This window comes from Marinomonas vulgaris (assembly GCF_018145875.1).
Lineage (GTDB): Bacteria > Pseudomonadota > Gammaproteobacteria > Pseudomonadales > Marinomonadaceae > Marinomonas > Marinomonas vulgaris.
Map to the genome: position 1 here is coordinate 288,358 of NZ_JAGSSV010000001.1, position 57,671 is coordinate 346,028.

Here is a 57,671-nt window from a genome sequence, read left to right on the forward strand (position 1 = left end):
TTGCTTACCGCTTCACCCACACGTTTTTGAATACCGGTTTGAGGAACCGCAACAGCGATCACAACCAATAAAGAAGCAGAAAGGAAAAGCTTAAACAGGTGTTTTTTTCCAAGCAAGTCTCGACATTGCCAAAACATAAACAAACCAATGAAAGGCACAGCCACCCATCCGCCACGAGAACCAGAAAGCACAGACGCCCCCATTCCAGATAAGCCAGCAAAAAGAGCAATAGCTACCCAAACAGAACGCTTTTCTGAGAAAAAGAAGGCCGCCGCAACAAAACTTAACCACCCTAGCATCATGGCTGTGTCACCAAACATAATAGGATGTTCGCCACCGCTGGCACGCTCTACCCCTAATACAATTCGTTCATACAGAGCTAACAGGAAGGCTAAAATAGCGCCAATAACAACTCCGTACCAAAGCCAATCTTTAGGGCCTTTACTGCGAAGTAACAAGAAAAGAACCGGAATGGCCAACAAAAACCGCGACGGCTTATCGAACCCTCGAGCTTCAAGCAGATCGGCTATGGAAGCCAAGATTAAACTGATACCAAAAACAAGAAAGGACCAAATAAGCGCCTTGTCTGCTTTATCGGTTGAGTAGATAACGGGCTTTAAAGACACCACACCTAAGGAACATAAAAATATAAGCAAGGTGGTTACGTTGAAGGCCTTAGGAATACCTATTGCACCAGCGAATGTCATGGCGGCCAGCAACCATACCAAGATTGAAAATTTTGCTTTTAACTGCACTCTGTACTTCCTTTAGTTTTCATTAGACCACCTAGGGCTTGGAACAAAGCATGTACTGAATATTTACAAATCACACATCGAAAATAAACACGGAAAACTGCTATGATACGACTCTATAAGTTGTTGATTATAACCAACATAAAAGGCAAAACACACGTGAAGAACGGATTAAAACTAAAAGAGCACAGTGCATCGATTACTCTTGGGTTGCGACTAACAGACGGTATCTGTTTTATTCTTGCTGGATTTCTAAGTTTTTGGCTTCGCTTCTCAAACTTTGATATGAATGGGCCACATACGTATGCTCTCATTCTTGGCACAACTTTAGGGCTAATAAGCCTATCTTCATTTGGAGCCTATAGAGCGTGGCGTGGCGCTACTGTTTTCTCCGAAATTCGTTGTGTATTTAACGCCTCTGTTACAACGTTTATTATTTTAGTCATCTGTGGATTTTTGACCCATTCGTCAGACCTATTTTCTAGAATTTGGATTCTTAGTTGGTTAATTTTAACTGTTTTTCTTTTATTGGCTTATCGTATTTCACTTAGAAAAACCATTGGCCAACTAAGAGCAAAAGGTTACAACATAAGAAAAGTTATTATCATCGGAGATGGTGAACTCGCATTACGAGTAGCTCGAACATTAACAAACACAAAGAACTCAGGTTTTATTGTTCAAGGCTTTATCGGAGAAAGCTCAACTTCAATAATAAAGTCAGAATTCCAATATCTTGGCAATATAAAAAATCTAGAAGAAATAGTTAGAGATAATAAAGTTGATCAAGCTTGGGTAGCACTTCCAATGGAAGAGGCCGAAAAAATGAAAAAAGTTCAAGCTTCTTTATCAAATAGCTCAGTAACAATTAGATTAGTGCCAGATATATTTGGCTTTCAGCTCCTTAATCACTCACTAACAGAGGTTGCTGGCTTACCGGTTATTAACTTATCTACGTCTCATATGATAGAAGGTAAAAATAGGCTGCTTAAATCGATTGAAGACAAAGTTATTTCCTCTATTATTCTAGTTTTAATCAGCCCACTGCTAATCGCTATTGCTATCGCCATTAAGTTAACTTCACCAGGCCCAGTATTATTTAAGCAGTATAGAACAGGCAATAATGGAGCTGATTTTAAAGTTTATAAATTCAGATCAATGGTCGTTCATAAAGAAAAAGATGGCACAGTCACACAGGCCAAAAAGCAAGATACAAGAGTAACAAAGGTAGGCGCCTTTTTGAGAAGAACATCACTGGATGAACTTCCACAATTTGTAAATGTATTACAAGGCAGAATGTCAATAGTTGGACCAAGACCCCATGCATTAGCACATAATCAGTATTACAAAGGGCTAGTGGAATCTTACATGAGGAGGCATATGGTTAAACCTGGTATAACAGGCTGGGCACAAATCAATGGTTTTCGCGGAGAAACAGACACTATTGATAAAATGCAAGGTCGTGTTGAACATGACCTATATTATATAGAAAATTGGTCAATCTGGTTGGATTTGAAGATCATCTTCTTGACTGTTTTTAAGGGTTTCATAAATAGAAATGCTTTTTGATGACCTATTACTACTTCAATAATGATTTTATTTTCCCATTTAATTTAGAGTAAAAAGCCTTATTGTAGATATCGAGGGATGCTTTCTTAGAGGAATATGCCTCGATATAATTTAAGAACTCTTTCATATTACGAGCTACATTAATGTTCTTCAGCTCTAAAGAGGTATCTATTTGATGATCATTTCTATGCTCACCGTATTGATATTCTCTGGGCACAACTATGATGTACTTTGAGTTTAGTAAGGATGTTATTATAGACCCTATTCCAGCATGGGTTACAATTATATCAGACTCTTCAACCTTATTAGAAAAATCATCCATATTTAAATGGTTAGTATAATTATCTTTAGATGTTTTATCATTACAAGCAGTTTGATAAAAAACTTCATACTTATCTGGAAAGAGTTGCTCTAATTCCTCACAATAACCAACAAGACGATCAAAAGGCAACTGACTACCGACTGTTAAAAATATTGATACTCTTTCCAATGTATTCACCTTTGTTTTCAAGAGCTACAGCTTCCCATTGTGAGACCCAAACATCACAAAATGGCTTTACTAAACGTCCAGTTAAAGATGCTTTCTTAGTATTCGCAATACTATCAATCCAAATTGTCTTGCATCTGAAAAGCTTACCAATAACAAGAGCTAAACCACCAGGAGCAGCCCCTGTTGATATAATGCAAGTAGGCTTTATTGAATAGATAGCTTTAACTAACATGTAAAAGCAAATCATTAAGCGAATAGGTTGATTTACATTACAATCCATCACTTTAATACTTTTATAGTTATCGGCATCATGCTTTAATTCAACAGTGGTAATAATATGAGAAAAATTATAATCTATATTTTTTTCTATAGCTAATAATTGAATTAAATGACCACCGCTTGAGGAAACGCCAATAAACTTCTTACTAGCATCCATCTTAATTCACCTTAAGAAATCAAAACTTATTTTTTTAACATTTTCTTATATCTAACTGTTTTCAAAAGCTCTAGCGGTGAAACTATGTATTTAATAGGAAAAAAGCATATTTTCCCATAAATAAGCAACTTACTTGCGTCAAGAATCACTTTAAAAGACATTACATTAAAATAGTTATACACTAAAGCCGCTGCTGAACTTTTTTTAGCTTTAATTTTGTTTTTAAAAATAAAATCGATTTTAGAGAGCTCTACAAAATATCTAGATGACAACACTTCTTTACTGAAAGTTGTTGTTAGCGTACCCTTATCACGAGTAACACAATATATAGTTTCAGGAACAACCTTAATCTCTCTTGATTTCCAACAAGATCTCATTGAAAACATAACATCATTTGATGCTATAACCTCATCGAAATAAATGCTATTATCTACCAGAAACCTTCTATTGTATAATTTCCCCCAAGGCACAACAAAATCATATAAAATACTTTTGTCTTTTTTTAAAATGTACTGATCAACAATATCACAGTATTTTGTATGCCTATCAGAAAGCCCTCCACTTTTCACACAAAAACTTGTTGCCTTGAAAAAGACAATATCTTCATCTCCTTTGCAACAATCAATCGAATCAAAAGCATTATCAACAAAATAATCATCTGAATCAGCAAAAAGAACATATTTTCCTGAAGCAGCATTTAAGCCGATATTTCTACATGCACCAGCACCTTTAACACCACTATCGTTAGTATAAATAAAAATATTATGATTTGAAAATTCATCTATTATATTTTCAACAGAACAATTACTATTATCATCAACTATAATAATTTCAATTTCACTTCTAGCTGGTATAGATAATATCAAACTCTCTAATCCCACTATACAATTATAATGAGGTATTACTATAGAGTACAAAATACCCCCCCCTAAAAACCTTTACTGAAGCCTGTTAAATCCAAAAAACACTTTCTCATATTCAATATCACTATAATCAAAAACACTGTTAGTTTCATCTCCTCTTAAAATCTTTTCTATTATTAAGGAAGTCAAGACCCCTTCTTTATTTTCCCACCTTGTATTATAAGTTTCACTATAATTTTTAATCGAAATTAGACGATCATGATCAAAAAAAACCTTTGTTTCAGTCATTAAAAAATCTGTTGTGAAATTATTTTTCAATGCAATAGAAACACCATTCCTAACATACCCATAATAATCTGAATAAGTGCTATCTTTATTTGTTTCCACATAAAACGAGGGCAAACCAGATAATACAGCTTCCAAATGAATACTAGTATTACCAGCAACAACAATATCGATTTTACTAAAGTACTCAGGCAAATATTCATTGTGTGGATCTGACCAATCAACAAGAGTATCATTTAAAAACACTCTCCTGAGCCTAGATATATCACAGGATTTATGTGTAGGATGTTGTCGAATAATACATTTAACATCATTACATCTTATCTTTTTAATTAGATTTTCTATAAAAATCAAATCATCAATTTTATTTATTGGGATACCTACTGTGAAAAAATCTGATTTATTCTTAGCTATAAATCTAGTTTCTTTTTTTTGCCCTGTCAAAAAAACATTACATTTTTTATTATTCTCAACAACTTTAAAATCAACATCATCGAAAGTAGACAAACACTCTTGATATTTATAAAATGACTCCCTTCCATCAAGCAAAGCATAATCAAACTCTAGAGGCGGAAAGAAATTACTGACTGATGCATGTTGAACATAAAGAGTTTTTATATTTAATAACTCTGCTGCTAAACGTAACGATCTATTTGAAACATTATGGTCATTAGACATAACAACGATATTTGGTCTAGTTTTTTTCAAAAGTTGAAAAAAAAACGGCAGGAGTACATAAGGCCTACAATAAATACTAAAATATTGATTTAACTCAACATCATGTTTTCTTCTTAAAACCTTAATATAAAGAAAAGGGAGCTTAATAAAAAAGACTAATAAGGCGACCATTACTACTGATGGAGTAAACAGTACGCTTAGATCACCTACCCTTCCTAACCCATGACCACCTTCAGAAACTAATATATTATTAATATTTTTCTTATCTAAAGAAAGTATAGTTGATCTGATACTATCAAGTTGGTTCTTACTACCGGAGAAAAGAAAAACGTCAACCTCTTTTGAAGCCCTCTCGAAAAAACTAAAGTTAACAAAAATATATCTAAAGAACACTAATACCCTATAGAAGACACCATTGAATTTATTTTTTTTTGTCTTAATTGAGTCTATTTCATTTTTCTTTCTACTAAATAAATAGGAAAGCCTCAACTCATCTTCTATTTTCAAAGAAAGAAGCGTCAATTTAAAAATCTCATAAAGATTCATTTTAATACCTTATCGCTAACTGGCATACCTTTATAGAGATTAAAGTCTGATTTTTTACCTATTAAATCCTTTAAATATTTAGGGGACACTCCATATCCGGGCCTAATACTTTTCACATTGTCATGTGTAAATTCCTCACCTTCTGCGATGTCTTTCACGACATAAAGTGAGCGTCTAAACATAATATTGCTTTTTTCACTTTCTTTGCATTTGTAGTTAACTTTACCAAGCGCTTTCCAAGCAATCTTGCTGTCACGACACAGTTGTGTCAGTTCATCTTTTTCAAGTGAAAAACTATCATCTGGTCCGCCGCCATTTCTATCGAGTGTAACGTGCTTCTCTATCAAGCAAGCGCCTAACGCGACAGATGTGATCGCGGTTGTGTTGTCAATTGTATGGTCTGACAACCCAGTTAATACGTCGAACCTTGATGCCATATCAGGAATAGTCGCAAGGTTATAGTCCTCTGATGGCGCAGGATAACCACTGACACAATGCAAAACGACAAGCTCTTTACAACCAGAGCTTCTTGCCGTGTCTATCGCCTCGCAGATTTCTTCTTCATTTGCCATACCTGTCGAAATAATCATTGGCTTACCGGTTTTAGCCACGTACTCAATCAGAGGTAAATCAATCGCTTCGAAAGAAGCAATTTTGTAAGCAGGCGCATCTAAAGACTCAAGTAAATCAACCGCTGTAAAGTCAAAAGGTGAGCTAAAAATAGTAATCCCAAGCTCTTTGGCTTTTTTAAATAACGGCTTATGCCAATCCCATGGCATATGGGCTTCTTCATAAAGCTCATATAGGGTTTTACCATCCCACAAACCACCCTTAATCATAAACTCAGGATTATCACTTTTCATTGTAATTGTGTCTGGCTTATACGTCTGCAGTTTTATTGCATCAGCCCCACTCTCTTTTGCCATCTCCATAATTTTAAAGGCATTTTGAATACTGCCATTATGATTAGCAGACATTTCAGCAATAATATATGGTGCGTGATCTGGACCTATTTCTCTATTATCTATCTTTATACTTTTCATTTCTTCTCTACTTTTATCGGTTGCCTGACATAGCTCTCTTCGGATGTTTTTTTATACCCTGCTCGGCTAAACAAGGCATGTGAAGCTAGGTTAGCTTTTAATACGACAGCATTGATTACAAAATCAGCATGAATAAGATCTAACTCTTTCAGAGCAAACTTCGCTATGCCTTTCCCAAAGTGATCTGGCGACACATAAATTGATACTAGATACTCTTTTGAGGAAATACAATCAAGACGAATAACACCTAACGACTTCCTATCAGAATTATTAGTTTCAATTATATAAAAGTAGTTATCTTTAGATTTTAACTTACCTAACATCCATTTTTCATGCTCTATATAGCTAGGAGTACTTTTATTAAGAGAATATCGTCTTGTTTCCGGCGCACACTGCCAACTATATACTTGCTGTATATCGCCTTCATTCGCATACCTCAATATAAATGGCTTTTCAGATAACTCTTTAATATTTTCAACTATCCTTGCAGCCCCTACACCATCACATAACATCAAATTTATACTTTTCATTTTTTTATAATTCTGCATCATTTGCTTATAAGATTTTATTATCTTTTCAGTTACAGAATTCAGTTCGATGCTTATTGAAGCACCAGCGGCATTCAATCTCTCACATATTTCTGTCTGGTTATCTGCTAAAGGCATAATAATACTTGGCAATCCCAAGCATGCTCTTTCCCAGGATGTACTACCAGGTGCACCGATCGCTACATCATGCAGAGACATCAAGTCAGCCATATTTTCAACAAAGTCAATATGAGTTACCCAGGTCTTATTCCTTTCTGCAAATCTCTTTATTAATTTGTAATGAGGAGCCCTTGAACTAAGCAAAACAGTAAATAAAGGTGGATGTGCATATTTATTTCTAAAAGCTTCAAGAACTTTTAATGTTGCATTAGGTCTATCAACACCGCCCATTGACAATAATACTTTAGGTGTCATCTCTATATTTTTTTTAGACTGCAACTCAATTAAATGTTGCTTTTCAAAATCGGAGCCAATAATAGCATATTGAGTACCTGATAAAACTTTAGCACTAGGGTTACTCTTTTTGTACTCACTTGATTTTCTTAAAAGTGTTTGATCTATAATTAAATCTGCATCATGCTTCCTAACAAGATCATCTATCGCTATGATTTTACAGCTATACTTTTTTCTAATAACTTTGTGCCATTCACTGCTAATACCATAATGGTCAACAATAACCAGGTCTATCGAAGAAACATGCTCAACAAAATCCTGAGCATCATCGATTTCATCAACCTGCAACCAAGCCATATAATCTGCCGTGCTTTTAGGCTCTAACCAGACAACAGGCTGTTTTAACTCACAAACTAAATAACCACGTGATTTGATTAATCGAATTAAATCGCCTTCTTGTGGTCGTGTGTAGAATACTACCTTGTAACCATTAGATCTAAGGGTATCTGCTAAAACAAGGCATCGCATGACATGCCCACTACCTATATGCAGCGACGCATCTACCCGAAATGCAACATTTAACACGCTAGCGCCTTATATAAAGCTTCTGCTAACTCCCAATCTTCTTGCGTGTCGATGTCTTGGACATATTTTCTCGGCAGCACAATAGCACGAGAATGATCAGCAAATATTGGTTTGTGTGCTATGTAAGCTTCCGCTTTCCCCCAATAAAATTGCCCTGCATCGTGAAAAGCCTCTACTAAGTCTTGCGAGCGTGTTTGCTCAAACTCAGGTGAGAACATGCTAACGGCCTGTTCATCATTCAATCTAATGGCACGCTGAATGGGGAAAGCAAAGCTGGTTGCACTAAATGCAAATTGCACCTTGTTATCACTCAATACTCTTAGCCCTTGAAGTAAATACTTGGGTAAAACAAAAGGCGCTGTCGCATAAAGACAGCACACATTATTTACCGCCCCCCCCTGAGTAACACACCAATTTACCGCATGCTCCATAACATCCATTGTTGTAGCATAATCATCTGCGATACCTGAGGGACGCATAAAAGGTACTTCTGCCCCCCATCTTGTCGCTACATTAGCTATTTCATCATCATCTGTTGAAACAATAATGCGGTCAAAACACCCTGCATTTTTTGCAGCCTCTATAGAATAAGCAATCATCGGTTTACCATAGAAAAGTTTAATGTTTTTTCTAGGGATCCGTTTACTGCCACCCCGTGCAGGGATAATTGCAATATTCATAATGAGCTATCCAGTATACGAGCCAGTGTAGACACCACCTCATCTTGTTGTACATCTGTCATTCCATGAAACATCGGTAATGAAATAGCACTGCTGTAATAACTCTCAGCATTAGGGTAATCGCCAGCTTCAAAGCCCATACGCGCATAATAAGGTTGTAAATGCACTGGGATATAATGCACATTTACTCCGATACCCGCCGCGCGTAACTCATCAAACACCTCTTTGTGTGTTTTAGAAATGAGGCTTAATTGTAGTCTAATGACATAAAGGTGGAGACCCGAATAGGTGTTTGGTAATTGGTAAGGCAAGGTAATGGGAAAATTACTTAATTTTTCATTATATCGTGACGCTAAGCGATGGCGGGCACTGACAAATTGCTCAAGTCGCTGCATCTGTGACACACCCAATGCCCCTTGTAATTCGGTCATTCGATAATTAAAACCTAAATCGACCTGCTCATAATACCAACCACCGTGAGGAGCATTTTCCATCAGTCGCTCATCACGGGTAATGCCATGACTACGATAGAGCGACATTTTATCGGCAAGCTGCGGATCATTGGTTAACGCAGCGCCGCCCTCGGCGGTTGTCACTATTTTAACCGGGTGAAAACTGAACACCGTAATATCACTGTATTCACACAAACCAATTGGCTTATCTAGATAACGACCACCAATGGCATGTGAAGCATCTTCAATGATCTTAAAGCCGTACTCAGTTGATAACGCATGAATCGCTTTCATATCACAAGGCTGACCACATAGATGCACAGCAACCAACACTTTGGGCAATGCTAATTGAGCTTTTGCTACAATCAGCTTTTGTTCAAGCGCTTTTGGGCAAAGGTTATAAGTAGCTGGATCAATATCTACAAAGTCAACTTTAGCACCACAATACAAACCACAGTTCGCCGATGCTACAAAGGTAATAGGCGTTGTCCATAAAATATCACCTTCACTCAACTCAAGCGCTAAACAAGCAATATGAAGTGCAGATGTCGCACTGTTTACCGCTAAAGCATATTGAGCACCTGTCACTTTTTTTAACGCTTCTTCAAAAGCAGGAACTTGAGGCCCTTGCGTTAAAAAATCAGAGTGTAACACATCGACAACTGCATCAATGTCAGCTTGTATTATCTCTTGCTTTCCATACGGTATCATTTACGCCTCACTGTACTTTGAAGGTTGGATCAACATGTTCAACAATAAGCTGGCGCAGGCCATCAATAGTTTCCCACAGTGTATTGGTTCCAGAGTTGTATTTGAAACCAAAGGGAACTTTTTCCGCTTTATGATGAGCCATGTAGTCTTCTTCGCTGTAGGTATAAGAAACAGAAGGAAGAATCGCATAGTAATCCCCTAAATCTATAGTATTAAGCGAGTCAGTATCTGTAATCATCTCTTCATGTAGTTTTTCACCAGGACGAATACCTACATCACGTAGTTCACACTCTGGCGCAACGGCCTCTGCAATGTCTAGGATTTTATAGGAAGGTATTTTAGGTATGAAAATTTCACCACCTAAATGATTTGCTAAAGCAAACATCACCAAATCAACACCATCTTGCAGTGAGATATTAAAACGCGTCATTTCTCTGTGAGTAATCGGTAAAACTCCTTCTTTTCGTTTGTCTAAGAAAAAAGGAATTACAGAACCACGAGACCCCATTACATTACCGTAACGAACCACGCTAAACCTGATATCTTTAGAACCACGAATATTATTCGCTGCTGCAAAAAGTTTGTCTGACGCCAATTTAGTTGCACCGTAAAGATTAATCGGAGCACAGGCTTTATCAGTCGATAGAGCTACAACGTTTTGAACGCCACACGCTAACGCTGCGTGAATCACATTTTCAGCACCATCAATGTTTGTACGAATGCATTCAGTTGGATTATATTCTGCCGTATCTACTTGCTTAATCGCCGCCGCATGGATAATCACATCGACACCTTCACATGCTTGCGTCAATCGCTCTTTATCACGTACATCACCAATAAAAAAACGTAACTGCGAAAAGTCGTAAGCAGGATATTTTTGTTTGATAACCGACTGCTTCAGCTCATCACGAGAGTAAATAATAATTTTTTTTACATCTGGATAACGAGCAAGAATCGTCTCAATAAACTTTTTACCAAATGATCCAGTGCCACCCGTGATTAATACGCTTTTGTTATTTAACATTTGAATCTCTTTATTTACAATTAATAGTCAGAATACGACGAAAACCATTAACTTCCTGCGGAAAACCTCGATGAAAACCAGATTGATCTGAAACGACTAATGACCCTTTGGGTGCTAGTATTGGGTATATATCCTGATAAGGTATGATTGGAGTTTCTGTTTTGGTTTTCAAGCTCTGCGAAAGATATCTATTCAATCTACGATAAGGGGTGTCAATATGTGTACCTCTAACATAAGTATATGGGCCATTACAAAAGTCGAGAACATCAGTAAGATATATAAAAATTTTTATTTGTCTATCGTATGTATCTACGTGAAAACCACGAGTAGATGTTACCCCAGAATTAACATATGAGTTTATATTTTGAACTTTCAAAGGTTTCGGGAGAGACTTTAGAAAATCAGTTAAAAATTTATTTTTAACAATTTCATTTATAGCTTTCCTCTCTATATCAGATTGAAAAAGCCTATCTACATTAAATATATCAACCATACCAGCATCGTCCCCCCCTCTGAAATCAAATATGGTTTTTGGATTCATAGATAATGCATTATAACCTTTTACTTTTTTCACTTGAGACTGTAAAATAACCGATTCATTTTCATAAAACCCTTGACTATTCACTTTACTCTTATAAGACTCCATTTCATGATCTATTTTTTTGCACAATATATTTACCAGATATTCATCAATAAAATTAGGAATGACAAAAACACCATCTTCCATTATTCTATAAACAGCATCCTTTTCACAAAAAAAATCATTAACAGGAAGCTCAATATCAGATTTTTTATTAAGATAATAACCTAAAGATTCACTTTTCAAAGAACGTATGACATCGGAGTTAAGAGAGTCAATATCAGACTTTTTAACATTATTAGATCTTTTTTCAAATAATTTGTTTTTTAAAATACTAAAGCATAAACTCATATTTTCACTCCACACTTCAACTCTAATAAGAATAGTTCCATCATCTCCAAATTAGTAATATCTGTGGTTGTGAATCTGAATTTTGAAGAAGAGGCCCACTTTATAGATTCATCAAAATAATGAGCTGGAAGACGCCTATTTAAATTAGATGTATTAATAAGATTTCCATCAAAAAAGCTATCATTTTTTTCATACAAGACCTTAAAATAATGGCACAACCTTTCTAAAGACTTCTTTTCTCCCAACTCGCTCTCTAAACTCTCAACATCAACATTAAAAGAGGTATAATTATCAATCGCCTTCTTCAATACCAAATGAGCATTATCATAATCGCTAAAAAAAAGGGAATTTTTTTCGTTTAAACTATCTTTCACACCACCTCTTAAATCATTTTTCACGACAATAGGCATACCGCAAAGCTGAGCCTCTTTGACAACTTTTGCATGACCTTCAACTTGAGAAAAGAGTGTAAAAACTTTCGATCTATTATAAAAATATGACAGCATAGTATAAGAGAGGCCTTGAAAGCCTGTTTTAGGATCTGTTTTGATTATTGTAAACATCTCCCTTTCCTCAGCTGAAAACACTTCAAAATAATCGTCTAATATAGATGTGTAATAGGCACTTTTCTTTTCGACTGAGTTTGATGCAATCACGAATAAAATACGATATTTTTCTCCCATCTCATATAACTTTTTAACAGAAGATAAAAGTTCCGGATATTTTTTTTTAATATCATTTTTTGCAACACAAATTAAGTCCCAATACTTTTCACATCCGTTTTCTTTCGTCATTACTAGAGGTGTGAAGTGAGCTGAACTCAACGGAATCACAAAAGGGTCTCCATTAAAAGTTGTAGTGCCCGGTGATGTCATATGAAAATCTACCCAAGAGGGTGTTTCAATGTCTCGTGCATAAAACCCCCAGTGCACGCCGACATAATAATATTTCCCTATCAAACCAATAGACTTCTTAAACCTTTTTAAAAGAAGATACCTTAAGTAATTTTTTTTAAAAGAAACTAGTCGTTTAATTTTCTCTTTTTTAGATACACTCCTAGAAGACAACAGATAAAATTCTTTGTGTGTAAAAACAATAATCCCTTTAGTACCATTATCAGGGTGCTTAAATATATGAGCCATATTTATACCTAACTATTATCAGCCATCTTTTTAAAGCTTGAGTTGTTTTTTATAAGATCTGCATAACTACCTTTGGAAACTACATAGCCATTTTCCATAAAATATATTTGATCGCACTTTTTTACTGTTGATAATCTATGAGCTATCATCACTATAGTTTTCTTACCATTAAAATCACTTATAGCGCTCATGATCATTTTCTCAGTAATACCATCAAGAGCACTAGTTGCTTCATCGAAAACTAATATTTTTGCATCATTATACAAAGCTCTAGCAATACCAATGCGTTGGCGTTGCCCACCAGATAACTGTACACCACGCTCACCAACTTTTGTATGAACTCCATATTCTAACGACTCAACAAGTGAATCTAGATGAGCAAGTTTAATTGCATGTTTAACTTTAACCATATCAATTTCTTGCACCGGAATACCAAATGCAACATTTTCCATAACTGTCCCCTCTGATAAGAATATTGATTGAGGAACAAAACCAACTTCATTCTGCCAAGCTCGCTTATTTAATTCATTAATCACTTGTCCATTTATTATCAATTCACCTTCACTTGGAGAAATAAGTGCAAGTAATATATCGATTACTGTTGACTTTCCAGCCCCAGAACTACCTACAATACCCACCGTAGAGTTAACATCTATATTTATATTTAAATCAACTAATGCTGGCTTATTTTTACCGGGGTAAGTAAAAAGAATATTTCTCAGTTCGATTTTACCTTTGATTTCTAGACCTTGGCAGGTTTCTTTCTCAATTCTGTCAGGCAATTCATTCTTGGAAGATGCAATAAGGTCATCACGAATAGCATAAAAAGCTGATAGTGCACCTCTAATTTGAGTAACACTATTGTAAATTAACTGGAATGCTGGCAATAGCTTAAATGCACTTAACGCATAAACTGATAATATAGGAAGAACTAAGCCTAACTTGCTATCATGAGCAGATAAAAGATATAAAACCATACCTATCATAGAACCAAAGGCTAAAAGCTCCATAAAATATCTAGGAACTTGACCTATAACAGTATTATTACCCATACTGTATGAAAATAAACGTCCAGTGCTTCTAAAACGACTTACAAAGTCAGCTTGCCTTCCAAGTAACAGAGTATCCTTAATCCCACCAAAACCTTCATTCATTAATTGATAACGCTGAGTTGCCACTTTAGATAGATTACCCCCATTAATACTTATTTTCTTCCTTATCAGTCTATACAACAATAAATATGAAGAAATTATTAATACCAAACCTGAAACAGCCACTTTTGGATCATAAATCAAAAGACCTATTGACATAAAAAAAACCATTATGATTTTTGCATTAATTTGCATTAGGGGTCTAATGATTTGATTTGTAACTCTACCAGATTCATTTGCTATATTTTTTGTTAGTTGTGCACTACTTCCTGATGAATGAAACAACCATGGCTGATTGACATAGTACTCATACAATCTATCACCTATTTCAATACCAGTTCTAGCAGAAAACATTGCTAAATACCAAGTTGTAACTATAGAAATAAGGCTTGCTAAAAACAGCATAAAGAGTACTCCACCTCCTATTAAAAGCATATAGTCTTGTTTATTTAATCCAGAAACTTTGTACACATAAGAAATCAAATTCTCTCTATCTAAAACAGAAGGATCACCCACTAATGCCATAAAAGGAGCGATAGAAGCAACGCCAACAATTTCAGCCATCGCCATAATAACAACTAAAAGTTGCAGAGTATAAAACTGTCTGCGTTGTTTAGGCGTTAATAATATAAACAGTTCTTTGATTAACTTAAGCATATTAAAATATTTTTTATAGATTCGTTGGTTTAAAGGAAGTAACTATCGGTAATAGCAATAATCAATCATTACCATACAAATCTCGCGTATAAACCTTATCTACTACATCTGCAATATCACTAGTCATACGGTTCGCGATGATTACGTCTGACATTGTTTTAAATTCTTCTAGATCTTCCATCACTTTGGAATTATAAAAGTCGCTTTCATGCAGTTCTGGTTCGTAGATAACCACTTCAATGCCTTTCGCTTTTATACGTTTCATAATGCCCTGAATGGCTGAAGCTCGGAAGTTGTCGCTGCCGGTTTTCATCACTAGCCGATATATACCAACGACTTTCGGGTTACGGGCAATCACTGAATCGGCGATGAAGTCTTTGCGAGTCGAGTTTGAGTCCACAATGGCACGAATCAGGTTGTTTGGCACATCTTGGTAATTCGCCAACAGCTGCTTGGTGTCTTTTGGCAAGCAATAACCACCGTAACCAAAGCTTGGGTTGTTGTAGTGGTTACCAATACGCGGATCAAGGGACACGCCGTCGATGATTTGTTTGGTGTCTAAACCATGAGATTCACAGTAGGTGTCTAGCTCGTTGAAGTAAGCCACTCGAAGCGCAAGGTAAGTATTAGAAAACAGCTTCACCGCTTCGGCTTCAGTGCTGTCGGTAAACAAAACGTCGATGTTATCTTTCAAAGCACCTTGCTTTAACAAGCCAGCGAAAGTTTCAGCGCGTTCACTGCGCTCACCTACTATAATGCGTGATGGGTGCAAATTGTCATACAGGGCTTTGCCTTCACGCAAAAACTCAGGGGAAAACAAGATATTTTGAGTATTAAATTTCTCTGATACGCTTTTGGTGTAACCAACAGGCACGGTGGATTTGATCACCATTACAGCGTTAGGGTTGGCCGCAAGCACATCCTGAATCACGGCTTCAACACTGCCGGTATTGAAGTAATTGGTCTTGGTGTCATAGTCAGTGGGTGTGGCGATAATCACAAATTCGGCGTCTTGATAAGCCGCTTGCTTGTCCAAGGTTGCGGTAAAATTCAACGCTTTATTAGCAAGAAAGTCTTCTATTTCAACATCAGCTATCGGAGATTGCTTTTTATTCAGCATAGTGACTTTTTCGGGAACGATATCCACAGCGATTACGTCGTTATGCTGCGCAAGCAGCATGGCATTCGATAAACCTACGTAGCCGGTTCCGGCAATGGCAATTTTCATTTTTTTAGTCCATTTAAATTCGTTAATTCTTTTTGGAAGGTCTTATACCATTCAACAAACTTAACCATACCGTCTTGAATTGTTGTTGACGGTTTGTACCCTACCGTGGCTTCAAGCTGTGCGGTATCTGCGTAAGTTTTAGGCACATCTCCTGGCTGCATGTCCATGTAGTTTTTCTTAGCGGTTTTACCGCAAGCTGTTTCTATGGCTTCTATAAACTCAGACAGCTGTATAGGCTGGTTATTGCCAATATTGTAAATAGCATAAGGCGCTTTATTATCAGGAACCACGTCCTGAATACGCATAACACCTTCTACTATGTCATCAATGTAGGTGAAATCACGCATCATTTTGCCGTGGTTAAATACTTTAATAGGCTTGTCATTCAGAATAGCTTCCGTAAACAACCAAGGTGCCATATCAGGTCGGCCGCCAGGGCCATAAACGGTAAAGAACCGAAGCCCTGTTGTAGGAATATTGTAGAGATGCGAATACGAATGCGCCATTAATTCACTGGATTTTTTTGTCGCAGCATACAAAGACACAGGGTGATCAACCATGTCGCTTTCACTAAACGGTACCTTGGCATTCATGCCATAAACTGAGCTTGAAGACGCGTATACCAGATGCTCGACCTTATTATGGCGACAACCTTCTAGCACCGTCATCATGCCAACTAAGTTGCTGTCTACGTACTCAAAAGGCGCTTCCAACGAATAACGCACACCCGCTTGTGCTGCTAAGTGTATCACTCGCTGAAACTGCTCTTCTTTAAACAATTTAGCCATGCCATCGCGATCAGCAAGATCTAACTTAACAAAACGAAAGTTACTAATAGGTAACAGCTGAGCCAGCCGATGCTGCTTAAGCTGCGGAAGATAATAGGCGTTTAGGTTATCTAGACCAACAACTTCATGGCCTGCATCAAGCAAACGTTTACATACATTCATACCGATGAAGCCAGCGGCTCCGGTAACTAGAAATTTCATAATTTGTTAAGTCCAGTTCTCACTTATTTAATGACACTGCAGAAGTACTTATTGATTAATATGATGGTTTCACCGCCCATACCAGTCACTAAAGCGCTGAATATCGTCTTCACCTAGGTAACTGCCCGATTGCACTTCGATCAGTTCTAACGGAATTTTCCCAGGGTTCTCTAAAACATGCACCACACCGACGGGAATGTAAGTCGATTGGTTTTCTGTCAGTATCATTTCTTGATCGCCATTTTGAACTTTTGCTGTGCCAGACACAACAACCCAATGCTCTGCTCTATGGTAATGCATTTGTAAACTAAGTTTTTGACCTGGCTTAACTACAATTCGCTTCACTAAAAAACGTTCGCCTGAGTCAAGTACCTGATAACTTCCCCAAGGGCGATGCACCGTGGTGTGAAACATGTGCTCTTCACGGCCTTCGGCTTGAATACGTTTAACAATCTTCTTTACGTCTTGGGCGTTGTTTTTGTCCATCACTAAAACAGCGTCGGCGGTTTCAGCAATTACTAAGTTACTCACGCCTACCGCAGCGACCAAACGAGATTCAGAACGAACTAAACAATCGTTAGACCCTTCTGCCATTACATCACCGAGTAAAACATTATTGTCAGCGTCTTTGTCAGCGTAGTCGTAGAGCGCATCCCAGGCACCAATGTCACTCCAATCGCCCGCATAAGGCACAACTTTGGCATTTTTCGTGGGTTCCATCACAGCGTAGTCAATGGACTCGGCTGGGCAAGCCGCAAAAGCGTCGGCATCAATGCGTACGAAGTCCATGTCTTCACTACGGGCTTGGTAGGCTGCTGCCACGGCGTTGGCGATGTCTTCACTGTGCGTAGTGAGTTCTTCTAAAAAAGCGGCGGCTTTGAACAAAAACATGCCGCTGTTCCACAAATAATCCCCAGAATCGAGATAAGCCTGAGCTGTCGCCTCGTCTGGCTTTTCGACAAACTCCACTACCGCGAAATCCGCACCGGATCGAATGTAACCGTAGCCCGTTTCTGGTCGTGTTGGTTGTACCCCAAAGGTCACTAAAGCATTGTTTTTAGCCAGCTCCGCCGCTTGTTGAATGGCCGATTCAAACGCCGCCTCATCGCGTATTACATGATCAGCAGGTAAAACTAACAGTAAGGCTTCATCGGTATTTTTATGCTGAGCTTCTAATGCTGCCAGCGCAATCGCAGGCGCTGTGTTACGACCTTTTGGTTCCAGCACAATACTCGCTTGGGTCACGCCAATTTCTTGCAGCTGTTGGGCAATCAGAAATCGGTGATTTTCATTGCAGACAACAATGGGGTCTTCCAGGGTTAAACCGTCTAGCCGCAACAGAGTGCTTTGCAAAAGGCTGTGTTTTTCTTCTACGAGAGCAAAGCATTGTTTAGGAAAATAATCGCGAGACAATGGCCACAAGCGACTTCCAACACCACCTGACAAGATCACAGGGATAATTTTCACGCGACGCCCTTCGTATATGACAAAAACCGTGCACGGATTCTATCAAATCTCCTACATGAGAAATACAACTCAATAAAATTAAATCCTAGGGCTAGGTGTTCTGTCCAAAGGTGTTCTAGGGGTAGGAAATCCACCAATCGCTTGGGCGATGATTTCCTCGGCGTCTGGGATGATGTCTATAAGCTGTGGGAGGTCGTTCACACAGAGGAATTTGATGTTTGGATCTGTGGCTTTGATTAACAAGGCCAGTGTTTCTTCGGCTGGTTGGCCCTTTCCTTGTCCACTGACAATGTGAAGGCAGTCTTCTGCTGTGCTAATAACAGCCTCTTGATCACGAATACAAGCGTGGTTATGCAAGCCTTGAGGAAGAAATTGCGCTAGGTTACGAAATCGATACTGTATGTTATCAATGAAAGCGTCCCGATGACGGTCAAACATTTCAGCCATTTTTGAGCGTAAAAAAGGATGTACAACATGAGCGGATGAAAACAGTTTATGTGGTGGAAAACCAACCATCTCGGCGGCTTGTATCTGCATAAACTGATGAAATTTAGCCGGATCTTTTCGTGCGGTGGCATTACTCAACACATCGCTGTAATCAACCCATTTGCCTCGCAATATTGGGCGATGATCATCGAATAAATCGCTCGGTGTCAAAGGCGCTGTCAAAAACACATCGTCATTGAAATACACAAAACGCTCGCTCAAGCCCTCAATTCGCCACAACATACTTTCTATGGTTAAGGAGTTAAACGTAGGTAATACCTGAGTAAAACCAGCGAAAATTTCTGAATGGTAAACCAATTGAACCTTAGCGCGAATGTTATCTGAAAGGCTCGACAAATCAGGGCCCTCTTCGTCAACCACCAGCCAAATATTGCGTATCCACGGCGCGTTGTTTTCAATCGATTGAAGGCAATACAAGACTTCATCACTGCACACCCAACGGTGGGGGTTCGAAGCATTTTCATGCAGAGGCTCAGCTTCCAGCGCCATGTATTCTTGACGTTTTTGACGATGAGACGAAGTACTACCGTCGACCCAAGTAATCACCGCATCGATGGGGTCGGGCTGACTTTTTATGACATTGCTTTGCATGGATATGTCCGTTTATTAATACGTTACTTTGCGACAAAAAATTATCTCGAAGATTAAGACTCAAGATCTTCATCACACTCACTTATAGGTGTATCCATACCCTTACAAATAGAATCACGCATCTTCGGTACGGACAACAAAAATAATGTTTCTTGAATCGAAGACCAATCTTCTTCTGAAATTAAAACCGCATTATTACGTTTACCAGTAATGACAATAGGCTGATGAGTCACTGCGGCCTCATCAATTAATTGATGTAAGCTCCTATTTGCTTCTACTACCGTCACACCAGACATTACGCACCTCAAGACTGTTCAAATTTGTAGGAAAATTCTACGCTCAAAACAATGCACGTCAATACTGGAAAAAATTACCCACATCCTCAAATCAAAAAATCTGAGTAAACGCATTATAAAAAACCAAGCGACGCTTCGACTAGACATGCGGTAGCTTCAAGGAAAAACTTCTTTAAGGACTACTTTTAAGAAAACCAAGCGACGTTTCGACGAGGTAGGCGGTAGTTTCGAGGAGAAACGTCGCTTGGTTTGAATTACCTAAAAAACTTAAGGCCTAAAAACCGACTAACTCAAGGCTTTCGAGTGAAACTCCAAATGCTCATCGATGAAGCTGGCGATGAAGAAATAGCTGTGGTCGTACCCAGGCTGACGTCGTAAGGTAATCGGGTGTCCGACTTTCTCACACACGGCTTCTAGCGCTTCAGGTTTCAGCTGCTCCACCAAGAAGTTGTCTGCTTCGCCTTGGTCGATGAGCAGAGGTAAACGCTCTTCTGCTGTTTCTACAAGACAAGTCGCGTCCCATTCTGTCCAAACCGCGCGATCTTCACCCAAGTAACCAGTGAAGGCTTTTTCACCCCAAGGGCACTGAGTCGGGTTAACGATCGGTGAAAATGCCGACACCGACTGATACACATCAGGGTTCTTCAAAGCACAAATCAAAGCGCCGTGGCCGCCCATGGAATGCCCGGAAATCGAACGTTTATCGGTGACAGGAAAATGACTTTCAACCAATTTTGGCAACTCTTGCACCACATAATCGTACATGTGGTAAGTATTCGAATAAGGCGCTACGGTCGCGTTTACGTAAAAACCCGCTCCAGAGCCGAAGTCGTAGCTGTCGTGTTCATTTGGGTAATCAGTACCGCGCGGGCTGGTATCTGGACAGACAATCGCCAAACCCAATTCCGCTGCTTTACGAAAGGCGCCGGCTTTTTGCGTGAAGTTTTCATCGGTACAGGTTAACCCAGATAACCAATACAACACAGGCACGCTTTGTGTTTCCGCCTGTGGTGGTAGGTAAATCGCGAAGGTCATCTCACTTTTTACCGACACGCTTTCATGCTTATAACGCTTCAACCAGCCACCGAAGCTTTTTGTGCTTGATAACAGTTCCATAAGTGTCTCCTTGTTATTGGCAAAAAAAGCCCGCTGAGCGGGCTTTTTCAATCGGTTATAACGGTTTATTTATCGAACAAAATGACCGTACGGATACTTTCGCCTTTGTGCATCAAGTCGAAGGCGTCGTTGATTTGCTCAAGCGACATGGTGTGGGTAACGAATGGATCGATTTCGATTTTGCCATTCATGTAATCTTCCACATAACCTGGCAACTGGCTGCGACCTTTTACGCCACCAAATGCCGAGCCTTTCCATACGCGCCCTGTCACCAATTGGAATGGACGAGTGGAGATTTCTTGGCCCGCGCCCGCCACGCCAATAACGATGGATTCGCCCCAGCCTTTGTGACAACACTCAAGAGCAGAACGCATTACCTGAACATTACCGATACACTCAAAAGAGTAATCCACGCCGCCATCGGTCATATCAACAATGACTTGCTGAATAGGTGCATCAAAGTTTTTCGGGTTCACACAATCGGTTGCACCGAACTGCTTCGCCATTTCAAACTTAGATTCGTTGATGTCGATGGCAATAATGCGAGACGCACCCGCCATGCGAGCACCTTGAATACAAGACAAACCGATACCGCCAAGGCCAAACACCGCCACAGTATCGCCTTCTTGGACTTTCGCCGTGTTCAATACCGCGCCTATGCCGGTGGTGATACCACAACCTAGCAAGCAGACTTTTTCCAACGGTGCGTCCACGTGAATTTTCGCCAAGGCGATTTCTGGCACTACGCTGTATTCAGAAAAAGTAGACGTACCCATGTAATGGAAAATCGGCTCGCCATTGATGCTAAAACGGCTCGTACCATCTGGCATCAAGCCTTTACCTTGTGTCTCACGCACGGCGCTGCACAAGTTGGTTTTGCCGGATTTACAGAATTTACACTCGCCACATTCTGCGGTGTAAAGTGGAATAACGTGGTCGCCCACGCTCAACGAGGTCACGCCTTCGCCAATCGCTTCGACAATGCCCGCGCCTTCGTGGCCTAAGATAGCGGGGAAAACGCCTTCTGGATCTTCGCCAGACAAGGTGAATGCGTCTGTGTGACAAACACCCGTCGCCACCATACGAACCAAGACTTCACCGGCTTGCGGATCTTGCACGTCGACTTCTTCAATTTTAAGAGGTTGGCCTGGGCCCCAAGCAACAGCAGCTTTACATTTCATTGTTTTCTCCAAAGTGTGTTTCATCGTGTATTTATCAATTTAATAACAACAGTCTAGCGGCAAATCATTCAAAGAATAATATCTGTTTCAGCAAAGGATTGTTGTCATACAGCAACAATCCTTTTAAAAAACGCCTTGTTTGTTATAATATAACAACACAAATTCACTCAACTCATCATCGATTCGTCGCACTGAAACGACAAAGGAGCCGCAATGAAAAACTGGGAAGCCATGGAAGCGTTTGTCGAAGTAATCCGTCAGGGCAGCTTTTCGGCGGCAGCCATAAAGCTGGGCGTGTCGGCGTCACACATCAGTCGTTTAATTACGCAATTAGAAGCCGAACTTGGCAGCACCCTGCTGTTTCGCACCACTCGACGAATCCGTTTGAGCGACGCGGGCGAGCTGTATTATCAGCATTGTCGCGGCTTACCTGAAGCGCTCAGTAGCGCCGAAGAAGTGATTTCCAGCTTAAACCAAGCACCGATTGGGCCCTTCAAAATGACCAGCGCCACCACCTTCGGCGAGCGCTATATTGCACCCTTAATGAACGACTTTTTATTGGCACATCCGAAAATTGAGCTGGATTTTCATCTTACTAACCGCGCCGTAGACCTCATTGAAGAAGGCTACGACCTCGCCATTCGCATGGGCGCCATGAAAGATTCCAGCCATTTATCCCGTCGCCTGTGTGATCGGGTCGAATATTTGTGCGCTTCGCGGGATTACATTGATCAGCACGGCATGCCCCACACATTGGCCGAATTGAACAAACATCGTTGCTTGATCGGCTCTAAAAATCACTGGTTGTTTCAGCAAGATGGGCAGCGTAAAGAAATGAAGATTAACAGCCAGTGGCGCAGCAACTCTGGCCCCGCTTTATTAGACGCCGTTCGCAAAGGCATGGGCATCGCGCAACTGCCAGACTATTATGTGGCAGACGACATTGCCAGCGGCAAACTGGTCGCCCTTCTCACTCAATACCAATACCCCTACAGCGGCGTCTGGCTGGTGTATCCCAAAGTGCGTCAGCCCTCGCCCAAATTACAAAGCATTTGTGATTACCTAGTGGAAAACTTCAAACAGCCTTCCGCCTTTGCCAAATAAAGTCAGTGTGTTTAAATACTCGACTAATTTTTCTAGCGGGTATCGGGTATGTTTTCCCAACAAGATTTAGTACAAGTGGCTCGCCAAACCATGCCGTTTGGTAAGTATCAGGGGCGAGTGTTGATCGACCTGCCAGAGGCGTATTTATTGTGGTTTGCCCATGAGGGTTGGCCGAATGGTAATTTGGGGCTATGGCTGCAATTAGCACTAGAAATTAAAATAAACGGCTTGGAAAAATTGGTCGATCCCTTACGAAAGCCAACTGATAAAACACCAGACGAACCCAAGGTTCGCATTCGTTTTGATGACTAACCTAGCCGATGTGACCTAAGAAGATTGATGAACATACAGCAAAATAGCGTCGTCTTGGCCTGAGTCGCGCTTTAAAACAAAACCCGCACGCTCTGCCACCTTCATCGACGCAAGGTTATCCACTTTAACTTGCGCCACTAGCGGCTGCTGATCAAATTGCTTTACCAGCTCAGACAACATTTGATGGGCAATGCCTTTGCCTCGCGCCTCTGGTGCCACCGTCCAAGACAGCTCCCATGCACCCTCGACTTTGTCGGCTCGACAGGTGCCTACCGCCACGCCGGCGACTTCTGCAATCCAAATACGCCGATCGTCAGACCGAGCAAGGGACGCCTTTAGCCACGCTAAATGATCAACCAATCTAATCTCATCTTGATGGTGTGAGGCAGAACGCGTGGCTGAATCATTGCGCCAAGCCAACAAACACTCAGCATCGGATATGGTCGCTAAGCGTAAACCTACTGACGTTTCCATAATTATCTTTCTTCTTCATCGTGGAATAATCAAAAGACTATAGCACACAGCAGGTCACGCTTTTACTCGATTTAGCCTCCATGGGTCAGTTTGGCAGGGTCGAGCAGGGCCAGCAATTCGTCGCGGCTGAGGTCGGTTTCTTCCTCCGCAACATCGACGACTGGTCGACCTTCTTTGTAGGCTTTTTTGGCGATATCGGCGGCGTTGGCGTAGCCGATAATCGGGTTTAACGCGGTGACCAAGATGGGATTACGATGCAAGGCTTCGTTGAGTTTGTCTTCGTTCACCGTCAGCGTGGTGATGGCGTTGTCGGCAAGCAGTTGCCCGCTGTTGGCCAACAAGCTGATGCTGTTCAGAAGGTTTTTAGCTATCATTGGTAACATCACATTCAGCTCAAAATTGCCCGATTGACCACCGACGGTAATGGCCGCGTCGTTACCAATGACTTGCGCCGCCACCATAGCGGTAGCTTCTGGAATCACGGGGTTCACCTTACCCGGCATGATGGACGAGCCTGGCTGCAAAGCTTGCAAGGAAATTTCCCCAAGACCGGCCAACGGGCCTGAATTCATCCAACGCAGGTCGTTGGCGATTTTCATGTAAGTTACCGCCACGGCTTTGAGCTGACCCGATAAGGCGACCGCGGTATCTTGTGAACCGATTAAAGCAAAAAAGTTATCGCCCTTACTAAAAGTCACCTTGGTCAAATCAGACAACTCTTTGGCGAATTGATCGGCAAATTCTGAGTGCGCATTGATGCCGGTTCCGACTGCCGTCCCGCCTTGAGCCAACTGAGTGGTTTTACTTTCTAGGTAAGTTAAATTGTCGATGTTGTTTTGCAGTTGCGCCGCCCAAGCATGGAAGGTTTGATCCAAACGCACTGGCATGGCGTCCATCAAATGGGTTCGGCCGGTTTTGGTGTAACCAGCCAAGGCGTTGCCCTTGGCAATAATCGAGTCTCTCAGATACTCCAGCGCCGGCAACAAACGACCGGTTAATTCCAAGGTGGCGCTTACGTGTATGGCGCTGGGGATAACATCGTTACTGCTTTGACCATAGTTAACGTGATCATTCGGATTAATAGCTGTGCCGGCGTATCGACTGGCGAGCGTGGCAATGACTTCATTAGCATTCATGTTAGAACTGGTGCCCGACCCCGTTTGAAACACATCCACAGGGAAATGCGTCATCAAATCGTCCGCATCCAACAGTTCATCACAGGCGTGCTGTATCGCTTTGGAAAACTCCGCTGACAAACAATTCAAAGACTCGTTCGCACGCGCCGCCGCCGCTTTGATGTAAATAAGCGAGCGTATAAAGGCTTCTGGCAGAGGTTCGTGACTGATAGGAAAGTTATTAATAGCGCGCTGGGTTTGCGCGCCATATAGGGCGTTTTCTGGTACGTTCAATTCGCCCATACTGTCTTTTTCGATGCGCATTTTCATCAATTAATACCGTCCTTATGTTCGAAAGAAGAAATAAAATAGTGGCTTAAAATTCGCAGATTGTGCTCCATTTTGAAATACTCTTTAGCGTCTTGGTAGGTCACAATCAATTGCTTTAGATGCTGCAAAGGCAGATACACCTTGTCTAAACAGGTCTGACGCCAATGGCTCGCCAGCGTGGTATCGCACACGGTATCCAGCAGCACATTGAACACCCGTTGATGCAGCAAGGTCGCATCAGTAATGCTCAAACGCTCGGCGTACTCTTCTGTTACGTTGAGGTAATGGTAGAGCACTTCTGGAGAATCCGCACATTGCCCACCTTGAATAACCTGTTCGAGCACTGAAAATGGCACTAAATAATGACTCATGGCTTCACCCTCTTAGACTTGCGTCTGTTTGATCGAATAATATAAATGATAACTATTATCAATAATGTCGATAGGGTAAAGGCATGTCAAGTAGTTGATAACGATTCTTATTAAAATCGCAATCTTGTGATTCTTTCCTTGATGAATATCAATAATCTTCCTGCGTAGAGTTGCCAGCAAAAAAAAGCCCCTGCCGCGAAACAACGCAGCAGAGGCTTAGCAATTAACTCACTTTATGGTTTTATTTAGTGGTGATGACCACCAACCCCATGGGCGTGACCATGGGCAATTTCATCATTGGTCGCTTCGCGAGCGTCGGCAATGTTGATATTAAAGGTCAAGTCTTTGCCTGATAAAGGGTGGTTTAAATCCACCGTGCAATGCTTTAAGCCGACTTTGGTAACGGTGACCTGGCGCATGCCTTTATCGGTTTTCACCATGGCAACCATGCCGGCTTTCCAACGTTTTGCGCCTTGCAAGTGCTTGACCGGCATTTGCTGAGTTCGGTCTTCATGGCGCTCGCCGTAGGCATCGGCACACGCGACGGTCACTTCAAATTCGTCACCAACTTCTTTGCCTTCCATGGCTTTTTCAAGCCCAGGAATAACATTGCCATGACCATGTAAATACGCCGCAGGGTCTTTGCCTGCCGACGTTTCTATTAACTCGTCGCCGTGGCGCAACGTGTAGTGAAATTGAACAACTTGATTGTCTGCAATCGGCATCGGGGTTCCTCGTAATTAATTCAGTCACTGAGCCTTATCGCCCAGTGAGTAGTCGCACTTTAGCGTTAACCAACGCATTTTACTGTTAAAACACCGCCAGTTCGACTGCATCTTCATGGATAATAATGTCTTTCACCATGCCGGCGGCGGCTTTTTCAAATGCCGAGTGGTTCAACACATACACCGGGTGTTTATCGAAATACTCCACTAAAGCTTTTTCAAAATCATCGTGTAAGCCGCCCAAAGTAGAGCGCAGCATTTTATCGCTGAAGCTCGATCCTTCCACTTCTATTTTAGTGATCTTAGGCGCCACCAAATACAGGCGATCTTCTTCGATGCGCAAGCCAGACTCAAACGACGGACTGACGTTCGTTGTTAGCGTAAATGTCTGCCCGAACGCCGCCAAGGTGCCGGTTAAATCGCTCGTTAAATCCACTAACACCAAGCCGCCATCGCGCTCAGTAAAATCGATCACGGCGTCGGTAACCAGCAAATCTAAATCCAACGCGTTGCCGTCTAACGTCAGCTCGATGTGACTTTTGGCTTGTTGCTCTAACTGTTTGGTCACTTCTTGGTTTACTTCTTCCTCACTGATGCGAAAGCTGTTACAGCCGGCCAGCAACAAAGACACACCTAACAAAGAACACATCATCACATTTCGTATCAAGCGCATTCTATTTTCCTTTTAACGCCTTGTGCGGCGTCCCGTTGTTCGTACCAAAATGCCATAAAATCCGCCATGACTTTTTGCTCAATGTCTACCGCTTCCTCGGTTGGACAAAACAATGACACCGTAAAAACATTAAAACCTTCCACCGTTGTCGTTACTCGCACACGTGGCTCAGGCCCCGAAATGCGTATGTCCAAGCGTTTTTCGATGAGACTGTTATAGCGAATCGCCACCTCGTGAAAATGCTCTGAATATTCGCGAATTTTTTCTAAAATTTGCTCCTTAATCACAAACAAATTCACTTCGTCGGTTTGGCGCGCAATGGAAAAAGTGTGGGTGACATAACGACGCATGTAGTTTAAGTTTTGCACCGTATGCAGCAGCAAGACACTGTTCGGCACCACGGTTGTTCGACCGGTGTAAGCGTAGCTACCGCCTTTTAAATCTACTTCAAACAAGGTGGTCGATAGCCAGTCGCTGTCGGTCACTTCGCCTTCGTAATTGGCAATACGAATCCAATCACCCACTTGATAAGGCCGAGTACTAGCGCGATAAAACGCCCCCACGATACAGGCAATAAACTCTTTAGTGGCCAGCACCAAAGCCACCATAAAGGCGGCAATAGAGATAGCAATATTCTGCAGCTCAGACGACCAAATCAGCACCAAACCAACCACTAATAACAAATTAAAAATGTTATCAACCGTGTTGATTCTTTGTCGTCTTTTATCATTTTCAATCTTTTGATTGATGCTAATGGCTCGCTTTGTATAGCGGCGAATCAAATAAGACAATAAAATCCATGCGAACGTGAGCACGAACTCTAAATGATCATTCAAGATAGAAAAATCCAATTGGGACAAATCAACAGGCATAGAAAGTGCTTCCTCTTTTAAGGCCGTCACTTTAACAATCATTACTCAGATCAACAAATAAAAGCGTGGACAAAGCATAAAATAATACTGTACATTTATACAGTATTATTTTTAGCGAGGTGGATCATGCCTGTAATTATTAAATATGTTGTAGAACGTAATGGAATCGAAAAAATGACCTTTACTTCCAAAAGCGAAGCCGATGCCTACGACAAGCTGCTCGACACAGCAGACGCTCTGTATGAAATGTTAGACCAAACCGACTTAGCTGGCGATCATAGTCAAAAAGAAGCCTTGTCTATGTATCTTGCCGAAAATAAAGACGCGTTGCTAGACGCATTGGGCAGCAAAAAGAAAAGCCCAACCAAGGCAAAAAAAAGTCCCTCGAAAACCCAAGACAACCAGCTTGATTTAACCGATTCAACACCGAAAAAACCGCTTGAAGACCTCATCATCGAACCGGATGAAGACATGGTATACAACGAAGACGACACCGATACGGCTTTTGACGATGACACAAACGACTACTTAGAAAGCAGTCTAGAGAACGAACTAGAAAGTAACGCCGCTTAAACCAACAAAACCCTGACATGGATGTCGATGTGGTCTGTTATTCCTGCCTAAATAAGTGCCTGTTCGTTTATAATCATGCCCTTCTTTTTGTCTTTTCTGATGGTTGGGTTATTTCATGAAACCGGTCGCGTCCCCTAAAAACACTTTAGACAAAACCATGCTGGGGGTATTTCGCTACAGCCGTCGAGCCATTGAACTGGTTTGGCAGACCTCCCCTGCGTTAACGCTTGGTTTAGCATTGGCTACATTGGTCGTGGGAATTTTGCCTGCAGCCATGGCTTACATAGGGCAATTAATCGTCGATGCGGTGTTAGCGGCGATGGGAAGTTACAAGCAAGACCAGGTGCTGCATTATCAAACCGCGCTCAGCTACGTATTGCTAGAAGGCATTTTGGTGTTACTGATTGCCGCCGGACAACGAGCTTTAACCGCACAAAAAGCCATTTTACAAGGTTTACTCGGTCAAAAAGTCAATTTAATGATCTTGGAGAAAGCGCAAACGCTGACTTTGTCACACTTTGAGGATTCAGAGTTTTACGACAAACTGGTGCAGGCTCGTCGTGAAGCCTCCAGCCGGCCACTCGCCTTGGTCAATAAAACCTTTACCTTGCTGCAAAATGCCATTTCCCTATCGAGTTTCGCGGTCTTGTTGTGGCACTTTTCGCCATGGGCCTTGGTGCTGCTGATTTGCGGCGCATTACCAGCGTTCATCGCGGAGGCCAAATTCTCTGGCGATGCCTTTTTGATGTTTCGCTGGCGTTCTCCTGAAGTGCGCCAGCAAAACTACCTCGAGACTCTATTAGCACGCGAAGACAACATCAAAGAAGTGCGACTGTACCAACTAGGCGAGCGCTTCTTACAGCGTTATTCCGACATTTTTGTGAAGCTCTTCAAAGAAAGCAAACGCTTAATTTTACGCCGCGAAAGCTGGGGATTTGCCCTAGGCGTACTCAGCACCTTGGTGTTTTACGGCGCCTACGCCTGGATTGTCAGCGACACCATAGTCGGTGCCATCACGCTTGGTCAAATGACCATGTATCTTTTGCTGTTTAGGCAAGGACAAAGGGCGGTGTCTGCCTCGCTTACTGCCATCAGCGGTATGTACGAAGACAATTTATATCTCTCCAACCTGTACGACTACCTAGAACAAGAAACGCCCAGTACCACCGCGGGCTTAACTCATGGTCCTCACGCCCACGATGGCATTCGTTTTGAAAACGTGAGTTTTTTGTACCCAGGTACGAGCAAACCGGCGTTGTCGAACGTTAATTTACACATTCGCCCCGGCCACAGCCTCGCCATTGTGGGAGAAAACGGCTCAGGAAAAACCACCTTAATCAAACTGTTAACTCGCCTTTATCATCCCACCGAAGGGCGAATTTTGCTCGATGGTTTAGACTTATTAGAATGGGGCGAAGCCAGCTTATTAAAGCGTGTTGGGGTGATCTTTCAAGATTTTGTCCGCTACCAATTTACCGTGGGCGAAAACATTGGTGCCGGCGACAATGAGCGTTTTGACGACACAGAAGGCTGGCAAAAAGCCGCTAACTTAGGCAAGGCCACCGACTTTATTGATCAATTGGAAAAAGGCTATCAAACTCAACTGGGTCGCTGGTTTAAAGGCGGTCAGGAATTGTCTGGTGGACAATGGCAAAAAATCGCTTTGGCGCGTGCTTTTATGCGCGAAGACGCCGACATTTTAGTGCTAGACGAACCCACCGCCGCCATGGACGCACAAGCCGAAGCCAATATTTTTCAGCATTTTCAAGAGCACACCAAAGACAAGATGGCGATTTTGATTTCGCACCGTTTTTCTACGGTGCGTTTAGCTCATGAAATCATTGTGATGGAACAGGGCCACATCAAAGAACGTGGCACCCACGAGGAACTACTCGCTCAACAGGGTCAATACGCACACTTATTTACCCTGCAAGCGGAAGGGTATCGTTAAGCGTCTTCGTTTTATTCGGCCTCAACATCATCTTGTTCATGAGCGGTGCGTTGAGCCGGTGTTGCCAAAATTTCTAGGTAAAAAGATGTCCATTCTTGGCTTTCTGCAAAGCTGATTTTCTCGTTAATTTGGCCGACATAGATGCTTTCTGCGCTGTCTTCTGTTTGACCAAAGCGACAATCGAAGCCCCAATAATCAGCGTAGTCAGGCAAGGTTTTGTTGCGCTCTCTTTTCAAGTATTTTTTCACGTCGCTTTTTGCCGCTTCGATCAAACGTGGGTATTTAATGGTTGGGTGAGAGAGCTTAAATGTCTTTTTCATTGGTATCCTAAAAATGGGGTGTTTCGTGCGCGCATGATAACGGATCAGCCATAGGGTTGCTACCGGCGGATGTTACGCCACACGGTAGGGTTTTAGTAAACGGTGAATAAACGCCAATTTTTCCCGTACTGCCGGAACCAAAATAAAGGGGTACAAGTCGGGCTGACCCATGCCGCGATTTAAGTTGTTCACTGCAAAGGTGAGCGGCAGATATTGCGCTAAAATCTCGTCGAAGTTGTCATGGTGGAAGGGGTCAATGTTTACCATCACGGCCAAGTTTTCGCTGTTGGTTCCGGCCGGTTGCAAACTCATGCCCAAATCACTGGCCGTTTCTAGAGTATCGACAATATGCAAATAGTGCGCCCAAGTTTCGGCCCAATCTTCCCAGGCATGGGACGACGCGTACACACTGACAAATTCACTTTGCCAATCGGCATTGGGCTGCTTGTAATGGGCCTCTAAGGCTTCGCCATAATCTTCTTGATCATCGCCGAAAAGCGCACGAAAATCCGCTAATGCTTGCTCATCGTCTAATATCAGCTGATCCCAGTAATAATGTCCGACTTCGTGACGAAAATGCCCGATCACGGTTCGATAGGATTCGTTCATGTCTTCACGCATTTGCTCACGGTCGACGGTATTACCCTCAGATGCATTAATGGTCACCTGCCCCGCCGCGTGGCCCGTCATGGCGCTTACATCCTCTGGAACCTCATTGTTTTCCGAGATGAAATCGAACGACAAGCCGTCCTCTGGTTCCAGTTTTTTGCTCACAATCGGCAAGCCAAGGCGCAACAGGGAATACACCAAGCGATGTTTCGCGAACTCCAACTGCTGCCACGCTTGGCGCTCTTCCACCTTGCCCAAATTAGGAATGTGACGATTCAGATCGCATGCTACACAAAAAGTGCTGCCGCCTTCTTCAACCATCCAGTTACACACCTGGTGTTGGTGATTTTCGCAGTAATACCAACGCTTTGCCGGCTCGGTTTTATCCGCCAGAGCCACCCAAGCATTGTCTACTGACGTTAATGCACTAATCACCAATTGATCGGGCAAAAAGCCCAACGCCGACGAACATTGCTCGCAGTGAGTGTTTTCAAATAGCACGGTTTGATCACATTGCTGACAACTGAAAATTTTCATAAGGCTCCTACTGTGTCAAACACAGCCTAATAGAAAGAAGAAAATTGCACCTTGTTAGGAGGATAGTTTACAGTACCTATCCTTTTTAAACCCTATTATTGGGATGGCATTTTGACTCAAAAAAGCAAATCTTTCGCGACCATCTCAGACGTAGCAAAACACGCGCAAGTGGGTAAAACCAGCGTTTCACGATACCTCAATGGAGAACAAGACAAATTATCCGCCAGCCTGCAGGAAAAAATCGCCCTCGCCATTGAGCAGTTGGATTTTCGTCCTAATCACTCTGCTAGAATGCTCAAAGCGGGACAGTCGAAGGTCATTGGTTTACTGCTGGCCGACGTGACCAACCCGTATTCCATCGAGGTGTTACAAGGAATCGAACAGGTCTGTCAGCGCGAAGGCTACATGCTGATGGTGTGCAATACCGACAACCAAGAAGCGTTGCAAGATCGCTATTTATCCCTGTTAGAAGGCCATCGTGTAGACGGCATCATTGTTAACACTGCGGGTATGGCACACAAACAAATTAGTAACTTACAACGTATTTCCTGTCCTTTGGTTTTAGTCGATCGCATCGATACTTCATTGGGCTTTGATAGCGTTGGCCTCGACAACCGAAGCGCCGTTCAACAAGCTTGCACTCATTTACAACACCAAGCATACGACGCCATATTGGTGATCACAGAATCCATCGCCATTGATCCGCGCCAAGCCCGCGTCGATGCCATTCGAGCCTTTTTCACTGCTAATAGCGCAATAACTTGCCAGATTGCCGAAATAAATAACACAAGAGTCGCGACACTGGTCGATGTGATTGCAGACTTTATGCGCACTCACACGGGTCAAAAAATGGCGATCTTTACGACCAACGGCGTGGTCATGATGAGTGCCGTAAAAGCACTCCAACAGCTTACTCTAGCCATTGGCTCAGACATTGGTCTGATTTCCATCGATGACCCAGAATGGGCACAGCTGTTCGAAGGCGGCATCACCGTCATGCGTCAGCCCACACGAGAAATCGGCCAAACCGCCTGCACGAGATTGTTGTCTAGAATTCAAGGAGATCAAACTTCAGCTCAACAACTCACCCTGAAAGCCGAGCTCATTGTGCGTCGTTCCACATAAACCCATACCTCGATTATTCTCAAAACCCCCTTTCCAAAAACACAGCACCAAGTGTCAAACACAATAAAACACGCTGATTTAGTATTTTCTTGGAACCGATTCCATGATACGTTTTCAAACAATGCAAACACCCTTAATAACAATAAAGAGCACCTTGCGGAGCCGTATTATGACCTCAACCCCTTCTTCTTTCGTGACCATTGGTGAAGCCATGGCCATGTTTGTCGCCAATACCACGGGCGAATTATCTACCGTCGGCGATTATCATCGTTCATTGGCCGGCGCCGAGGTCAATGTGGCCATTGGCATGGCGCGTTTGGGGTTTGAGGCTCGCTACATCAGCAAAACAGGCAAAGACAGCTTTGGCGCCTTTGTTCGCCAAGCCATTCAACAGGAAAATATTCGTACCGATTGGGTGTCTGAAAGCGACCAAAACGCCACGGGGTTTATGCTGAAATCCAACGTCACCGACGGCAGTGATCCGAAAGTCGAATACTTTCGCCGCGACTCTGCTGCTTCGACTTTAAGCCCCAGCGACATTGATTCCACGCTTTTTGACAAGAATACACACTTACACATTACCGGCGTCGCCGCCGCGGTGTCAGACTCAATGCGAGACACCCTTCAACAGGCGATTTTGCTCGCCAAACAACAAGGCAGTCGCATCATCTTTGATACCAATTTGCGCCCTACCATGTGGCCAGATAAAGCCACCATGGTGGCGAAAACCAATGAATTTGCCTTTGCCAGCGACCTCGTTTTGCCTGGCGTAGAAGAAGGCAAAATCCTTACCGGCAGCGACCAGCCGGAAGCCATTGCCGACTTTTATTTGCAGCATGGCGTAAACGCGGTGATCGTCAAATTAGGTAGCGAAGGGGCGTATTACAAAACACGCGAAGGTGAATCTGGCACTGTTGCTGGCTTTGCCGTGGAAAAAGTCGTGGATACGGTGGGTGCGGGCGACAGCTTTGCCGCTGGAGTGATTTCCGCTTTGTTAGATGGGTTAAGCATCGCCGAGGCAGCGCGACGCGGTAACTTGCTGGGCTCACTTACCGTTCAAGTACGCGGAGACAGCGAAGCCCTACCCACTCGAGAACAGCTTATCGAATTAGAAAACGCTGCGGCGTATCAGAAATAGGCTTTCTTATGCTGATACGCTTGCTTGATGTGTTCAATCAGCAATCTCAACTTTTCAGGTAAATATTTGGTGTAAGGGTAAATCGCGTAAACGCCCAACTGGCGGGGTTGGTAGTCGGTCAAAATGGCTTTAAGTGTGCCTTTTTGCAGGTCTTCGTAAACGCAGCATCGGGGCACATAAACAATACCGAAGCCAGCCAACGCGGCTTTACGCAAGGCTTGAGCGTTGTTGGTGGCAAAACTACCACCGATGCGCACGCTTTCTTCTATGGTTTTGTCACTCTTGCTTTGCTTGGTAAAGCGCCAATCAAACGAGCCTTGTGCTTGATAGGTATACGCCAAGCAATTGTGGTGTTTTAACCCGTCTAGTGTGCTTACGTCACCGTGTTTTTCTAAGTACGCGGGCGAGCAACACACCACCCAATTCGATTGAATCAAGGGCTTGGCAATCAGGCTCGAATCTTCCAGCTTGCCGGTACGAATGGCCAAATCCAGCCCTTCGCCGACCAAGTCAACGAAGTCGTTTTCTAAACGCATATCTACGGTGATATTGGGGTATTGCTGACAAAAATCCGCCACGGCTTCGGCCAATAGCAATTCGCCAGAAATGGTTGGCACCGACATTTTTATGGTGCCTGTGACCCCTTGGCTAAACGCCGACACCGACGCAATGGCATCGCTCACTTGGCCTTCTATGTTTTTGGCATGAACGTAGAGGTTTTCGCCCGCTTCGGTCAAACTCAGCCGTCTAGTAGTGCGGTGAATCAGCTGCACACCAAGATCTTGCTCTAAACGACTGATGCGTTTGCTTAGCGCAGGCGTCGACAAACCCGCGCCCAATGCGGCCTTGTTGAACGAGCCTGAGTCGGCCACCGCAACAAACAAGGTTAAATCGGCAGAATTCAATGAGGTTATCCTTGCGATATTAAGACGTTTTAAGAAAGAGTTTATTAGTTTATGTCGTATTTATTGTAAATAGAACAGGCGTTATAGTTACCCGATACGATATAAGGAGCAACCCATGCGACTCAAAGACTGCCACAATTTCCAAGATTTTCGCACTCTCGCGAAAAAACGCCTGCCCAGCCCGATTTTTAACTACATCGACGGCGGCGCCGACGACGAAACCACTTACCGTCGCAACACCGCTGCGTTTGAAACCTGCGATCTGGTTCCCAGCGTGTTGACTGGCGTAAAAGATGTGGATTTGTCAGTCACCGTGATGGGGCAAAAACTCGCTCTGCCTATTTATTGCTCTCCTACGGCGTTGCAGCGCTTGTTCCATCACGATGGCGAGCGCGCGGTAGCCGGTGCGGCAGAGAAATACGGCACCATGTTTGGGGTATCATCCCTTGGCACTGTGAGCATGGAAGAAATCGCCAAGCAAACCACCACGCCACAGGTCTATCAGTTTTACTTCCACAAAGACCGCGCCTTGAACCGCGCCATGATGCAGCGAGCGAAAGATTCTGGCATTCAGGTGATGATGCTCACCGTCGATTCCATCACCGGCGGCAACCGTGAACGGGATTTACGCACCGGATTCTCCATTCCTTTCAAGCTTAACCTGAGCGGCATGCTGCAATTTGTATTGAAGCCTATGTGGGGCATTAATTACGTCACCCATGAGAAATTTCGTCTACCACAGCTCGAAGAACACGTGGACATGGGCTCTGGCGCCACTTCAATTGGCGACTATTTTACCAACATGCTCGACCCATCGATGAACTGGGACGACGTGGCCGAAATGGTAAAGTTCTGGGACGGCCAGTTTTGCTTAAAAGGCATTATGAGCCGCGAAGACGCCCGAAAAGCAGTGGAAATTGGCTGTACTGGGGTGATTATTTCCAATCATGGCGGACGCCAACTTGACGGCTCACGCAGCTCTTTTGACCAGTTAGCAGAAATCGTCGACGAAGTGGGCGATGAAATCGACGTGATCTTCGACAGCGGCGTACAGCGCGGTACACATGTGCTCAAAGCCTTATCCCTCGGCGCAAAAGCCGTCGGCATTGGTCGTATGTACCTCTACCCCTTGGCCGCCGCAGGACAACCTGGCGTGGAACGCGCACTGGGATTAATGAAAGCCGAACTCGAGCGCGACATGAAACTCATGGGCAAAACCTCCATCGATCAGCTCACCAAAGACAACCTAAGATTTCGGTCTTAGGTTCAGGTTGTTTGAGTTAAACGAATTTCAGATTTTAAACTGTTACCTTGGTGCTAACCTTGGATCGATAGAAAACGCGACCCGTTGCGCGAGTCCTATGATCTCTTGGCATTGAGGGTGTTTGGGGTTGAGTAATGCGCAAAAGTCGCCCGAGATGACGCTGGGTACTAATAAAATAAGGCTTTCCGCATTCTCAAGCCATTCCGCGCCCATATCCGCTAACGCCTGTGGCGCGGGATAATCTCTCCAATTTTCAGGCAAATCACTTTCTTGAAACGCCATAATCAACTCTTCTGGCACTTCAATGGACAGCATTGCGAACTGGTCTAGCGCACTTGCATCGGTTAAGTGAGCGATTGTTTCGAGTAAACAAACCGATTTTGATTCCCCTAAATACACACAATCCATGCCCTTTGGGTTCCAGCGACCACCGAAGGTTCTTGCGCCATAACCATCGAATGCCGTGTCGGCAAATTCCATTTTGCACAAACGATAGAGCTTCATTAAATGACAACCCCATGCTTAATTCGACCGATTAGATCGATCACGGCTTCTTGCCCTAGCGGATATTTGGCGTAATTGGCAGGGCTTATGCCACCAAGAGCAATAGCAGGGGTATTTAGCCAATTTTCTGCTTTTTGTATGTCTTGATCGAACAAGTTTAATGCCGCGTCAATGATGCGAGCTGCGTTATAGACTTTAATCGCGGAAGCGCCTGTCCATTTCGTACGTGCTCTTGTATGTCGACTCAAGGTGCCACGGTCAATGCCTGCCGTTTTCATCACGGTGGCTTGTTTTATCTGGGCTTGTTTGACAATGCGCCCAATAACGGCGAAGTCGAATCCTTCTGCTAATTGCCGCGATGCACTCACTGGATCGTTAGACAGCGCTAAGGCCGGAAGCAGACCGATTTTTTCTTTTTTGCTGGGTTTAAACGCTCGAATGGTCATAGCACCTCCAAAATACGCTGCAACAGCAACATTTATTGTAGCGTGTGAAACATGTTGTCAGTATAACCATTTACGCATCTTCTTTCAGTGTATTTGTCAGCTCGTTAAGTCTCTACTTTCGAATACAGGTATTTCTGACAGCGAGTTTCATCCATACGTTTGACAACGAAGGCTAGAACAGCGATCACCACGATCGAAAACACAATGCGCCCCCAAAAGACGGTGGTGAAGTTGGCGCCGATTAATAATACCAACAAGGTGTCTTCTATCATGCTGTGCATTAAATTGAGCAGCATCATGGCGATGAAGATGTCCCGTGGTGTGATGTGCCCGCGTTTGGCTTCGTTGATCAATAAACCACCACCAAAAGACACGCCTAGGGTAATGCCTACTATGGTTAGGTTGGTCGCTTCACGGCTGATGCCCAATACAGATAAAATAGGACGCAGCATAATGCCCATGAGTTTTTCGATGCCGAGCAGCTTCAGTAGGCGCAGAAACGTCATCAACACAGCAATCACCACGAAGATCATCACCAAACTTTTCACCTGCTCAATTGCCCAATCCAGATAGCTGGCATCGACCGTAGATTCAGGTCGCCATACCACTTCTGCAGGCGTATTTAACACATCAAAATAGTGATAATACTGGTGCAACAGCCAGCCCATGAGTAAACCGCCGCCAAGGCGAATCGTCAGTGTCGCGACAATGCCCACGCCGGCTTTTTTTGCCACTGCAGCTTCGACAGGCAGAGAATGCGCCAGCAACAGCAGAATGCTCAACACCGAGACTTGAGCGACGGTCAATTCGGTGTCTAGACTCATGAACACCACCAGCCCAGCGTACATATTGGTCACCAGAGTGGTCGCCCACACCAAACCAATTTCACTGGGCAAACCGACGATCGACATCACGGGCCCGAGCCATAGACTCAACAGCTCAATGCCACCCAACTCCTCTACCACCTTAATCACGATGATCATCGGCACCATGATTTTATACAGCGTCCAGGTGACATCGAAAATCTCTCTAAACAAGCCTTGAAACAATCGCCCTGCCCAACGCTTTATGTGTGTTTGCATTTTTCCACTCCCAACAAGAATGGCGCAAACTGTAAACGCTTATTAAAAAAATGTCGCGAGCTTTGGGTATTTAATCGTTGTCGGGAGAGGCATTAAGGTCACGTCGTCGTACAAAGTCTATAACGCGTTAAGAGCGCCGCCTTTTTCGACGGCTTTTTGATAGCTGGTCATGGCATCAACCTGTTTGAGAAAACGGCTGATGTTGGGAAAGCGATGTCGTTCTGCCCCCATCAAAGAGGCTTGCAATGGAAAGCTCATTTGAATATCGGCGGCGGTGAACTGCTCACCCGAAAACCAGGTATGCTGACCAAGAGTTTTCTCGATAAAAGCCATCTGAGGCTGCAAACGCGGTTGGATAAATTTTTCCTGAATTTTACAACACATGACCTTGGCAATCGGTTTAACAAAAAACGGCATAGGACTTTCGGGGACTTTCGACAACACCAGCTTCATCACCAACAAAGGCATCATGGAGCCTTCGGCAAAGTGCAACCAGTAACGATAATCTAACAAAGCTTGGCCGCTGGTCGGTTTTAAGCGCTGTTCTGTATCGTAACGGTCGACAAGATATTCAATGATTGCCCCAGATTCGGCGATGGTCAGCTCACCATCGGTGATCACCGGAGATTTCCCCAAAGGATGAACCTTCAGCAACGCAGCAGGCGCTTCAGATGTGTTTGGATCGCGCTTGTACTCCACAATCTTGTACTCAAGCTCAAGCACTTCTAGCAACCAAACAATACGCTGGGAACGGGAATTCTCTAAATGGTGAACGGTAATCATACAACCTCCTTTCTGGCCTATCGGGACAACAAACGCACAATGCGTGATATCCCTGATACGACGAAAGCCTATAAAGAGATGAAGTTAAATCATCGGCCACCACCCGCTAGCATCTAAATCGGCATTAACCACAGGGCAGCCAACCACACCAACCCAATGAATAAAGAAAAAATCACGCCCCAACGAGGTGTGGCGACTAATACAGCCGCTTTCTGGTAAGGCTTTTTCCCGTTAACCATGGCATGAGCCAATCGCTCTTTTAGCCGAACTTCATGATAAAACACCGCGGCAATATGCAGCGCCACCAGCCCAATCAAAATATCGGGCAACTGGCGATGAATCGATACCAGTTCGCCGACCAAGTCTTCTGACACCATGCCATTAAAGGGACCAAACCAAAAGATATCGTCGCTGCTGAACAACCCTGTTGTCCACTGTATCGTCAAGGCACCGAGCAACACCAATACCATCCAGCCGCCCAAGGGGTTATGGCCTAAATGCGCCCGAGGCTTGTCTTTTAACACAGAAACAAGATAATCCGCGACTGCTTTAGGCCCCTTAATAAACTGCTGAAATCGCGCGTAGTAAGAGCCATAAAACCCATATAAAACACGAGCAATCACCACAGCAGACAAGCCGTAACCCATGTAAAAATGGTACTCGATGTATTGCCCGTCGGATTTACCACTGACAATCAAGCCGGTAAACAAGAGCGCCATTAGCCAATGACTTACGCGCACCGGCCAATCCCAAACTAATGTCGATTTAGATTTCATGTCATCGCCCTCCAAGGCATTGGCTTACACGTCGTTTTGTGGGACAGTCTTTTTCTAACGAATTTCGACACTACACTGTCTTGTCATGTATTTTCACCTTATCAAAGGAGCCCCACCGTGGCGACCTCTTCAAAACTGCACCCCTTAGTTGATAGCTTAGTGCGCATTATTCTGACCATTATTTTTTTCTATAGTTTCAAAGCGCTTTTTAACGTGCAAAACGACCTTTTACTGGCCGGTATTTCTGTACTGTGCGCCTTTGTACTGTTTCGCAGCCTCGTCTTTGCCTTTCGAAAATTCAACGCACAAAACTAAACACACCCATAGATAAAAAGCCTATAAGCCACAAGCACAAGGAACCTTTTTGATGAACCCAACATCAACGAATGCCACTTACCAAAACCACCTTGCCGTACTCACACATCGTTATGAAGACGCCATGACGCACTTTGGCCTAGACGCCATTGTGTTGGCATCTGGGGAAAAGACCTATTATTTCCAAGACGACCACACTCACCCTTTTCACGCCTATTCCGGCGCTCAACAATGGTTGCCCTTTTCCCTTGGTGCCGACACCTTTATTGTGCTGCGCAGTGGCCAAAAGCCCACGCTAGTTTGGCCAATAAGAGACGATTTTTGGCACGCACCCAACCCTGTGACAAACGGCGATTGGCAGTCAGATTGGCAACTGGTCAGCGCTCGTAAAAACGATTTTTGGTTCCAAGATCTGCCCGCACGCACCGCTTGGCTTGGGCCTACCTTGACACAGGGCGATCGCTTGCCTGCCACCGTGCCATGCGAGGGTTTAAAAGCCTATGTGGATTTCGACAAAGCCGTAAAAACCGAATTTGAACAACAAGCCATGCGCCGCGCCAGCCTGCGAGGTGCAAAAGGGCATCTGGCCGCCAAAGAGGCTTTTTTAGCCGGTGGCAGCGAACTGGAAATTCACCTTGCTTTCTTAAACGCCAGCCAGCAAACAGCGGCACAAGAACCCTACCCAGGCATCGTTGGCCTCAACGAACACGCGGCGGTGTTGCATTATGAGCACAAATCTATCGGCAAATCTCTCACATCACGCACGTTACTCATCGACGCCGGCGCCAGCGAACACGGCTACGCCAGCGACATCACTCGCACCTTTGTGCGCCAAGACGACGAGTTCAGCGCATTACTCAATGACCTCGACGCGATGGAGCAATCCTTGTGCCGACACGCCACATCGGGCGTCGCTTTTCGGGATTTGCATCAAGAGACCCTCGTCGGCATTGCTACCTTACTGCACAACCATAAAATCTGCGCTCTCAGCGTAGAAGAACAACTGGCGAAACGCATCCCGCAGGTGTTTTTCCCTCATGGATTAGGGCATTTATTGGGCTTACAGATACACGATGTAGGTGGCCATCAAATCGACAAAGCCGGCACTTTAAGCCCTCCAACGGAGGAAGCCCCCTTCTTGCGACTCACCCGCACCTTAGAAGAAAACATGGTCATCACCATCGAACCCGGCCTTTACTTCATTCCTATGTTGATCGACAAAATGCAAGCCAACATCGCAAAACATGGCTGCGACATGGCGAAAATCCAGCAATTTATGCCCTACGGCGGCATACGCATTGAAGACAACGTGATAGTGAAAAACCAGCAACCCGACAACCTCACCAGGGCGGCGTTTGACGAGATTCGCTGACAAAAACGCCCTCGCAAGAGGGCACTGTTCGTTTTAGTTTATTCTAGACACAAAAAAGCCGCGGTTAAGCGGCTTATTTTCAAGATCGTTATTTACTGCGGCATATTCTTGGCTTTCTCAAGCATCTGTTGCTGCTCTTCAATCGCTTTCTTGGCGATTCGATCGAAAAACTTACGCTTTTCTGCCGATTTTGCGTAGCGAAAAAAGTCGGAAAAAGGCGTTGATTTTAGTTTTGCTTTTTTTGATATTAGCATTGCTCGTTCCTTCACTACCGTAGGCCTACAATAGCCTCTAATTGCTCACGATTGTACTTTTTGCGCAAAATCACGTCAATATCAGCCACGTTAAACTTTGGCTTTTCATTTTTGTCTTTTTTATAAATATTTTTTTCCATAAATATGATGTTAATTTCATCATTAAACAGATGCTTTAACTTACTTACCACGTGTTGAGAGCCCATAAACTGCTCAACAAACACTTCTGGTGGCACTCTTCTACCTTCTACTTTTTCTCTTGCTTTGACTAATTCCCATGCCTGCTCCGGCTCTTGATAAACAAAAATAATTTGAATGTATCTACCCTTTGCCAGCGAGCGTTCAATATTTTTTTGTGCCTTTTCAAAGCTTGCTAATGTTGAATCCAGTACAAAACTGATTGAGCGGCTCAAAGCACGATCATGTATAGCTTCAACCAGTATTGTTGCTGGCTTTTGAAAGAGCGGTGAGTTGTGCCCATCATAGCCCGCAAACTCTTTTCTAAGCTCATCATTTTCAATATGAACTAGATTTACCCCATATTCATCTTCAAAGTCCCGAATGATGAGCCGAGCGACTTCTGTTTTACCCGCTCCGGGTGAACCCGCCATAAAAACAGATACAGGCTTTTCCTCGGGAGATAAAGGGTCGACCACTTTCTTTGCGAACGCCTTTTTTATACTTTTTGCGTATATAACCGCTGTATTTTTGATGTCGCTTTCAGTGACTTTGGGCATCTTTTGCAATCTTAGATTCATTAAGAAACCAGTTGGTATGTTTCCGGTTGATTGTTAGTATCTGTTCGCTCACCTGCTATTGTGTAGAAAGAAGTGACCGTATCGTCCGGTCCATAATAGACGACCATTCCTTTCTTTAAGAGCCATTCGCAGTTATCCAGTAATGTATCAGAAGCACTTAATTTCTGCACGATGACGAACTTGCCAAAGCTGGCGTAAGTCGCGACCTCATTGATATTTCAGTCGTATTGAAAACAGCATCCTAGATCCAATTATAAATAGATCGGTCAGATTCGTATTAAAGAAAATTATCGCTTGACCTGTTACCGTCGCCAAATTTAACGTTCATAGCAATACGGCCCCCTGTCTCTTGTCTTGTTACATCATTTAGTAGCAACTCCAATTCCCACGAAATCTCGTCATGTTAAACTGATAGCGTTAGTTTATCGTTGACTTGCCTGCTAACATATATGATTATTCACATATATTATTTTTCGGATGTATTTATGAATCCCTGTAAATTTTACAAGTGCCTCGCGGATGACACTCGGTTGCATTCGCTGATGTTGATTTCCCGTGTAGAAGAAGCCTGTGTGTGCGAGTTGATGGCGGCGATGGAGCTGGATCAACCTAAGATGTCTCGCCACCTCGCGGAGTTACGCAAGTGCGGTATTTTGCAAGATGAGCGCCGCGGTAAGTGGGTCTATTATCGCTTGCACCCAGATCTACCTAGCTGGGCGGTTAAGGTCATCCAAGACACGGCCGAGCATAATCCTGATTATTACCAAGCGGCGCTAAAGCGTATTTTACCGAATCCAACAGCAGACAATATCTGCTGCTAAGTCTGACTGTTTAAAGCCTACTTTTAAGGAATCATGTCATGAGCAACGCTCACACTGAGTCACCGACAACAGATCTACCCAATATTGATCAAGCGTCGTTCAGAACGCCTTCTAACGACGGTTTTTCTACCTCCCCCAGCACGCACAAACCACGCATCTTGCTGTTGTACGGGTCATTACGTGAGCGCTCTTATAGCCGTTTGGTGATTGAAGAATCAGCACGCTTACTGGCCTCTTGGGGCGCAGAGGTGAAGATCTTCAACCCAACCGATCTACCTCAACCCGATACTGACGACGGTAGTCATCCTAAAGTCGCAGAATTACGCGAGTTAATGATGTGGTCAGAAGGCCAAGTTTGGTGCTCACCAGAACGTCACGGAGCCATGACCAGCATTTTAAAAAGCCAAATCGATTGGGTGCCGTTAAGCATCGGCAGTGTGCGCCCGACACAAGGCAAAACTCTAGCGGTGATGCAGGTCAGCGGCGGTTCTCAGTCATTTAATGCGGTCAATCAGATGCGTATTTTAGGCCGCTGGATGCGCATGGTGACCATTCCAAATCAATCTTCTGTGGCCAAAGCCTTCTTGGAATTTGAAGAAGACGGTCGCATGAAACCTTCGTCTTACTACAACCGCATTGTCGACGTGCTCGAAGAGTTGATGAAATTCACCTTGCTGACCCGAGACAACAAAGACTACCTAGTGGATCGTTATTCCGAGCGCGTGGAAAGTGCAGAGCAATTGAGCCAACGGGTTAATCAGCGTTCTATTTAGAACAAACAACAGATCACACACCAACCAAGTACAAGGGAAATATCATGGGGTTATTTGAGCGTTATCTCACCGTCTGGGTGGGCTTGGCGATTATCGGGGGCGTTATCGCTGGCAGCGTCGCGCCAGATATTTTTGCCACTGTCGCAGGCTTGGAATACGCCCACGTAAACTTTGTTATCGCCGTGCTGATCTGGCTAATGATCTACCCCATGATGGTGCAAATCGACTTTTCTTCGATTAAAGATGTGGGCAAAAACCCGAAGGGATTGGCGCTGACCTTGGTGATCAACTGGTTGATCAAACCCTTCACTATGGCGTTGCTCGGTTGGTTGTTCTTTAAGGTGATTTTTGCCTCTTGGGTCGATCCACAAAGCGCCCAAGAATACATCGCTGGGATGATTCTACTCGGCGTGGCACCTTGTACCGCCATGGTGTTTGTGTGGAGTCAGATGACGAAAGGCGACGCCAATTACACTCTGGTGCAGGTTTCCATCAACGACGTGATTATGATTTTCGCCTTTGCGCCCATCGCTGGCTTATTGCTGGGCGCGACCGACATTCATGTGCCGTGGAATACCTTGCTGATTTCGGTGGTCTTGTATGTATTGGTGCCATTAATTGCTGGTGCGCTGACCCGCAAAGCGCTGGATCGTCGCGACGATCACTCTAAGCTCGATGGCTTTTTAAGCACCATGAAGCCTTGGTCAATCGCTGGTTTATTGGCCACCGTGGTGTTGCTGTTTGGTTTTCAAGCACAAACCATTTTGTCCAAACCACAAGCCATTGTACTGATTGCAATTCCTTTACTGATTCAAACGTACGGCATTTTTGCCATCGCGTATTTCTTAGCGAAAAAGTTCAAACTGCCTCACAACGAAGCGGCACCGGCGAGCATGATCGCCACGTCAAATTTCTTTGAATTGGCCGTCGCCGTCGCCATCTCTTTGTTTGGTTTGCACTCTGGCGCCGCTTTGGCCACCGTGGTCGGGGTACTCGTCGAAGTCCCTGTGATGCTGAGTTTGGTGTGGTTCGCCAACCGCACACGCCATTGGTTTGCCTAAGCGCCGAGTTTGTGCACCAAACCTTGTAGCGCCAAGACATAACCTTGTACGCCCATGCCAACCACAATTCCCGCCGCCACGGGTGAAATATAAGAATGGTGACGAAAGGCTTCGCGAGCGTGCACATTACTGATGTGCACCTCGATCACGGGCACTTGGGCGCCGATGATCGCATCGTGTAAGGCAATCGATGTGTGCGTATAAGCGCCAGGGTTAAATACCACGCCCAAAACCTCGCCGGACTTAATCCGACGCCCTGCCTCGTGAATCCAATCCACCAGCGCACCTTCGTGATTTGACTGATAACACTCGACGTCATGACCAAGAGTCGCCGCGGTCGCCTGACACATGGCTTCCACATCGGCCAAGGTTTCATGGCCGTACGTCGCTGGCTCCCGTGTGCCCAATAAATTCAAGTTCGGACCATTTAACACCATGATAATCGACACTGTGATTGCTCCTTAATAATTCGCCAGATAAGGCGTTAAATTGTACGCCATAAAAAATCTCCCTTCACCTTGCAGCAAAGAGAGATTTCATCATAAGAGTAACCCGTTTGAGTTTTATTGCGCTTAACCGGGTGCTAAACGATGTCTATCAGGGTTTCACCGGGTGTGACTCGGTCGCCTTTGGTCACAAAAACCCCTTTGACCGTACCAGCGACGTTGGCATGCACTTCGGTTTCCATTTTCATCGCTTCGGTGACCAATACGGCTTGACCCGCTTTCACGGTGTCGCCTTCTTTGACCAATACCTCGATGATGTTGCCCGGCATGGCGGCGCTCACATGACCCGGCTCGGTGGCGCGAGATCGACCGCTGCCGCCTTCGGCCACGTATTCGTTCAAAGACTCAAACACCACTTCTTCTGGCATGCCATCCAGCGACAAATACAGCTTGCGCTTGCCAACACCAAAATCGCCCATACCGGTGATTTCCACGTTGTAAATTTCACCGTGCACATCAATACTGAATTCCGTTGCCAAACCCGCACTCGTAGTGTGACCAGCCGCTTCGATAGGCAATAGAACCTCTGGCGTTAAGGTGCCGTCGGCTCGTTGCTGCAAAAATTCACGACCTAATTCAGGAAACATGGCAAAGGTCAGCACGTCTTCTTCTGACTGCGCCAGCGCGCCGATTTCGTCACGAAGACGATACAATTCAGGCGCAATGGCGTCCGCCGGACGCCCTTCGTTGACCAATTCGTTGCCTACCGCTTTTTTCTGTAAGATGGTGTTTACCTCGGCAGGAGGCTGACCGTATCCGCCCAACAAGTAGCGCTTCACTTCGTTGGTAATGGTTTTATAACGCTGTCCCGCCAGCACGTTGTACACCGCTTGTGTGCCGACAATTTGCGACGTAGGTGTGACCAAGGGCGGAAAACCAAGATCTTCACGCACCCGTGGAATTTCGGCAAATACCTCACGAATTTTGTCCAAAGCGTTTTGCTCTTTCAACTGATTCGCCAAGTTCGACATCATACCGCCCGGCACCTGATTGATCTGCACCGACACGTCTTCGCGAGTAAATTCACTTTCAAACTGGTGGTATTTTTTGCGCACCTCGTGAAAGTAGTCGGCGATTTCAGACAACAAGGTTAAATCTAACCCGGTGTCGTAATCGGTATCTTTTAATGCCGCCACTTGGGATTCAGTCGCTGGGTGACTGGTGCCGCTGGCAAAGGAAGAAATCGCAGTATCAATACGATCCGCTCCCGCTTCGATGGCTTTTAACTGGCACAAGGGCGCCAATCCAGAGGTCGAATGGCTGTGAATCACCAAGGGCAAATCCACCGCGTCTTTGATGGCTTTCACCAAGTCGTAGGTGGCATAAGGTGTGAGCAATCCCGCCATGTCTTTAATCGCAATGGAGTCTGCGCCCATGGCTTGCATGGCCTTGGCTTGCTCCACGAACAAGGCTGGCGTGTGTACTGGGCTGGTGGTGTAACAAATGGTGCCTTGGGCGTGTTTGCCGGCTTTTTTCACCGCCTTCATCGCGGTTTCAATGTTGCGTAAATCGTTAAGGGCATCAAACACTCGGAACACATCGATGCCATTGTCGGCGGCTTTTTGCACAAAGGCTTCTACAACATCGTCGGCATAATGGCGGTAACCGAGTAGATTTTGTCCGCGTAGCAGCATTTGCAAACGGGTGTTAGGCAAGGCAGCGCGCAACTGGCGCAAACGCTCCCATGGGTCTTCTTTTAAAAAACGTACGCAGGCATCGAAGGTTGCGCCACCCCACACTTCCAATGACCAAAAGCCCACTTGATCGAGCTTTTCACAAATCGGCAACATGTCTTCTGTGCGCATGCGTGTGGCGATCAGCGATTGATGAGCATCGCGCAAGGTCACGTCGGTGATCTCTACTTTTTGTTTAACCTGGTTCATCTGTCTTCCTCCTGCGGATTATCGTCCAACGTGGGCAGCAATCGCCGCCGCCAATACCAAGGCAATGTCACTTGGGTTGCGTTTAATGGAATAATTGAGCAATTCTGGGTGTGCGGGCACAAAACTGGTATTAAATTCGCCCTTAATAAAGTCGGGATGTTTGAGAATTTCTTGATAATAGGTCGACGTGGTTTTAATGCCATGCAAACGCATATCATCTATAGCGCGGCGGCCGCGGGCGACCATTTCGTCCCACGTTAGCGCCCATACCACCAGCTTCAAACACATGGAATCAAAGTACGGCGGAATCTCGTAGCCGGTGTAAATAGCGGTATCGACTCGCACACCTGGTCCACCCGGCGCGTAATAATGGGTAATGCGACCAAAGCTGGGCAAGAAGTCGTTTTTCGGGTCTTCGGCGTTGATGCGAAATTGCATAGCGTAGCCACGGTATTGAATGTCTTCTTGACGAAAACTTAACGGCAGCCCAGCGGCAATACGCAATTGCTCGCGCACTATGTCGACACCGGTAATTTGCTCGGTGATGGTGTGCTCTACCTGCACTCGGGTATTCATTTCCATGAAGTAGACTTCGTTGCCAGACAACAAAAACTCCACGGTGCCGGCATTTTGGTAGCCTACGGCCTGCGCGGCACGTACGGCCAAATCGCAAATATACTGTCGCTGTTCGGGGGTTAATTGCGGACTAGGGGCGATTTCGATCAGCTTTTGATTGCGTCGTTGAATCGAGCAATCTCGTTCATAAAGGTGAATGGCGTTGCCTTGGGAATCCGCCAAAATTTGCACTTCGATGTGACAAGGGTCGACGATGCATTTTTCCAAAAAGACTTCCGCTGAGCCAAACGCCTTGGTCGCTTCTGAAATCACTCGCGGATATTGCGCGGTCAATTCTTCTGGGCTGTCGCAACGACGAATACCGCGACCGCCGCCACCCGAGGTGGCCTTGATCATCACCGGATAGCCGGTTTTGCCTGCCAACGCCAACGCTTCTTCTAAGTTCGCCAAATTCCCTTCTGAACCTGGGGTAATAGGAATGCCTGCGGCGCGCATGCTGTCACGGGCTTGGGTTTTGTCGCCCATTTTATGAATAACTGAAGAATGAGGGCCGATAAACGCCACGCCTTTTTGCTCGCATAATTCCGCAAAATAGGCGTTCTCTGATAAAAATCCATAACCTGGATGAATTGCGTCACAGCCAGTTTCGATGGCCAAATTCACCAATCGCAGCGGATCTAAATACCCTGCCAATGGGTCTTCGCCCAACGAGTAGGCTTCGTCGGCGCGCTTAACATGCAGCGCATAACGATCCGGCTCAGTGAATATCGCGACAGAGCGAATTCCAGCCTCTGAGCAAGCGCGAATGATGCGAACCGCGATTTCCCCTCGGTTGGCAATCAACACTTTTTTTAACATGAGACTCTCCCTTTGTTGTTGACGCTTTTTTTGAACTACTAGCAGACTACTCAAAGATCAACCAAAGGAAAAATTGATATTACAACATTTATCTATAAGCTATCCGTGATAGATAAACCGCCAGGAAGCAAACCATGCCACAGAGTGTACAAAATTTGGTCAGCCGCTTAACGTTTCGGCAATTGCAGGTATTTAAGAGCGTGTATGAATTAAGCAGCTACAGCCGTGCCGGCGACATGCTCGGCTTAAGCCAGCCTGCGGTGAGCAATCAAATTCGCCAACTTGAACACGCGCTAGAGCAACCTTTGTTTGAATACGTGGGACGACAGCTGTACAGCACGCCCACCGCAAAACGCTTAGCCCAGTGTATTGTGGCCATGTTCGACGAAATTCAACGCTTTCAAGAAGATTTATCGACAGAAACAGGGCTCATAGCTGGAGAATTAACCTTGGTGGCAGTCAGTACCGCACAGTATATCGTGCCGTATTTGTTGCGCGCCTACACCAACTTACATCCAAATGTGACGGTGAATGTAAAAGTGATGAATCGCGCTGCCGCCATTGCAAGGCTCAGTGAACAGCACGACGAATTGGTTATTATGGGCATGGTGCCGAACGACAAACCCATGTTTAGTCTGCCATTTTTGGACAATGAACTGATCCCCGTCGCCCCTCAACATCACCCTGTACTAACGGCACCGAATGTGTCACTTCAGACCTTTTTAGAGCACGGCATACTGCTCAGAGAAGCCGGTTCTGGTAATCGCTTGGCGCTCGAATTGCATTGCCAAAAACAACGAGTACGACTGCAAGCAAGCATGGAAATTGGCTCCAACGACGCGATTAAACACGCGGTGATTGCGGGCTTAGGCGTGGCGGTATTGCCCAAATTGGGTATTTTATCGGAACTGGCGTTAGGCACTTTAGCGCAGGTTCCCGTCAACGACTTTCCTCTGCGCCGATCTTGGTGCTTGATACATCCACAAGGTCGCCACCCCACCCCCGCCATGCGCTCTTTTATCGATTACATACAACAAAACATCGGGCAGTTTGAACACATGTTTGCGCGAATGACCCAGCACTAGCAGGCATAAAAAAACGACGCTCAAGGCGTCGTTTTCAAGGCTTTATTGTGTTCATTTTCTTGTGTTCGATAGAGACTTACAGCTGGCTTAGTACGTATTCTGCTGAGCTAATTTTGTATTCGCCTGGCTCGTCGAGCCAAAGCTGCTGCACTATGCCATTGGACACCAACATCGCGTAGCGACGGCTACGAATGCCCATTTTCGCCGCTGAAATATCTAGCTCCAATCCCATTGAACAGGTGAATTCGGCCAGACCGTCGGCCGCCATGATTAAATGTTCTGCATTATTTGCGATGCCCCAGGCATTCATCACAAAAATATCGTTTACTGATAAACAGACAATATCATCCAAGCCTTTTTCTTTAAGAGCATCGTAATGCACAACAAACCCAGGTAAGTGACTTGCACTGCAGGTCGGTGTGAACGCCCCTGGCACGGCAAACATCAAAATGCTTTTGCCTGAGAAAAATTCGGTGACATCTACAGTCTCAGGACCTTCTTCTCCCATTACTTGAAACGTACCATGAGGCAACATATCACCAACATGAATCGACATACACTGTATCTCCAGAGAATTAAGTTACGTCAATATTACCGCATCCTCTAATAAAAAAACCATCAAACAATGGTAAATTGACTGAGCAGTTGTTTCTGATGGGAGGCCAATTTTGATAAATCATTGCTGTCTTTTTCACTTTGATCTGAACGCCCCCAGCCCCTCGGCTTAGATTTCTTTCAATAAGCCAATCTGGTAGATTAAGCGTCTCATTATTATCGAATCGACCTGTACTGTATGGATTGCCCCCTTTACGAGAAAATTGCCAATCAAATTGAACAACAAGTTCAAGACGGTGTATTTTTACCAGGCGCGAAGATTCCTTCTGTACGAAAATCCAGTAAGCAAATGGAAGTCAGTGTGGCCACTGTGTTGCAAGCCTATAGTGTGTTAGAAGACCGTGGGGTGATTAAGGCTCGTCCGCAGAAAGGGTATTTCGTTCAAGAAAATCAGATGAAAACCTCGATTGCCAGCAGCATTGAGCCAACAAAGAACGACGAATCTGTTCATACCTTATTGCAGCGTTTATTGCATTCTTCTCAAGACGAAGGCTTGGTGTCGTTCAGCTCAGCTGTGCCCAAAAGCCAATATTTACCCATTCGTCAGCTGCAACGCTCTGTTGGCCGTTTGATGCGTCTTGAACCGGAAGTGTGCGTGTCGTACGAATTCACTCCGGGCTCCCTTGCTTTACGTCGCCAAATTGCCATTCGCATGCTCGACAGCGGTTGTCAGCTTCAGCCCGATGAGATCACCATCACCCTTGGCTGCCAAAATGCGCTTATGCTGTCTTTGCAAGCGGTAACACAACCGGGCGATACCATCGCCATCGAAAGCCCGGCTTATTATGGAGTGTTACAAGCCGTTGAAGCGCTGCAGCTCAAAGCCATTGAAATCCCTTGCTCTACCAGCGAAGGGCTGGATTTAGAGGTGTTAGATAAGGCGGCAAGCCAATGGGACATCAAAGCTTGTGTTGTCACGCCAAACAATCAAAACCCAACAGGCAGTTCATTAAAGCCAGCACAAAGGTTACGTCTTATCCGTCAGTCGGTTGAGCATCATTTCACTCTCATTGAAGACGATGTGTACGGGGAATTAAGCTACCAAGACAAGCGCGAACGCGCATTAAAAGCCGACGACCAAGACAACACGGTGATTTACTGCAGCTCCTTTTCGAAAAGCATCGCGCCGGGGTTTCGTATCGGTTGGTTGGTGGGTGGTCGCTTTCAAGGGCAAATTGAGCACAATGCTTACGCTCAGTCTTTGGCCATTCCGACGCTTACCCAAACCGCTATTGCCAACTTTTTAGAAAATGGCGCCTACGACAGGCACTTGCGCAAAACCCGTCAGGCCTATCAAGACAATCTACGACGTTGCCAACAGGTGATTCAAGCGCACTTTCCTGTCGGGACTGAAGTGTCTGATCCTAAAGGAGGGTTTCTATTGTGGGTCACCTTACCTCCTAAGGTAAACGCCATGAAGCTGCACGCACAAGCGCTGGAAGCCGGCATTGGCCTATTACCCGGATTAGTGTTCAGTTTTACCGCCCAGTTCCACCATCATTTTCGTTTAAACTATGCGCTCAACTGGGACAATAAAATCGACTCTGCGCTGAGAGAACTTGGGAAATTAAGCCAGTCGCAAATACACCACTGAGCATCATACCTCCCATAGAAAAACAGACACATTAGCTAGGTCAGAAACGGGTCAGGCTCATGTTTCCCCCATATAAGTGAAAGTTATGAATTTTAGATCTCACATTTTAAAATTAATCTGTACAGAAAGAGCAAAAAGCGTACAATTCGCATTCTTTTTTTAAACACTCTGCCTAGTTGGCCGATAACGTAAATATCATTTTTAATAGTTGGCTTGTTGCGATGGAATTTGTTGCACATCCGAGAGACCTTCCATTAGACATTACGCTAATTGAAGATCAGCCTTTCCCGCCCATCAGCGCCGAAAGAGCTGGGTTTGTCGGTATTACTTATGTCACCCTGCGTCCTTTTGATAATGGGCGCTCGGTCAGAATCACATTAGAAGAAATAGACCCTAATTTCTGTGTTTCTGGTCGTGTTGTGTCGTGCAATAAAGAGGTTGATGGATACCATCTAGCGATTGAATTCCCCACAAAAGAAGAATGCTACTGCGTACGCATGATAGAGCAACTCTCTCAGATCGAACATTATCGACGCCAAGCCAAAATTGACGGCCGCCGACTTAACTACAACGAAGCCGCCGCAGAATGGATTCAAAAATTCGCCGCCAGTTTTCCTGCGTTTTCGCTTTAATAGCCCATTCAACAAAACGATTCAAATACTATGACAACTCCTCTTTCTCAGCACGATATCGATATTATTACTGGCCAACTTGGCCGTGCACCGAGCGGCATCAACGCCATTGCCCATTATTCGCCCAATGGCACGCCGCAAGTATTGGAAATGGAAACCTGGGTGTTCAACCAACCATTCCCAACTCTGTATTGGCTGTCTAGTAAGGCCATCGACAAAGCCTTGGCCAAAATAGAAAGCCACGGTGTTGTAAAAGAGTTAGAGCAACGTATTTTAGACGACGAAGCCCTGCGTGAAGCTCATTACGCCTCTCATCGCGATTACATTGCTCGCCGCTGGGAAGTCATGAGTGATGAACATAAGGCGATCATCGAAGAGAAAGGCTTTAAGCCGCTGTTTGATACCTTGGGTATTGGCGGCATTGCCAATTGGGATAAAGTACGTTGTTTGCACATGCAATACGCCCACCACTTAGCAGGCGATAATGTGATTGGTCGTATCCTTGATGAGGAATACGGCATCAAGGCCATTGCTGACGCCGAATAATCCCTTTATCTAAACTGCTCTAGTTTCGGGTACGAACGCGATCAACGGCTTTTTGCCAACCTTGGTAAAGCTTGTCGCCTGTGCCCTTTTCCATCGTAGGTTCAAAGCGTTTGTCCGCTTGCCAAAGGTCATGGATGGCGTCGAGTGAAGGATAAATTCCAGTACGCAGACCTGCTAAAAACGCCGCACCCAAGGCGGTGGTTTCAGTGACACAGGGACGCTCTACGGTGATTTCCAATAAGTCACTTAAGAATTGCACCATAACGTCGTTCATCACCATGCCGCCATCTACCCGCAACGAACTAAAGGTCGCGCCGTCTTGTGCCATGGCGCCCACCAAGTCTCGTGTTTGATAACACACCGAACGCAAGCCCGCGCTGACGATGTCCGACACACTGGTGTCTCGCGTTAAACCTATCATGGCGCCGCGCGCATCAGGATCCCAATAAGGCGCACCCAAGCCGGTAAACGCGGGCACTAGATACACAGAGTCGTCGTTGAGCGCCTGTTTGGCCAGACTTTGGGTTTCTTTGGCATCAGCAAACAACTTCAGTCCATCGCGCAACCATTGAATCGCAGCGCCCGCGACAAAAATACTGCCCTCTAAAGCGTAAGTCACCTTGCCGTCCAAACGATAACCTACCGTGGTCAACAACTTATGCTCTGAGCGAATTGGCGTATCGCCGGTGTTAAGAATCATGAAGCACCCTGTGCCATAGGTACTTTTCACCATGCCAGGGGTAAAACATGCCTGACCAATCAATGCCGCTTGCTGGTCACCCGCCATACCGTTCACCGGAATCGCCGCACCTAACCAAGCCGTGTCGATGAGACCAAAATCGGCGCTGCAATCCATCACTTCGGGGAACACAACATCGCCGATGCCCAATAAATCGATCAGTTCTTTGTCCCATTCTTGCGTATGGATATTAAACGCCATGGTACGCGCCGCATTAGTGGCGTCGGTTTTATGTGACTGACCGTTGGTCAGTCGCCACAGCAAGAAGCTGTCGACCGTGCCAAAGGCTAATTTTCCGGCTTGTGCTTTTTCTCGCGCGCCGTCGACATTGTCCAGCACCCAACGTACCTTGGTGGCCGAAAAGTAAGGGTCAATCAGTAAACCGGTTTTTTGTTGAACGCGCTCATCCAGACCTTGATCGGTTAATTGCTGGCAAAATGCACTGGTGCGTCTGTCTTGCCATACAATAGCGTTGTACATCGGCTTGCCAGTTTCTGTGTCCCACAAAATGGTGGTTTCACGCTGATTGGTAACACCGATGCTTGCTATCGCTTGCGCCGCGATGCCTGTATCCTTAAGCACAGAACGACAAACCGACAAAGTGGACTCCCAAATGTCTTCCGGGTCGTGTTCGACCCAACCGTCGTTAGGGAAAATCTGTGGAAACTCTTGCTGAGCTTGGCCAACTCGCGCTCCTTTTTCATCAAATAAAATAGCGCGAGAACTGGTGGTTCCTTGGTCGATAGCAAGAATATAATGGGTCATGGTGGATTCTCTTTGACATCACGGCCACTCGAATAACAAGCGACTCAATTAATTGTTGTTTTGTTTTTTGAACATAGATATTCAAATACGAATATTTCTATTAAAAACCAATGAACACTTGTTTAGCAAGCAGTAACCTTTTTTAGGAGAAAAAAACACCATGGGCCAACTCTCTCGCCAAGATAATATTGTCGCCATAGTAAAAGACAAAGGCTATGTGACTATCGACGAGCTGGCGAGCCAATTTGCCGTAACGCCCCAAACCATTCGACGTGATATCAACGAGTTAGCAAAATCAGGGCAAATTCGCCGACACCATGGCGGGGCCAGCTGTGATTCCAGCACCACAAATGTGGCCTACGCCACCCGGCAGATACTGCAATTATCCGCCAAAGAACAAATTGCTAAACGCATCGCGGCGGAAATCCCTAACAATGCTTCCTTGTTTATTAATATTGGTACCACCACGGAAACCGTGGCGCGGGCATTGCTCAACCATCAAGGCTTACAGGTCATCACCAACAACCTCAATGTGGCCACCATTTTAAGCGCAAAAGAAGACTTTACCGTGATTATCGCTGGCGGTACGGTGCGCTCACGAGATGGCGGTGTGATGGGGGAAGCCACCATGGATTTTATCAATCAGTTCCGTGTGGATTTTGGCATCATCGGCATTAGTGCCATCGACCCGAATGACGGCTCTTTGTTGGATTACGACTACCAAGAAGTGCGCGTCGCTCAAAGCATTATTAATAATTCACGCTGTGTCTTTTTGGCCGCCGACAATGCCAAATTTGGCCGCAATGCCGTGGTTCGACTGGGCAACCTTATGCAAGTGGATCGCTTGTTTACCGACGCCCAGCCGCCTAAAGTCATCACGACCCTGATGAAAGAACACAAGGTGCGCCTAGAACTCTGCACGCCGACATAAAACCAGCCTAACGTCTGGTTTTTCTTCTCTTTTGCTTATTTTTTCACCATAACGTCACAAATCCATGTTGTCATACCCTCTTTAGACGTTTACTATCGAACATAAATGTTCACTTTCGAACACGAGCAAGGCATTAACTCGTTCGTGTTTCATCATTCGTTTGTTTTGACAGTGTGAGGCGCACCATGAATCACCCCCATTTTGACCTATTTGTTGTTGGCGGCGGCATCAATGGAACAGGAATTGCCGCAGACGCCGCCGGTCGTGGCTTACATGTTGGTTTGTGTGAAATGGGCGACCTTGCTCACGCTACTTCGTCGTCGAGCAGTAAATTGATACACGGTGGACTTCGCTACCTTGAGCATTACGAGTTTCGTCTCGTCAAAGAAGCGTTAAACGAACGTGAAGTGCTTTTAAAAGTCGCCCCTCATCTGGTGACACCAATGCGCTTTCAAATGCCTCACCGAGCGCATTTACGTCCCGCGTGGCTAATTCGAATTGGTTTGTTTTTGTACGACACACTAGGCAAGCGAGAGACGTTACAAGGCTCGAAAGGCGTTAAATACGGCGCTGACAGCCCACTAAAAAACGATATAAAACAAGGTTTTGAATACTCTGATTGCTGGGTAGACGATGCGCGCTTGGTGGTGATCAACGCTATGAGCGCTCAACAAAATGGCGCGGCTATATTTGCTCGCACACGTTGCGTGTCGGCAAAACGACAAGACAATCAGTGGCTAATCGTACTTGAAGATCAGCTCACCAAAGAAACAAAAAACATCACCGCTAACGCCCTTGTTAATGCCGCTGGCCCTTGGGTATCGTCTTTCATCGAAACCAAGCTAGAACAAAAAGCCCCTTACGGCATTCGTATGATCAAAGGCAGCCACGTCGTGGTGCCCAAGCTGTACGAGCACAGCAATGCTTTTATCATGCAAAACACCGATAAACGTATTGTTTTTGCTATTCCTTACCGTGACGATTACACCTTACTCGGCACCACAGACGTAGAATATAAGGGTGACCCCAAGGCCGTTAAGATCAATGACGATGAAACCCAGTACATTTTAAAAGTCGCCAACGACCATTTCAAAAAGACCTTGTCGCCAGCCGATATTGTGTGGAGTTACTCCGGCGTTCGCCCTTTGCTAGAAGACGAATCGTCCGACCCTTCTGCGGTGACTCGAGATTATACCCTGCACCTAGAGGACCAACACAGCAGGGCACCACTACTGAGCATTTTTGGCGGCAAAATCACCACTTATCGTAAACTGGCGCTGTCTGCCATGA

Annotated in this window: 60 protein-coding genes (2 of these 60 only partly in view); 19 read left to right on the forward strand and 41 right to left on the reverse strand. The window is 44.6% G+C overall.

The window, feature by feature from the left end:
- Positions 1–755, reverse strand: the 5' portion of a protein-coding gene (locus J9B83_RS01375) for an O-antigen ligase family protein (RefSeq protein ID WP_328797682.1). It extends 499 nt beyond the left edge of the window; the window shows 755 of its 1,254 coding nt (coding positions 1–755); the start codon lies at positions 753–755; its stop codon lies off the left edge, out of view.
- Between the two features lie 156 nt (positions 756–911).
- Here J9B83_RS01375 and J9B83_RS01380 point away from each other — a divergent pair, with 156 nt between their 5' ends.
- Positions 912–2,318: an undecaprenyl-phosphate glucose phosphotransferase gene (locus tag J9B83_RS01380; RefSeq protein WP_328797683.1), complete on the forward strand. Its 1,407-nt coding sequence runs from the start codon at positions 912–914 to the stop codon at positions 2,316–2,318.
- 10 nt (positions 2,319–2,328) lie between these two features.
- On the opposite strand, the gene J9B83_RS01385 is transcribed toward J9B83_RS01380, so the two are convergent.
- The 19 genes from J9B83_RS01385 to J9B83_RS01475 all read right to left on the reverse strand — a co-directional run bounded on the left by J9B83_RS01385 (position 2,329) and on the right by J9B83_RS01475 (position 22,308).
- Positions 2,329–2,808, reverse strand: coding sequence for a glycosyltransferase (locus J9B83_RS01385; RefSeq protein ID WP_211534922.1), 480 nt, complete (start codon positions 2,806–2,808; stop codon positions 2,329–2,331).
- A complete protein-coding gene (locus tag J9B83_RS01390; protein WP_211534923.1) occupies positions 2,774–3,244 on the reverse strand; it encodes a glycosyltransferase family protein in 471 nt (156 codons plus the stop codon). Before J9B83_RS01390 ends, J9B83_RS01385 begins: the two co-directional genes overlap by 35 nt.
- Positions 3,245–3,270: 26 nt before the next feature.
- Positions 3,271–4,161, reverse strand: coding sequence for a glycosyltransferase family 2 protein (locus J9B83_RS01395; protein ID WP_211534924.1), 891 nt, complete (start codon positions 4,159–4,161; stop codon positions 3,271–3,273).
- 21 nt (positions 4,162–4,182) lie between these two features.
- A complete protein-coding gene (locus tag J9B83_RS01400) occupies positions 4,183–5,616 on the reverse strand; it encodes a hypothetical protein (RefSeq protein WP_211534925.1) in 1,434 nt (477 codons plus the stop codon).
- On the reverse strand, positions 5,613–6,659 hold the full coding sequence (gene pseI, locus J9B83_RS01405; RefSeq protein WP_211534926.1) for a pseudaminic acid synthase: 1,047 nt from the start codon (positions 6,657–6,659) through the stop codon (positions 5,613–5,615). Before pseI ends, J9B83_RS01400 begins: the two co-directional genes overlap by 4 nt.
- Complete coding sequence (gene pseG, locus J9B83_RS15980) at positions 6,656–8,185, reverse strand: UDP-2,4-diacetamido-2,4,6-trideoxy-beta-L-altropyranose hydrolase (RefSeq protein ID WP_211534927.1); 1,530 nt, start codon at positions 8,183–8,185, stop codon at positions 6,656–6,658. The genes pseI and pseG overlap by 4 nt, the downstream gene beginning before the upstream one ends.
- Positions 8,179–8,865, reverse strand: coding sequence for a pseudaminic acid cytidylyltransferase (gene pseF / locus J9B83_RS01415; RefSeq protein ID WP_211534928.1), 687 nt, complete (start codon positions 8,863–8,865; stop codon positions 8,179–8,181). Before pseF ends, pseG begins: the two co-directional genes overlap by 7 nt.
- Positions 8,862–10,028, reverse strand: coding sequence for a UDP-4-amino-4,6-dideoxy-N-acetyl-beta-L-altrosamine transaminase (gene pseC / locus J9B83_RS01420; RefSeq protein ID WP_211534929.1), 1,167 nt, complete (start codon positions 10,026–10,028; stop codon positions 8,862–8,864). Before pseC ends, pseF begins: the two co-directional genes overlap by 4 nt.
- A gap of 7 nt (positions 10,029–10,035) precedes the next feature.
- Positions 10,036–11,052 (reverse strand): UDP-N-acetylglucosamine 4,6-dehydratase (inverting), encoded by a 1,017-nt coding sequence (gene pseB / locus J9B83_RS01425; protein WP_211534930.1) that lies wholly within the window; start codon positions 11,050–11,052, stop codon positions 10,036–10,038.
- A gap of 10 nt (positions 11,053–11,062) precedes the next feature.
- The gene (locus J9B83_RS01430) at positions 11,063–11,983 is read right to left on the reverse strand and encodes a phytanoyl-CoA dioxygenase family protein (RefSeq protein ID WP_211534931.1); all 921 of its coding nucleotides are present in this window, start codon (positions 11,981–11,983) and stop codon (positions 11,063–11,065) included.
- Entirely contained in the window at positions 11,980–13,125 is a 1,146-nt protein-coding gene (locus J9B83_RS01435; protein ID WP_211534932.1) for a glycosyltransferase family protein, read from the reverse strand. The genes J9B83_RS01430 and J9B83_RS01435 overlap by 4 nt, the downstream gene beginning before the upstream one ends.
- 8 nt (positions 13,126–13,133) lie before the next feature.
- A complete protein-coding gene (locus J9B83_RS01440; protein ID WP_211534933.1) occupies positions 13,134–14,933 on the reverse strand; it encodes an ABC transporter ATP-binding protein in 1,800 nt (599 codons plus the stop codon).
- A gap of 61 nt (positions 14,934–14,994) precedes the next feature.
- Positions 14,995–16,161: a nucleotide sugar dehydrogenase gene (locus J9B83_RS01445; protein WP_211534934.1), complete on the reverse strand. Its 1,167-nt coding sequence runs from the start codon at positions 16,159–16,161 to the stop codon at positions 14,995–14,997.
- Positions 16,158–17,150, reverse strand: coding sequence for an NAD-dependent epimerase (locus J9B83_RS01450; RefSeq protein ID WP_211534935.1), 993 nt, complete (start codon positions 17,148–17,150; stop codon positions 16,158–16,160). Before J9B83_RS01450 ends, J9B83_RS01445 begins: the two co-directional genes overlap by 4 nt.
- Before the next feature lie 69 nt (positions 17,151–17,219).
- Positions 17,220–18,617, reverse strand: coding sequence for a mannose-1-phosphate guanylyltransferase/mannose-6-phosphate isomerase (locus J9B83_RS01455; protein ID WP_211534936.1), 1,398 nt, complete (start codon positions 18,615–18,617; stop codon positions 17,220–17,222).
- A gap of 78 nt (positions 18,618–18,695) precedes the next feature.
- Positions 18,696–19,715, reverse strand: a complete 1,020-nt coding sequence (locus tag J9B83_RS01460; RefSeq protein ID WP_211534937.1) for a Stealth CR1 domain-containing protein — start codon at positions 19,713–19,715, stop codon at positions 18,696–18,698.
- A 53-nt stretch (positions 19,716–19,768) separates the two neighbouring features.
- Positions 19,769–20,011, reverse strand: coding sequence for a type II toxin-antitoxin system Phd/YefM family antitoxin (locus tag J9B83_RS01465; protein ID WP_211534938.1), 243 nt, complete (start codon positions 20,009–20,011; stop codon positions 19,769–19,771).
- A gap of 285 nt (positions 20,012–20,296) precedes the next feature.
- Positions 20,297–21,127, reverse strand: a complete 831-nt coding sequence (gene fghA / locus J9B83_RS01470) for an S-formylglutathione hydrolase (RefSeq protein ID WP_211534939.1) — start codon at positions 21,125–21,127, stop codon at positions 20,297–20,299.
- Positions 21,128–21,192: 65 nt separating this feature from the next.
- A complete protein-coding gene (locus J9B83_RS01475; protein WP_211534940.1) occupies positions 21,193–22,308 on the reverse strand; it encodes an S-(hydroxymethyl)glutathione dehydrogenase/class III alcohol dehydrogenase in 1,116 nt (371 codons plus the stop codon).
- Positions 22,309–22,521: 213 nt separating this feature from the next.
- Between J9B83_RS01475 and J9B83_RS01480 the strand changes: the two genes are divergently transcribed.
- Positions 22,522–23,412: a LysR family transcriptional regulator gene (locus tag J9B83_RS01480; RefSeq protein ID WP_211534941.1), complete on the forward strand. Its 891-nt coding sequence runs from the start codon at positions 22,522–22,524 to the stop codon at positions 23,410–23,412.
- 48 nt (positions 23,413–23,460) lie between these two features.
- Positions 23,461–23,724, forward strand: coding sequence for a DUF3820 family protein (locus J9B83_RS01485; RefSeq protein ID WP_211534942.1), 264 nt, complete (start codon positions 23,461–23,463; stop codon positions 23,722–23,724).
- Between the two features lie 15 nt (positions 23,725–23,739).
- Here J9B83_RS01485 and J9B83_RS01490 read toward each other — a convergent pair whose 3' ends face one another.
- The 6 genes from J9B83_RS01490 to J9B83_RS01515 form a co-directional block, all read right to left on the reverse strand.
- Positions 23,740–24,198, reverse strand: coding sequence for a GNAT family N-acetyltransferase (locus tag J9B83_RS01490; protein WP_211534943.1), 459 nt, complete (start codon positions 24,196–24,198; stop codon positions 23,740–23,742).
- 71 nt (positions 24,199–24,269) lie between these two features.
- Positions 24,270–25,643 (reverse strand): class II fumarate hydratase, encoded by a 1,374-nt coding sequence (locus J9B83_RS01495; RefSeq protein WP_211534944.1) that lies wholly within the window; start codon positions 25,641–25,643, stop codon positions 24,270–24,272.
- The gene (locus J9B83_RS01500; protein WP_211534945.1) at positions 25,643–26,014 is read right to left on the reverse strand and encodes a hypothetical protein; all 372 of its coding nucleotides are present in this window, start codon (positions 26,012–26,014) and stop codon (positions 25,643–25,645) included. The genes J9B83_RS01495 and J9B83_RS01500 overlap by 1 nt, the downstream gene beginning before the upstream one ends.
- A 245-nt stretch (positions 26,015–26,259) precedes the next feature.
- Positions 26,260–26,739, reverse strand: a complete 480-nt coding sequence (locus tag J9B83_RS01505) for an FKBP-type peptidyl-prolyl cis-trans isomerase (protein WP_211534946.1) — start codon at positions 26,737–26,739, stop codon at positions 26,260–26,262.
- An 85-nt stretch (positions 26,740–26,824) separates the two neighbouring features.
- Positions 26,825–27,412 carry a DUF1439 domain-containing protein gene (locus J9B83_RS01510; protein ID WP_211534947.1) on the reverse strand — a complete coding sequence of 196 codons (588 nt, stop codon included), beginning with the start codon at positions 27,410–27,412 and terminating at the stop codon, positions 26,825–26,827.
- Positions 27,403–28,326 carry a mechanosensitive ion channel family protein gene (locus J9B83_RS01515; RefSeq protein ID WP_236037039.1) on the reverse strand — a complete coding sequence of 308 codons (924 nt, stop codon included), beginning with the start codon at positions 28,324–28,326 and terminating at the stop codon, positions 27,403–27,405. Before J9B83_RS01515 ends, J9B83_RS01510 begins: the two co-directional genes overlap by 10 nt.
- Before the next feature lie 84 nt (positions 28,327–28,410).
- Here J9B83_RS01515 and J9B83_RS16055 point away from each other — a divergent pair, with 84 nt between their 5' ends.
- Positions 28,411–28,857 carry a YebG family protein gene (locus tag J9B83_RS16055; RefSeq protein WP_211534948.1) on the forward strand — a complete coding sequence of 149 codons (447 nt, stop codon included), beginning with the start codon at positions 28,411–28,413 and terminating at the stop codon, positions 28,855–28,857.
- A gap of 115 nt (positions 28,858–28,972) precedes the next feature.
- On the forward strand, positions 28,973–30,808 hold the full coding sequence (locus J9B83_RS01525) for an ABC transporter ATP-binding protein (RefSeq protein ID WP_211534949.1): 1,836 nt from the start codon (positions 28,973–28,975) through the stop codon (positions 30,806–30,808).
- Between the two features lie 11 nt (positions 30,809–30,819).
- Here the strand turns inward: J9B83_RS01525 and J9B83_RS01530 are convergent, their stop codons facing one another.
- Together J9B83_RS01530 and J9B83_RS01535 are read right to left on the reverse strand one after the other, a co-directional pair.
- Positions 30,820–31,128: a DUF6172 family protein gene (locus J9B83_RS01530; RefSeq protein WP_211534950.1), complete on the reverse strand. Its 309-nt coding sequence runs from the start codon at positions 31,126–31,128 to the stop codon at positions 30,820–30,822.
- A 72-nt stretch (positions 31,129–31,200) separates the two neighbouring features.
- A complete protein-coding gene (locus tag J9B83_RS01535) occupies positions 31,201–32,274 on the reverse strand; it encodes a zinc-binding metallopeptidase family protein (RefSeq protein WP_211534951.1) in 1,074 nt (357 codons plus the stop codon).
- Positions 32,275–32,385: 111 nt separating this feature from the next.
- Between J9B83_RS01535 and J9B83_RS01540 the strand changes: the two genes are divergently transcribed.
- Positions 32,386–33,399: a LacI family DNA-binding transcriptional regulator gene (locus J9B83_RS01540; RefSeq protein WP_236037040.1), complete on the forward strand. Its 1,014-nt coding sequence runs from the start codon at positions 32,386–32,388 to the stop codon at positions 33,397–33,399.
- Between the two features lie 169 nt (positions 33,400–33,568).
- Positions 33,569–34,537, forward strand: a complete 969-nt coding sequence (locus tag J9B83_RS01545; RefSeq protein ID WP_211534952.1) for a sugar kinase — start codon at positions 33,569–33,571, stop codon at positions 34,535–34,537.
- On the opposite strand, the gene J9B83_RS01550 is transcribed toward J9B83_RS01545, so the two are convergent.
- A complete protein-coding gene (locus J9B83_RS01550; RefSeq protein WP_211534953.1) occupies positions 34,528–35,442 on the reverse strand; it encodes a LysR family transcriptional regulator in 915 nt (304 codons plus the stop codon). The two genes, J9B83_RS01545 and J9B83_RS01550, sit on opposite strands and share 10 nt — an antisense overlap.
- Before the next feature lie 115 nt (positions 35,443–35,557).
- Here J9B83_RS01550 and J9B83_RS01555 point away from each other — a divergent pair, with 115 nt between their 5' ends.
- A complete protein-coding gene (locus J9B83_RS01555; RefSeq protein ID WP_211534954.1) occupies positions 35,558–36,706 on the forward strand; it encodes an alpha-hydroxy acid oxidase in 1,149 nt (382 codons plus the stop codon).
- A 42-nt stretch (positions 36,707–36,748) separates the two neighbouring features.
- On the opposite strand, the gene J9B83_RS01560 is transcribed toward J9B83_RS01555, so the two are convergent.
- From J9B83_RS01560 to J9B83_RS01580, 5 genes are all read right to left on the reverse strand, one after another.
- The gene (locus tag J9B83_RS01560) at positions 36,749–37,210 is read right to left on the reverse strand and encodes an RES family NAD+ phosphorylase (protein ID WP_211534955.1); all 462 of its coding nucleotides are present in this window, start codon (positions 37,208–37,210) and stop codon (positions 36,749–36,751) included.
- Positions 37,210–37,656, reverse strand: a complete 447-nt coding sequence (locus J9B83_RS01565; protein ID WP_211534956.1) for an antitoxin Xre/MbcA/ParS toxin-binding domain-containing protein — start codon at positions 37,654–37,656, stop codon at positions 37,210–37,212. The genes J9B83_RS01560 and J9B83_RS01565 overlap by 1 nt, the downstream gene beginning before the upstream one ends.
- A gap of 104 nt (positions 37,657–37,760) precedes the next feature.
- Positions 37,761–38,738 (reverse strand): hypothetical protein, encoded by a 978-nt coding sequence (locus tag J9B83_RS01570; protein WP_211534957.1) that lies wholly within the window; start codon positions 38,736–38,738, stop codon positions 37,761–37,763.
- A gap of 117 nt (positions 38,739–38,855) precedes the next feature.
- Entirely contained in the window at positions 38,856–39,521 is a 666-nt protein-coding gene (locus tag J9B83_RS01575; RefSeq protein WP_211534958.1) for a glutathione S-transferase, read from the reverse strand.
- 113 nt (positions 39,522–39,634) lie between these two features.
- A complete protein-coding gene (locus tag J9B83_RS01580; RefSeq protein ID WP_211534959.1) occupies positions 39,635–40,297 on the reverse strand; it encodes a cytochrome b/b6 domain-containing protein in 663 nt (220 codons plus the stop codon).
- Between the two features lie 117 nt (positions 40,298–40,414).
- Between J9B83_RS01580 and J9B83_RS01585 the strand changes: the two genes are divergently transcribed.
- On the forward strand, positions 40,415–40,612 hold the full coding sequence (locus J9B83_RS01585; protein ID WP_211534960.1) for a hypothetical protein: 198 nt from the start codon (positions 40,415–40,417) through the stop codon (positions 40,610–40,612).
- Positions 40,613–40,664: 52 nt separating this feature from the next.
- Positions 40,665–41,984 (forward strand): Xaa-Pro dipeptidase, encoded by a 1,320-nt coding sequence (pepQ, locus tag J9B83_RS01590; RefSeq protein WP_211534961.1) that lies wholly within the window; start codon positions 40,665–40,667, stop codon positions 41,982–41,984.
- Positions 41,985–42,076: 92 nt separating this feature from the next.
- On the opposite strand, the gene J9B83_RS01595 is transcribed toward pepQ, so the two are convergent.
- Both J9B83_RS01595 and J9B83_RS01600 read right to left on the reverse strand, forming a co-directional pair.
- Positions 42,077–42,238: a hypothetical protein gene (locus tag J9B83_RS01595; RefSeq protein ID WP_211534962.1), complete on the reverse strand. Its 162-nt coding sequence runs from the start codon at positions 42,236–42,238 to the stop codon at positions 42,077–42,079.
- Between the two features lie 14 nt (positions 42,239–42,252).
- A complete protein-coding gene (locus tag J9B83_RS01600; protein ID WP_211534963.1) occupies positions 42,253–42,975 on the reverse strand; it encodes a zeta toxin family protein in 723 nt (240 codons plus the stop codon).
- A 506-nt stretch (positions 42,976–43,481) separates the two neighbouring features.
- Between J9B83_RS01600 and J9B83_RS01605 the strand changes: the two genes are divergently transcribed.
- The 3 genes from J9B83_RS01605 to arsB are packed head-to-tail and all read left to right on the forward strand — an operon-like array spanning position 43,482 to position 45,651.
- A complete protein-coding gene (locus J9B83_RS01605; RefSeq protein ID WP_211534964.1) occupies positions 43,482–43,817 on the forward strand; it encodes a metalloregulator ArsR/SmtB family transcription factor in 336 nt (111 codons plus the stop codon).
- A 38-nt stretch (positions 43,818–43,855) separates the two neighbouring features.
- Positions 43,856–44,590 (forward strand): arsenical resistance protein ArsH, encoded by a 735-nt coding sequence (gene arsH / locus J9B83_RS01610; RefSeq protein WP_211534965.1) that lies wholly within the window; start codon positions 43,856–43,858, stop codon positions 44,588–44,590.
- Between the two features lie 44 nt (positions 44,591–44,634).
- Positions 44,635–45,651: an ACR3 family arsenite efflux transporter gene (arsB, locus tag J9B83_RS01615; RefSeq protein ID WP_211534966.1), complete on the forward strand. Its 1,017-nt coding sequence runs from the start codon at positions 44,635–44,637 to the stop codon at positions 45,649–45,651.
- Here arsB and aroQ read toward each other — a convergent pair.
- From aroQ to J9B83_RS01630, 3 genes are all read right to left on the reverse strand, one after another.
- Positions 45,648–46,100, reverse strand: coding sequence for a type II 3-dehydroquinate dehydratase (gene aroQ / locus J9B83_RS01620; RefSeq protein ID WP_211534967.1), 453 nt, complete (start codon positions 46,098–46,100; stop codon positions 45,648–45,650). The two genes, arsB and aroQ, sit on opposite strands and share 4 nt — an antisense overlap.
- 134 nt (positions 46,101–46,234) lie before the next feature.
- Positions 46,235–48,040, reverse strand: a complete 1,806-nt coding sequence (gene oadA / locus J9B83_RS01625; protein ID WP_211534968.1) for a sodium-extruding oxaloacetate decarboxylase subunit alpha — start codon at positions 48,038–48,040, stop codon at positions 46,235–46,237.
- An 18-nt stretch (positions 48,041–48,058) separates the two neighbouring features.
- Positions 48,059–49,474, reverse strand: coding sequence for an acetyl-CoA carboxylase biotin carboxylase subunit (locus tag J9B83_RS01630; RefSeq protein ID WP_211534969.1), 1,416 nt, complete (start codon positions 49,472–49,474; stop codon positions 48,059–48,061).
- 134 nt (positions 49,475–49,608) lie between these two features.
- Between J9B83_RS01630 and J9B83_RS01635 the strand changes: the two genes are divergently transcribed.
- Positions 49,609–50,559 (forward strand): LysR family transcriptional regulator, encoded by a 951-nt coding sequence (locus J9B83_RS01635; protein ID WP_211534970.1) that lies wholly within the window; start codon positions 49,609–49,611, stop codon positions 50,557–50,559.
- A gap of 76 nt (positions 50,560–50,635) precedes the next feature.
- Here J9B83_RS01635 and J9B83_RS01640 read toward each other — a convergent pair whose 3' ends face one another.
- Complete coding sequence (locus J9B83_RS01640; protein WP_211534971.1) at positions 50,636–51,115, reverse strand: peroxiredoxin; 480 nt, start codon at positions 51,113–51,115, stop codon at positions 50,636–50,638.
- Positions 51,116–51,352: 237 nt separating this feature from the next.
- On the opposite strand from J9B83_RS01640, the gene J9B83_RS01645 reads away from it, so the two are divergent.
- From J9B83_RS01645 to J9B83_RS01655, 3 genes are all read left to right on the forward strand, one after another.
- Positions 51,353–52,768: an aminotransferase-like domain-containing protein gene (locus J9B83_RS01645; RefSeq protein WP_211534972.1), complete on the forward strand. Its 1,416-nt coding sequence runs from the start codon at positions 51,353–51,355 to the stop codon at positions 52,766–52,768.
- Positions 52,769–52,989: 221 nt separating this feature from the next.
- The gene (locus J9B83_RS01650) at positions 52,990–53,400 is read left to right on the forward strand and encodes an energy transducer TonB (protein WP_211534973.1); all 411 of its coding nucleotides are present in this window, start codon (positions 52,990–52,992) and stop codon (positions 53,398–53,400) included.
- A 30-nt stretch (positions 53,401–53,430) separates the two neighbouring features.
- Complete coding sequence (locus J9B83_RS01655; RefSeq protein ID WP_211534974.1) at positions 53,431–53,946, forward strand: DUF501 domain-containing protein; 516 nt, start codon at positions 53,431–53,433, stop codon at positions 53,944–53,946.
- A gap of 19 nt (positions 53,947–53,965) precedes the next feature.
- On the opposite strand, the gene glpK is transcribed toward J9B83_RS01655, so the two are convergent.
- Positions 53,966–55,450 carry a glycerol kinase GlpK gene (gene glpK, locus J9B83_RS01660; protein WP_211534975.1) on the reverse strand — a complete coding sequence of 495 codons (1,485 nt, stop codon included), beginning with the start codon at positions 55,448–55,450 and terminating at the stop codon, positions 53,966–53,968.
- 160 nt (positions 55,451–55,610) lie between these two features.
- On the opposite strand from glpK, the gene J9B83_RS01665 reads away from it, so the two are divergent.
- Both J9B83_RS01665 and glpD read left to right on the forward strand, forming a co-directional pair.
- Entirely contained in the window at positions 55,611–56,381 is a 771-nt protein-coding gene (locus J9B83_RS01665) for a DeoR/GlpR family transcriptional regulator (RefSeq protein ID WP_211534976.1), read from the forward strand.
- Positions 56,382–56,566: 185 nt separating this feature from the next.
- A protein-coding gene (gene glpD / locus J9B83_RS01670; protein ID WP_211534977.1) for a glycerol-3-phosphate dehydrogenase crosses the window boundary here: on the forward strand, positions 56,567–57,671 show its 5' portion. Its footprint extends 386 nt past the window's final position; the window shows 1,105 of its 1,491 coding nt (coding positions 1–1,105); its start codon is at positions 56,567–56,569; its stop codon lies beyond the right edge, outside the window.

Bases quoted from the DNA above. Each gene is read 5' to 3' on its own strand.
- J9B83_RS01390 (WP_211534923.1), bottom strand. From the start codon at position 3,244: ATGGATGCTAGTAAGAAGTTTATTGGCGTTTCCTCAAGCGGTGGTCAT.
- J9B83_RS01400 (WP_211534925.1), bottom strand. From the start codon at position 5,616: ATGAATCTTTATGAGATTTTTAAATTGACGCTTCTTTCTTTGAAAATA.
- pseI (WP_211534926.1), bottom strand. From the start codon at position 6,659: ATGAAAAGTATAAAGATAGATAATAGAGAAATAGGTCCAGATCACGCA.
- pseF (WP_211534928.1), bottom strand. From the start codon at position 8,865: ATGAATATTGCAATTATCCCTGCACGGGGTGGCAGTAAACGGATCCCT.
- pseC (WP_211534929.1), bottom strand. From the start codon at position 10,028: ATGATACCGTATGGAAAGCAAGAGATAATACAAGCTGACATTGATGCA.
- pseB (WP_211534930.1), bottom strand. From the start codon at position 11,052: ATGTTAAATAACAAAAGCGTATTAATCACGGGTGGCACTGGATCATTT.
- J9B83_RS01430 (WP_211534931.1), bottom strand. From the start codon at position 11,983: ATGAGTTTATGCTTTAGTATTTTAAAAAACAAATTATTTGAAAAAAGA.
- J9B83_RS01435 (WP_211534932.1), bottom strand. From the start codon at position 13,125: ATGGCTCATATATTTAAGCACCCTGATAATGGTACTAAAGGGATTATT.
- J9B83_RS01440 (WP_211534933.1), bottom strand. From the start codon at position 14,933: ATGCTTAAGTTAATCAAAGAACTGTTTATATTATTAACGCCTAAACAA.
- J9B83_RS01445 (WP_211534934.1), bottom strand. From the start codon at position 16,161: ATGAAAATTGCCATTGCCGGAACCGGCTACGTAGGTTTATCGAATGCC.
- J9B83_RS01450 (WP_211534935.1), bottom strand. From the start codon at position 17,150: ATGAAATTTCTAGTTACCGGAGCCGCTGGCTTCATCGGTATGAATGTA.
- J9B83_RS01460 (WP_211534937.1), bottom strand. From the start codon at position 19,715: ATGCAAAGCAATGTCATAAAAAGTCAGCCCGACCCCATCGATGCGGTG.
- J9B83_RS01465 (WP_211534938.1), bottom strand. From the start codon at position 20,011: ATGTCTGGTGTGACGGTAGTAGAAGCAAATAGGAGCTTACATCAATTA.
- fghA (WP_211534939.1), bottom strand. From the start codon at position 21,127: ATGGAACTGTTATCAAGCACAAAAAGCTTCGGTGGCTGGTTGAAGCGT.
- J9B83_RS01475 (WP_211534940.1), bottom strand. From the start codon at position 22,308: ATGAAATGTAAAGCTGCTGTTGCTTGGGGCCCAGGCCAACCTCTTAAA.
- J9B83_RS01480 (WP_211534941.1), top strand. From the start codon at position 22,522: ATGAAAAACTGGGAAGCCATGGAAGCGTTTGTCGAAGTAATCCGTCAG.
- J9B83_RS01485 (WP_211534942.1), top strand. From the start codon at position 23,461: ATGTTTTCCCAACAAGATTTAGTACAAGTGGCTCGCCAAACCATGCCG.
- J9B83_RS01490 (WP_211534943.1), bottom strand. From the start codon at position 24,198: ATGGAAACGTCAGTAGGTTTACGCTTAGCGACCATATCCGATGCTGAG.
- J9B83_RS01495 (WP_211534944.1), bottom strand. From the start codon at position 25,643: ATGAAAATGCGCATCGAAAAAGACAGTATGGGCGAATTGAACGTACCA.
- J9B83_RS01500 (WP_211534945.1), bottom strand. From the start codon at position 26,014: ATGAGTCATTATTTAGTGCCATTTTCAGTGCTCGAACAGGTTATTCAA.
- J9B83_RS01505 (WP_211534946.1), bottom strand. From the start codon at position 26,739: ATGCCGATTGCAGACAATCAAGTTGTTCAATTTCACTACACGTTGCGC.
- J9B83_RS01510 (WP_211534947.1), bottom strand. From the start codon at position 27,412: ATGCGCTTGATACGAAATGTGATGATGTGTTCTTTGTTAGGTGTGTCT.
- J9B83_RS01515 (WP_236037039.1), bottom strand. From the start codon at position 28,326: ATGATTGTTAAAGTGACGGCCTTAAAAGAGGAAGCACTTTCTATGCCT.
- J9B83_RS16055 (WP_211534948.1), top strand. From the start codon at position 28,411: ATGCCTGTAATTATTAAATATGTTGTAGAACGTAATGGAATCGAAAAA.
- J9B83_RS01525 (WP_211534949.1), top strand. From the start codon at position 28,973: ATGAAACCGGTCGCGTCCCCTAAAAACACTTTAGACAAAACCATGCTG.
- J9B83_RS01530 (WP_211534950.1), bottom strand. From the start codon at position 31,128: ATGAAAAAGACATTTAAGCTCTCTCACCCAACCATTAAATACCCACGT.
- J9B83_RS01535 (WP_211534951.1), bottom strand. From the start codon at position 32,274: ATGAAAATTTTCAGTTGTCAGCAATGTGATCAAACCGTGCTATTTGAA.
- J9B83_RS01545 (WP_211534952.1), top strand. From the start codon at position 33,569: ATGACCTCAACCCCTTCTTCTTTCGTGACCATTGGTGAAGCCATGGCC.
- J9B83_RS01555 (WP_211534954.1), top strand. From the start codon at position 35,558: ATGCGACTCAAAGACTGCCACAATTTCCAAGATTTTCGCACTCTCGCG.
- J9B83_RS01560 (WP_211534955.1), bottom strand. From the start codon at position 37,210: ATGAAGCTCTATCGTTTGTGCAAAATGGAATTTGCCGACACGGCATTC.
- J9B83_RS01565 (WP_211534956.1), bottom strand. From the start codon at position 37,656: ATGACCATTCGAGCGTTTAAACCCAGCAAAAAAGAAAAAATCGGTCTG.
- J9B83_RS01570 (WP_211534957.1), bottom strand. From the start codon at position 38,738: ATGCAAACACACATAAAGCGTTGGGCAGGGCGATTGTTTCAAGGCTTG.
- J9B83_RS01575 (WP_211534958.1), bottom strand. From the start codon at position 39,521: ATGATTACCGTTCACCATTTAGAGAATTCCCGTTCCCAGCGTATTGTT.
- J9B83_RS01580 (WP_211534959.1), bottom strand. From the start codon at position 40,297: ATGAAATCTAAATCGACATTAGTTTGGGATTGGCCGGTGCGCGTAAGT.
- pepQ (WP_211534961.1), top strand. From the start codon at position 40,665: ATGAACCCAACATCAACGAATGCCACTTACCAAAACCACCTTGCCGTA.
- J9B83_RS01595 (WP_211534962.1), bottom strand. From the start codon at position 42,238: ATGCTAATATCAAAAAAAGCAAAACTAAAATCAACGCCTTTTTCCGAC.
- J9B83_RS01600 (WP_211534963.1), bottom strand. From the start codon at position 42,975: ATGCCCAAAGTCACTGAAAGCGACATCAAAAATACAGCGGTTATATAC.
- J9B83_RS01605 (WP_211534964.1), top strand. From the start codon at position 43,482: ATGAATCCCTGTAAATTTTACAAGTGCCTCGCGGATGACACTCGGTTG.
- arsH (WP_211534965.1), top strand. From the start codon at position 43,856: ATGAGCAACGCTCACACTGAGTCACCGACAACAGATCTACCCAATATT.
- arsB (WP_211534966.1), top strand. From the start codon at position 44,635: ATGGGGTTATTTGAGCGTTATCTCACCGTCTGGGTGGGCTTGGCGATT.
- oadA (WP_211534968.1), bottom strand. From the start codon at position 48,040: ATGAACCAGGTTAAACAAAAAGTAGAGATCACCGACGTGACCTTGCGC.
- J9B83_RS01630 (WP_211534969.1), bottom strand. From the start codon at position 49,474: ATGTTAAAAAAAGTGTTGATTGCCAACCGAGGGGAAATCGCGGTTCGC.
- J9B83_RS01635 (WP_211534970.1), top strand. From the start codon at position 49,609: ATGCCACAGAGTGTACAAAATTTGGTCAGCCGCTTAACGTTTCGGCAA.
- J9B83_RS01640 (WP_211534971.1), bottom strand. From the start codon at position 51,115: ATGTCGATTCATGTTGGTGATATGTTGCCTCATGGTACGTTTCAAGTA.
- J9B83_RS01645 (WP_211534972.1), top strand. From the start codon at position 51,353: ATGGATTGCCCCCTTTACGAGAAAATTGCCAATCAAATTGAACAACAA.
- J9B83_RS01650 (WP_211534973.1), top strand. From the start codon at position 52,990: ATGGAATTTGTTGCACATCCGAGAGACCTTCCATTAGACATTACGCTA.
- J9B83_RS01655 (WP_211534974.1), top strand. From the start codon at position 53,431: ATGACAACTCCTCTTTCTCAGCACGATATCGATATTATTACTGGCCAA.
- glpK (WP_211534975.1), bottom strand. From the start codon at position 55,450: ATGACCCATTATATTCTTGCTATCGACCAAGGAACCACCAGTTCTCGC.
- J9B83_RS01665 (WP_211534976.1), top strand. From the start codon at position 55,611: ATGGGCCAACTCTCTCGCCAAGATAATATTGTCGCCATAGTAAAAGAC.